This is a genomic window from Protaetiibacter mangrovi (genome assembly GCF_024752305.1).
GTDB classification, from domain to species: Bacteria; Actinomycetota; Actinomycetes; order Actinomycetales; family Microbacteriaceae; genus Homoserinibacter; species Homoserinibacter mangrovi.
The window spans coordinates 291,180-345,607 of record NZ_JANTHX010000008.1 but is presented as its reverse complement, the minus strand read 5'-3'; the positions used below and the strand labels follow the sequence as shown (position 1 = coordinate 345,607).

Below are 54,428 nucleotides of genomic sequence, written 5' to 3'. Positions count from 1 at the left end.
TGTGGCGGAGCGCGTGCGGTCCCGCCGGGCCGGAACCGGGCAGTTCGTGCAGTTCGCGCGCGACCAGCTCGTAGACGGTGCGGGTGCCGAGGCGACCGCCGCGCGCGCCGAGCAGCAGCGCCGGACCGGAGCCCGCCGACGCGAGCGCGGGACGCCCGCGGTCGAGGTAGTCGTCGAGGGCGCGCGCCGCGGGCGCCCCGTACGGCACCACCCGCTCCTTCGCGCCCTTGCCGAGCACCCGCACCGTGCGACCGGTGCGATCCACGTCGTCGAGGTCGAGCCCCACGAGCTCGCTCACGCGCAACGCGGATGCGTAGAGCAGTTCGATGATCGCGAGGTCGCGGAGGGCGACCGGGTCACCCTCCGCGGCGGCCTCCTGCAGCCGCTCGAGCAGGGCGTCCATCTGCGCGCGCGTCAGCACGCGCGGCAGCCGGCGCCCCGCGCGCGGGGTGCGCAGCCGAAGCCCGGGGTCCGGGGCGACGACGCCGCGTCGCGCGAGCCACGCGGTGAACGAGCGTGCGGACGACACCCGGCGGCCCAGCGTCGACGCGGCGAGACCCGACTGCGACCCGCGCCACACCCAGTCGCGCAGCGTCTCGAGGTCGAGCTCGGAGGCGTCGGGCTGGCCGAGCGCCTCGGCGAACGCGACCAGGTCGGCGAGGTCGCCCCCGTAGGCGCGCACGGTGTGGCGCGAGTACCCGCGCTCGATTCTCAGCTCGGCGAGGAACTCGTCGACGGCCGCCCGCACTCGCATGCGGCCATCGTGTCACCGGCCTGCGTCACCGCGTGGCGGCGCGCGCGAGGCCGTCGAGCATGGCCTGCCAGTTGGCCGCCGAATGCGCGGCGGCATCCGCGCTGGCGTTGCCGCCCTGCTCGATGACGGCGTGGGTCGCGTCGGGGCCGAGCCGTTGCAGCAGGAACGCCAGGTGATGATGGTTCTCGGGCACGTCGGCCTCGCCGCTCAGGGGGCTGAAGTGCGTGACGAGCAGCCGATACGGGGGGTCGAGTTCGAGGATCTCGCCGCGGTCCTCGAAGCTGCTGCCCTCCCACTCGCCGACCCAGCGGATGCTCGCCCCCGGGGTCCAGTCGCTGATGACCTCGGCGCCGAACATGACGTCGGGATCCGGCCCCCGCTGGGTGAGCAGCTCCCAGACGCGCTCCGGTGATGCGGGGATGTCGAGTTCTGCACGTGCGATGTGGTCCCTCATGGAGGCGACCATACGCCGCGCGGACGACGGGCGCTCGCCGCTTGACAACCCGCGATCAACTGCCCTGGGCGCGCAGGTGGTCTTCGAGGTTGAAGGTGGATCGCTTGTTGGAGAACGCCTCCCGGCGCTCGGTCGGCGTCATCTCGGCGAGCGCGTCGAGGAACGCCCCCGAGAACCCGGCGACGCGGCGCGCGTCGCCGACGGGCACGATCGAATGCACCACCTGGTCGTCGTAGACGTGCACGAGGTTGAAGGTCTGCCCGCCGTCGATGCCGGCGAGGGTGCCCGGTTCGGCGCTCGTGTCGATCGTGTAGCAGGTCGCGGAGGCGACCGAGACCGGGACCCCGGCGAAGGTGCCGGTGGTCGAGTAGTGCAGGTGGCCGGCGAGCACCGCGCGCACGTCGGAGCCGCGGACGACGTCGGCGAGCTCGGCCTGATGGTCGAGCTCGAGGACCGCCATCAGCTCGACGGGGGTCGGGATGGGCGGATGGTGCAGTGCGAGCAGGGTGCCGTGCGGCGCGGGGGTGGAGAGCTGCTCGCGCAGCCACGCGAGCTGGGCGGGGTCGAGGTCGCCGTGGTGGTAGCCGGGCACGGTCGAGTCGAGCGCGATGATGCGCAGCCCGTTCACGTCGTGGACGCGATCCTGGGGTGCGTTCGTCGGTTCCTCGCCCATCAGCAGTTCGGCGAACGGCTCGCGTTCGTCGTGGTTGCCCATGACCCAGATGACGCGCGACCCCATCCGCTCGGCTGCCGGCTCGACGTGGGCCTTCAGGCGCAGGTAGGCGTCGGGCTCGCCCAGGTCGGCGAGGTCGCCGGTGATGACGATCGCCTCGGGCCGGGCGCCGCTGCGCTCCAGCTGCGCGAAGGCGCGGGCCACCGTGGCCTCGGTGTCGACCGCACCGTAGAGCGGCTTGCCGCCGCCCAGCAGGTGGGTGTCGCTGATGTGCGCGACCACATGAACGGGGGGCGCGTGCTGTCCGAGTTGGACCATGGCGGCACTCTATCCGCCACTACTGTTGTCGCTGGTGACGACGCCCGAGCGTCACCGGACGGGACCCGACCCATGACCAGCCGCCTCTCGACCGCGGGGGCGACGCTCGTCGCCGCCGGGGTGCTCTTCGCCTCCGCATCCGCCGCCTCCGCCGCCGTCGCGGATTCCTCGCCGGCCGCCGACTGCGTGAGCGCGTGCGTGACGACCATCGACACGACGGGTGCGGGCACCCTCGCGATCCCCGCCGACATCACCTCGTTGACGGTCACCGTGGCCGGTGGCGCGGGCGGCGTCGCCGCGGTGGCGTCGGCAGTGCTCCCCGACGCGGTCGGCGGTGCGGGCGGTTCGACGACGGTCGATCTCGGCACCGCGTACGCCGGCCGGACTCTCGGATTCGTCGTCGGCGGCAGCGGCGAGGGCAGCGCTCTCGGCGTCGGCGACTCGACGCTCCTGGTGGTCGCGGGCGGTGGTGGCGAGGCGGGCTACGCGGGTCGGCTCGATCTCGCCGACCCCGACCAGATCTTCGCCACCTACCCGGGTGGCGCAGGCGGGGCACCGACATCCGCGGGTGTCGCCGCGGGCGGCGACGGGCTCTCCCCCTACGCCGGCGGGCTCGGCGCGACCGCGACCGCGGGCACCGGCGGGACGGGGTCGATCGTCGGCGGCGGCACCGGGTCGGATGCCGTCATGTCGGCGGCGGTGATCACGCTCGGTGCGGGCGGCGCGGGCGGCACCGCGGGAACCCCGGATCTGGCGGCGACGCACACCGGCGGCGCCGGCGGCAGCGGGTTGTTCGGCGGCGGTGGCGGCGGCATCACCCGCGTCGACGTGGACGAGAACCCCCTCTACGTGGTGGGCGCGGGCGGCGGTGGCGCGGGCTTCCTCGCCGACGGCCTGTCCGGCACCGCGGGAACCAACTCCGGCGCGGGTTTCGTGACCTTCACGTGGTCGCTGCCCGCCCCGGTCGTCCCGGCCGCGGCCGAGCCGGCGCTCGCCGAGACGGGTGCCGAGTCGAGCATCGCCCTCCTCGCGGCGGGTGCCCTGCTCGCGGCGGGTGCCGCATCCTTGGCGATCCGGCGACGCATCGACGCTCGCGACTGAGCGTCACGGCGCAGCCCGCACCCACCCTCCTCCCCGTTCGCGCACGGCCCCGTCGAGCGCGAGCAGCCCGAGCTCGGCGCGCACGCGGTCGACCGCGAGCCCGGACAGGGCGGCGATCTTCTCGGGGGTGCGCGGACTGCGCGGTGCGAGGGCGTCGAGCAGGCGGATGCGGGTCCCGGTGGGGTCCGCGGCCGGGCGGATCCCCTCCTGATCCGCCCGCTCGACGGTCGGATGCGCCGCCTCGGGCAGCGGCGCGAGTTCGGCGATCTCGTCGGCGGTGGTGACGCACACCGCGTCGTACTCCCGCAGCAGCCGGTGGCAGCCGGCGGACGCGGAGCTCGTGACCGGACCCGGAACGGCGCCGAGCGGGCGGCCGAGGGCCGCGGCGTGGCCGGCGGTGTTGAGCGATCCGGATCGCGCGCCGGCCTCGACCACGACGGTCGCGAGGCCGGCGGCCGCGATGCAGCGATTGCGTTGCAGAAAGCGCCACTTGGTGGGCGCGACGCCGCAGGGGACCTCGGAGATGGCGGCGCCGTGCTCGACGATGCGCCCGAGCAGCGCCTCGTGGCCGGACGGGTAGAAGCGGTCGAGGCCCCCGGCCAGGAACGCGACGGTGTCCGCCCGGCTCGCGAGCGCCGCCCGGTGCGCGGCACCGTCGATGCCGTAGGCCGCCCCCGACACGATCGCGTATCCGCGGTCGGCGAGCCCCGAGGCCAGCTCGATCGTGACGTGCTCGCCGTACCCGGTGGCGGCCCGCGCGCCGACGATCGCGACGGCCCGTCCGAGCGAGCCGAGGGCCGAGCGATCGCCGCGCAGCCAGAGCGCGAGGGGTGCGTGCACGCCGAGGTCGTCGAGCGCCGCCGGCCAGTCGGGATCGCCCGGTACCACGAGCGACAGGGCGAACCGGGCACCCTGCCGCAGGGCGAGCAGGGCGTCGGACTTCGAGATACGTGGCGTCCACCGCGCGATGCCGTCGTCGAGCTCCCCCGGGTCGAGCTCCACCCCGTGCTCGTCGAGGGCGTGGAGCAGGAGGCGGCCGGCCCGGTCGTCGAGGAGGGCGGCGAGCGCCGCCTCGGCTCCCAGTGCCGCGACGACGGCACCCGCGACGCCGTCGCCGGGCTCGACGATCGCCGTCCAGGTGGCACGCGCGAAGCGCTCGGCCACCGCGTCGCGGTCGTGCTGCGGATCGGTGAGCGGGCGCACGAGGGACGCGACGGTGGCGTCGGCGATGCCGAGGATGCTCATGCGGCGGCCTTCCTGAGGTAGAGGGCGCGACCGATCTGGTCGAGCCCCGGGCGGTCGACACCGTCGAGGTCGGCGAGGGTCCACGCGACCCGCAGCACCCGGTCGTAGCCGCGCATGGTGAGCGCGCCGCGCTCGAGCGCCCGATCGAGCCCCGCGGTCGCGCCCGGCTCGGGCGCCCCCTCACGCCGCAACCAGGTGCCGGGAGCGTGCGCGTTCACGCGCCAAGGCCGCTCGGTCAGGCGCCTCGCGGCTCGGTCGCGCGCCTCGGCGACGCGCGCACGGGCGGCGGCCGAGGAGGTGGTGGGCGACTCCCGGGTGGTGCGCAGCTGGGCCGCCGTGATGCGCGGGACGTCGAGCTGGATGTCGACGCGGTCGAGCAGCGGCCCCGACAACCGCCCGAGGTATCTGCGACGCAGGAACGGCGTGCAGGTGCACTCGGCGTCGCGCACCCCCGCGTTGCCGCACGGGCAGGGGTTGGCTGCGAGGACGAGTTGGAAGCGTGCGGGGAAGCTGGCGGTCGCGGCCGCCCGCGAGATGGTGATGACCCCGGACTCGAGGGGTTGCCGCAGGCTGTCGAGAGCCGATGGGGCGAACTCCGGCGCCTCGTCGTGCGACACTCAGAAGCACCTGTCGCCGCCCGGCCTTCAGGGCGGTTAGGGCGGTTAGGGCGACTTCCGACAGGCCCCTCCCTCCGCACCGAACCACCGAACGAGCCCGGATCGCAACAGTTCGCCGGGGACGCGGAGCCGCCCGCCGCCCTCGCTCAGGGCAGTTAGGGCAGTTTCGGCCTCGATTGCGTCTACTTCGCATATGCATAACCACAAAGTGCCCCCCACCGGAGAAACCCTAGGTCAGGAGCCAGTTTCGCCCCCGAAGGCCGCCAACCACAAAGTGCCCCCTGCGTCACAAAGTGCCCCCTCGGCGGTACGCTGACGCCGTGCCGCGCGCCCTGCTGCGGCGTCGCGGGCTCGGCGTACAGTGCGTGTGGCGCTCCGGCGCGGCTCCCAGGCACAGACACGTTGCAGAACTTCCGCCCGTCCGCCCGTCCTCTCGGAGCCCCGATGCTCAGCCACCTTCCCGAGGTCTTCGACCTCAGCGCCGGCCCCGGCGCCTGGACCTCGCGCGCCGACGCGCTCCGCGCCGCGTGGGCCTGGTCCGACTGGGCCGGTCGCCCGCGGCCCTCGTCGCGCCAGGTCCTCGACGCCCTCCGCGCCGCCGGGGCCGCCGAGGGCAAGCGGCGTGGCGTCCGCGGCTTCCGCGGCATCCTGCCGGCGACGCCGGAGCTGGCCGACCCCGCCGAAGAGCCGCACGGCACCCGCCGCCACTACGCCGCGGGCTGCCGTTGCGACGACTGCCGCGCCGCCGAGCGCTCCTACCGCGGGATGCGCCGTGTCGCACGCCGCCTGCCCGAGCTCGACGGCGTGCGCCCCGACCCCTTCGCGGCCTGGCCCGCCGACCGCGGCTCCGACCCCTACCTAGGCGACGGCTACGCGCGGTCCACGCGCGTCCCCGCGGTCCTGCGCTCGCGCTGCGAGTCGCGCTGGGGGCCCGCGTTCTCCTGGTCTTGCTACGTCTGCGGCGGCACCGCGAGCACCGTGGACCACCTGGTCCCGTGGGCCGCGTCCCGCGACTCTGCTCCGGCGAACCTCGCGCCGATCTGCACCGCGCACCAGCGCTCCAAGGGCGCCCGCGACCTCCGCGACTGGGGCCCGGCGAACGGCCTCTCCCCCGAGCGCGTGGCCGAGCTGCTCGGCGCCGCTACAGCCTGACCAGCCCGCAGGACCCGCACTCCCACCGCGGCGCCGCGTCCCCCGCGGCCTCCATCGGCGTGAGGCAACGCGGGCAGTTCGGCGCCCCGAGCCCGTCGTCCCGGTCCTCGTCCACGCGCCAACCGTAGCCCGGGGTTCCACGGGATTGCGGGCGCCGCTGCTCCCCGGGTCCGCCTCGGCCCGCCTCCACGAGTCACTTAGTAGGTGGGCGAGGAAACCGCGCCCCCACAGACCACCGGCCCTCCCGAGGCCGGCACAGCCGATCGGCGCGCAGGAGCGCGTCGAGCCAGCCAGCCGAACGCAGGCGACGACCGCAAGGCCCGAGGCGCAGGAGCGCGACGGCCGGCGCAGCCCGCGTCCACGGTCCGCGAGGTAGGCGATCCAGCGCGCCCACGCGGCGCGAATCGCTTCCTACTCACGGGAGAACACCATGGACCCCAAGTCCGAACTGAAGGCCATCCAGGCCGAGCTGCAGGCCCTCGTGGCCGACGTCAAGTCGAAGGGCCGCAGCCTCACCGACGCCGAGTGCGACACCATCGAGCGGAAGTCGCAGCGCGCGATGGAGCTCAAGACCGCCATCGACCGCGGCGAGAAGGCCGCGGCGAGCCTCGCCGAGATGGCTGGCGGCGTGGTCGAGGCCGACCTCGACGGCAACATCACCGGCGTCGAGACGGGCCGCAAGGGCTACGTCAACCTCGCGAAGACCGCCAAGGCCGTCGCGGGCCGCGGCGTCAAGGCCCTCGTGGCCTCCGGCAGCGACGGCATCCCCGTCGCCCTCGACCCCGAGCCGATCCGCCTCGGCCAGACGGGCTTCGGCCTGCTCTCGGTCATCCAGGCCACCGAGCGCGGCTCGCGCAAGTACACCACCCTGCGCCAGACCGTCCGCACCTCGGGCGCCGACGTCGTGCCCGCGGGCGAGGAGAAGCCGGTCAGCGTCCTGACCGTCGCCGAGGTCGAGGGCGAGCTGCAGGTCATCGCGACCCTGAGCGAGCCGATCGACAAGTACCTCCTGGCCGACAACTCGTCCCTGGAGACGTTCGTGGACACCGAGCTCCGCGACATCGTCGTCCGCCGCGCGACCAAGCTCGGCGTGGACACGTTCCTCGCCACGCCCGGCATCCAGAACGTCGCCGCCGCCGACACCCCGGCCGACAGCATTTACGACGGCCTCGCCGCCGTCAGCGACGCGGGCTACTCGCCCTCGCTGCTGGTGCTGAACCCCGCGGACTACCACGCCCTGCGGAAGTCGAAGGACGCCGAGGAGCGCTACTACGGCGACGGGCCGTTCCTGGCCGGCTCGCCCGCGCAGCCGGTCGTCTGGGGCATCCCGACGCTGCTCTCGCCCGACGTGACCGCCGGCACGGCGCTCGCGCTCGCGACCGACCGCCTCGGTGTCTCGGTGGACCGGCAGGGCATTCAGACCGAGCAGGACAAGTCGTCCGGCTTCACGGTCAACGAGGTCCAGTTCCGCACCGAGATGCGGGCGAACTTCGACGTCTACGCGTCGCAGGCGATCGCCAAGATCGACCTCGCGGCGTAGCCGCCACCCCCTGGTCACGGGGACGAACTGACCCGGCGGCGCGGCCCCTGACCCGGGTCGCGCCGCCCCACAGACCCCCGCGCCGGTGAATCGTCGCTGAGCTCCCCGGCGCGGGTCCTACTTCATGCCCCCCGGGGCCCCTGCGCCGGGAGGCACCATGCCGCGCGCGACGCCCCCCGGGGTGCCGGGCCGCCCCAACGCGGGCCGCACCGGCTCGGTCTGGACGCGGCTCAAGCGGCGGCAGCGCGACATGCGCCTGCCCTGCTGGCTCTGCGGTCAGCCGATCGACTACGACCTGCAGTGGCCCGACCCCGGCTCCTTCAGCGTGGACCACGTCGTGCCGCACTCGCGGTCGCCCGAGCTGCGCGAGGACCCGGGCAACCTGCGCTCGTCGCACCTGCTCTGCAACCAGAAGCGCGGCGACCGCGGCGACGGACCTCCCGCGCTCGGCCTGCTCAGCGAGCGGTGGTGAGCCGGTCTCCGCGACCTCGCCCCGCGGGCTAGGGGCGCCCGAAACCTGCGGACGGCGGCGGCCAGGCAGCTCGCCCGGCAACTTCACGTATCCCCCCTGAGGGGCCACCCCATCGCGTATCCCCTGGTGGGGCGCCCACCCACTGCCGCCGACACCGGTACGTCCGTTCTAGCCACAGGAGGCCCCGTGCCCACGCCCTCTCAGATTGTCGCCGCCCAGACCGCCCTCAATCGTGTGGAGCTGGCCCTTCAGTCGCTGCTGTCCCGCGCCGAGGACCCGGCCTCCGCGGCGGACGCTGGCCAGGCCCTGCGCGACCTCGGCGAGGCGCGCCACAACCTGTCCTGACCTCGGGAGACTGACGATGAACGACCAGCTGACCTGCGCCCGGTGCGGCGCCACCAAGCCTGCGGACCTCTTCGCCCGCCACGCCAAGTCCGCGACAGGCCGCGAGGGATTCTGCAAGGGGTGCAAGGCGGAGCGGCAGCGCCAGTGGCGCGCCACGGAGCGCGGCCGCGAGCTCGCCCGCGAGGCCGTCCGCCGCCACCGCGCGGCCGAAGCCCGGAGCATCCCGGGGACCGCTGCCGCGGCCTGATCCCGCGGCACGATCGATCTTGACGCCCGCGACGGGCCATAGCTCCCCCGTCGCGGGCGCCTTTTCGCGGCCCGACGCCGCCTCAACTGCACGAGAGAGGGGTCCCATGGACCGCCGCACCCCCGAGTCAGACGGCGAGCGCCAGCGCCGCCGACGCGCCCGCAACGTTGCGCGCGAGCCCTGGCAGGTCGAGCGCGACCGCCGCCGCCTGCGCCCCGGCGGCCTGAAGACCTGCGCCAGGTGCCGCCGCTCCCTGCCCTTCCACGCCTTCCCGGACCGCACCCGCGAGCGCGACGGCCTCGACACCCGGTGCTACGGGTGCATCGCGGCTGCCAGGGCGGCTCGCGCATGACTCGCTTCGCAGTGCCCGCCAGGCTCCCCCACTTCCACGCCATCCACGAGAGGACCCCGTCTTGACCACCCACGCAGAACAGCGCGCTCGCCTCAAGGCGATCGTCGCGACCTACCTCTCCCTCGTCGCCCTGCTGGCGGAAACGGAGGGCGACACCTACCGCATGGGCCAGGCGCCCAGGCCCCGCGAGGACACCACGGAGCGCGGCAAGGGCACCGTCTCGGACCCGACCCCGGCGATCGTCGCGGACCGGCGCCGCCAGCAGCTCCGCAACGCCTGGGGCAGCGCGGAGGCCGCGCTCGTCTCCGCGTGCGAGGACCTGGACGAGGTCGCCCGCGAACTGACCCGCGCGCACGACCGCTGGCTCGGCGCGCCCGACCCCGCGGACGCGGCCGCCGCGTGACCCCAGACGAGCTGGCCGACGCGGACAGCGCCCGCGAGTCCGCGGCCCTGTTCCTCGGCAAGCACCCGTACCGGGCGCTGCACCGCGTGCTCCCGATCCTCATCACGACGACGCACCCCTCCGTCCGCCGATTCGCGCGGGGTCAGGTCGAGGCCATGGTCGTCCGCCAGGAGCGGCACCCTCTGCCGTCGCCGCGCCACCTGGCCAGCTTCCTGCGCATCTGGCGCCGGTACCGCGCCGAGGCAGAGGCCGCCGGCGACGCCGAGGTCGTGGCCCTGCTCGACCGCGCCATCGCCGGGGCCCACTTCTACGACCCCGCGACGATGCCGCCCCCGCGGTCCCTGTCCACGATGTACCTGCCCGTGACGCTCGAGGACTCGGAGTTCGCGTACGTCGGCTCCCTCGCGGGCCGCGCGCTGTCGGACCGCTCCGCCCTGGCCGACGTCGCCGCGTTCATCGACTGCACGCCGGTCCCGAGCGCTCGCGACGCCGCCCGGCGCGTCCTCGACGCGTTCGACCGCGCGCGGCGGTCAGCGGAGTCTGCCTAGTCGGCCTTCGGGCCGTACTTGCTGGCCAGCCACTCGTAGACGGCCTGCTGCTCGCCGTTCCCGGCGCGCCGCACCTGCGCAAGTAGCCAGATCGTGGACGGCTTCTCCGTCGTGATGTTCTTCGCACCCTGATTGCACGTCGAGCACAGAGTCCGGAGGTTCGCGAGCTCGTCCTTGCCGCCGTACACCTTGTCCACGATGTGACCGATGTGCAGCCGCACTGGCCTACTGGTGTCGGGGTCGAGCTCGCCCGCGGCCTTGCCGCACATCTGGCACGTGAAGCCGTCGCGGTCGAGGACCTCGGCCCGCAGCTTCTGCGAGATGCCGCGCTTGAACGCCTCGTTCGACTTCTCCGGCGGCTCCCCCACAAGCATGTACTCGCCGGGCTTCAGGTCCTGCCGGTCGTTCTGGGTCTGGATCGGCCAGCCCTCTTCGTCGCGGAGCTCGCGCACGCGGCGCGCCCACTCCCCCACGGGCTGGACCAGCGCCGCCAGCTCCTTGCCCTTGACGACCTCGCCCTGGTGCGCGCGGAAGTGCGCCCGGATCTTCGCCTTCGCGCTGTCAGCCGCCACGCAGCAGATCTTAGGCGGCGCGCTGCTCCCCTTGCATGACGGCGCGCATGAGCGACGCGCCGAGGTACTCCGTGTACGCCGGCGGGATCGACTCGTTCAGCTCGTGCTTGTTCATCCAGTCGATGCCGAGCGCATCCTTGGCGTTGGCGATCGAGCAGTTGCCGCCGCCCGTCACCTGCACGAACGACGTGTTCTGGTCGAGCTTCCCGTAGTGCGCCTTGCGCTTGTCGTGCGTGAAGACCAGCGGGTGCTTCCCGTGCTCCGGCGCCGTCAGGTCGATGTTCGACTCGAACAGGCGGTGGCGGATCACGCGGAGTCCGGGGAACATCGTCCCGCACAACACCACCGGGTCCAGCAGCGGCGCGCCCTCGACGTTCTCGATGATGTACGGGACGCCGAGGCCTTCCAGCATCTCGCGCACCGGCTCGATCAGCCGCGGCCACATGTGTGCGTTCCCGTTCCGCTTCGCCAGGTCGGAGTACGACTGGCAGGGCGGCGACGCGTGCACCGCGTCGAACGACGCCAGGAACTCCGCGTCGAGCGTCAGCGCGTCGTGCTGGATGAACTTGAACGGGTAGTTCGGCTGCGGGTCGATGTCGACTCCGACGACCTCGAAGCCGGCGCGGTGGTACCCCATCCCGGCGCCTCCGGCGCAGCAGAACAGGTCAAGGAGGCGGGGGCGCTGGGACATGTTGCCACTGTAGCCGGCGGGTCGGACAACCGCGGCGCCGGCGCGCCGGGAGTTACCAGTCCCAGGCGGCTACCGGGCTTCGCGCCTCGGCGTGTCGCGTTCTGGGGCCTCGGGGCCCGCCGCCCTTGCTTCCGGCCTCCGGGCTGGCGAAAGCGTCCCAGATCGTCACCGGCGGCTCCGAGGGCAAGACGAAGGCCCCCGGTCCCGGTCGCCGGGGCTCGGGGGCCTCTCGCCGCTGGCCGTCACTTCGCGGCGGACGCCTCCAGCTCCGCGAGGCGCGCCCTCATGGCCTCGACCTCGGCGGCCTTCTTGGCGCGCGACTTCCGCGACGCCTCGGCCGCGATCGCCTTGCGGTGCGGCGCCTTCAGCGCCTGCGCCGCCGCGATGAGCTCGTCGACGCGGGCCAGGTAGTCGGTCACGTCCTCGCTCGCGACCTCGGCGCCCTGCTCGGCGCTGACGGCCTTGATCGCCGCGTCCAGGTTCTTGTTCTGCATCTCGTCCTCCGTTTGGTGGTGTGGCTCGTTGCGTCTGAACCTGCCGCGCGCCGCCGGGAGGGTTGCTGGCGTCTCAGCGCTCCGCGGCCCTGCGCTGCCAGTCGCGCTCGATCGCCGCCGCCCTCCGTGCGTCGTCCCGCGCCCTCCTGGCCGCCGCGCCCCTGGCCACCCTCGCCGCGAGGCCAGCGCCGTCGCGTGGTGCCGCCAGCCTGTCCTCGGGCTCGGGCTCCGCGCTGGCGTCCGCCCAGTCCCGGTGCGACGGCCACCACTGGGGCTCCCCCAGCTCGTTGAGCCCGACGACCCGCCGTGGGGCGTTGTCCACCTGGGGCCCCGCCGCCGGGACCACCAGGGTCCACGAGCCGTCGGCCTCTCGGCGCCTGTCCTTGCCCTCCGCCGCGAGCCTGCGCCTCGCCTCGCGAGGCACCGCCTCTGTCCTGATCCGCATGCCCACGCCGCTCCCTTTGCTCAGCCCGCGTTCAGCGGGCGTCCAGGTAGCGTACGGCCGCGCCGTCGCGTGGCGCGCGCGTTCAGCGGACTTTCAGCTTCAGTCGTCCTCCACCGGGTGCTCGATCCACAGCGGATCCATGCGCTCCGCGGCGTCGCGGGCCCCGCGCGCAGCCTTCGCGACCGTCACCGAGTCGAGCATGTCCTCGACTAGGTGCCGCCGCGCCTGGGCGTCGTCGGCGCGCCAGGCCTCAGCGAGCGTGCGGCCCGTGGGCGTCCTGGTGCGCCTGGTCCTGCGCGGCGCGTCGAGAAGCGCGCGCCGGCGCCCCTTCAGCGCGTCGAGCCGCGGCAGCAGCTCCGCGTAGTCGGCCCCGTCCTGCGCCAGGGCGCCCTGCACGTCGGCGATCGCCTGCGCCACGCCGTCGAGCTCGCCCTGGTCCGGGCCCTCCGCCGTCTCGGAGACTCGGTACTCCGCGAGGTGCCCGACCATGCGGAGGATCGTGGCTTCCATGTGGGCCTCTGCCGCGGGGCGCGAGATGCTGACGCCGGGGCACTGCGCGTTCGGGAACGCCTTGTTGGCGCACCGGAACGCGTCGGCCCTGCCGCCGTCGCGCCGCGCCGCGTACATCACCGACCCGCAGAGGCCGCAGTACAGCAGGCCCGACAGCCACGACGCGGCCCTACGGCCCTCGTTGGGCCCGCGGGTCCTGAAGCGCTCCTGCACGGCCGCGAACGTCCCGGGGTCGAGCAGCGGCTCCCACCGCGTGATCGGCATCCCGTGCTCGTCGGCCACGGCGCGGTACTCCCACACGGGCGAGCCGTCTGCGCGCGTGCCGGCACGCTCCCTCCGCGTCGTGCGGCCGATGAGCGTCGGCGACTGAAACAGCTTGCGGACCGTGGTGACGCGCCATCGCCCGCGGTCCAGCCCCTCGTGCGCCTCGCCGGCCTGCCTGGCCCTTCGGGCCGCGCTCTGCGGCGTGGCGACGCCCTCGGCGTCGAGCCAGCGGGTCACGTCCGTGATGCGGGCCCCGGCGGCCAGCCGCCGCGCCCCCTCGCGGGCGTACTGGGCCTCGGAGTCGTCGGGCACGAGCGTCTTGCCGCCGCCGGGGCGCCCCGCCGGGCGGTAGCCGAACGGCACCGCGCCGCCGAGCCAGCGCATCTCCGCGGGGTCGGTGGCCGACAGCACGTGCCGCCGCATCGAGAGGATGCGGTCGCGGGTGCCCTCGGCCTCCATCGCCGCGACCTCGGCCACGACGGCCGCCATGATGCCGAAGGCGGGCTGGTCGCTCCGCAGTCCCTCCTTCTTGGCCACGAACAGCGAGCCAGGGCGGTCGCGGAGCACGCCGACGAGCCGCGCCACGGCGCCCAGCCCCATGCGGCTCCACCGGCTCATCTCCCAGACCAGCAGCGCGTCGGCGTCGCCGCGGGCCACCGCGTCCAGCGCCGCGTCGGCGTTCTCGCGGTCCCTGGTGCCCGTCACGCCCTCGTCGGTGTAGACGGCCACCACGGGCCAGCCCTCCGCCGCGGCCAGCTCCCGGAGCTCGCGCTCCTGCCTGCTGGTGCTGACCGACTCGTCGGTGCTGCGCGATACTCGGCAGTACAGGACGGCTCTCTTCTCCATCCGCCGATTATGGCGCGTTCTGGTGTCCCTCGACTCGTCGAGGAACAGGATGCCGTGGGCGGCACGGGCCGCCGCGCCCGGCCGGATGACCCCGCTGCCCCCGCCGACGATCGCCGCGGGCGACGCCGAGTGGTGGGGCGCCTCGAGCGGCGGCCGGGTGGCGAGCGAGCGCCCGACCGGGACGCCGGCGAGCGAGCGGATCGAGCTGACCTCGATGGCGGCGCGCTCGTCGAGGTCGGGCAGGATGCCGGGCAGCCGCGTGGCGATCATCGTCTTGCCGGCGCCGGGCGGCCCCAGCAGGAACATGTGATGCCCGCCCGCAGCGGCGACCTGCACCGCCTCGACGGCGTCGCGGTTGCCGATCACCTCGGCGAGGTCGCCGGCGTCGTCGGGCACCGCCGCCCCCTGCACCGGCAGCAGGGGCTCCACCTCGACCGGTTCGAGCTCGGCGCCGTGCCAGATCGCCGCGGCGCGCAGGCTCGCGACCGGCACCACCCGCATGCCCGGCACGAGCGCCGCCTCGTCGGCGTTGCCGACCGGCACGAGCACCGTGTCGAATCCGGCCCGTTCGGCCGCCAGCACCATCGGCAGGATGCCGCGGGAGGGTCGGAGCCGCCCGTCGAGACCCAGCTCCCCGAGATGCACGACCCCGGCCACGGACTCCGGCGCGACCCACCCCTCGGCGGCCAGCACGGCGAGGGCGATGCCGAGGTCGAAGGCGGAACCGGTCTTCGGCAGCGACGCCGGCGAGAGGTTGACCGTGACGCGGCCGCCGGGGAACGAGAAGCCGCTGTTGCCGATCGCCGAGCGCACCCGCGCCTTCGCCTCGCCGAGGGCGGCATCCGGAAGCCCCACGAGCACGAAGGCCGGAAGACCGCTCGCGGTGTCGGCCTCGATCTCGACCGGTGCGCCGTCGAGCCCGAGCAGCGCGACCGCGTGCGCGCGACCCACCCCCATCAGAAGATCCCCACGAGGTGCTCGACGCTCGGCTCGGCACCACGCGGCACGAGCACCGCGACCGCGTCGATTCGGATGCGACCGCGATCCCGCGGGTGCGCGGAACACCACGCGCCCGCGAGCCGGCGCAGTCGCGCGAGCTTCACCGGGGTGATCGCCTCGAACGGATGCCCGAAGGCCATGGTGCTGCGGGTCTTCACCTCGACGAAGACGAGGGCGTCGCCGTCACGCAGGACGAGGTCGATCTCACCCTGCCGGCACCGCCAGTTGCGCTCGACGAGCCGATACCCGCGCGCCACCAGATGCCTCTCGGCGATCCGCTCGCCGCGCCTGCCCAAGTCGTCTTTCGCCGCCATGCGGGAGAGCCTGTCGGGCGGCCCGTCGCGGCCGGGGCGAGCTCAGCCGATCTGTGAACCCGTCGACGTGGTCGAGGCTGGGGAGGAGCCGCTCACCCCTGGAAGCCGATGAGCCAGTGCACGCCGAAGCGGTCGCGCACCTGTCCGTCGTGGTCGCCCCAGGCGCGCAGCTGCAGCGGGTCGAGCACCTCGCCGCCCTCGGCGAGCGCCTCGAACCAGACCTCGAGCGTCGCCGGGTCGGCGGTGCCGAGCAGCGAGAACATCGCCCCCGTCATCCGGAAGGTCGCCTCGCCTTCCGCGGCGTCGGCGGCGAACAGGGTGACCGGCCCCTGCAGCATGCCGTGCGCGATCGCCGCGCCCGGGCCGTCCTCGCGGCCGAAGTCGGCGTAGCTGTGGAGGATCAGCTCACCGCCGAAGATCTCGTGGTAGCGCGTGAGCACCTCGCGGGCGTCGCCGCCGAACAGGAGATAGGGAACGAGTCCGGACATCTGGTCAGGCTAGCGCCCGGGTCTACCGTGGGACAGGTGAGCGAGCTGATCCGTCCCGCCGTCGCGGCCGACGCCGAACGCATCGTCGACATCTGGGCCGCGGGATGGCGCGACGGGCACCTCGCCGACGCGCCGCCCGAGCTGCTCGCGCATCGCACCCGCGAGGCGTTCGTGCCGCGGGTCGCCGCCGCCCTCGACCGCACCCGGGTCGCCGAGATCGACGGCGCGATCGCCGGCTTCACGATGCTGCACGGCGACGAGGTCGACCAGGTCTACGTGGATGCGGCGTTCCGCGGCTCCGGCGTCGCCTCGCGTCTGCTGCGCGACGCCGCGGAGCAGGTGCGCGCGGACGGGCACGCCGTGCCGTGGCTCGCCGTCGCGGTCGGCAACGCACGCGCCCGGCGCTTCTACGAGCGCGAGGGCTGGACGGATGCGGGCGGGTTCAGCTACGACGCCGAGATCGGCGAAGGCGGCTCGCTGCCGTTCCCGTGCCGGCGGATGGAGCTGCGGGAGGGCGCCTAGGCTCGATCCGTGATCGTCGCCCTCGGCATCCTGCTGCTCGTCAGCGCCGTCTTCAACGTGCTCACCTGGCCGACCTTCCTGAAGCGGGTGGCCCGCGACCCGCGGGCGCACGACGAGGCCGGCCGCCCGACGCGGTTCCTGCGCGTGCACCAGGCGCTGGTGGCCGTCGCGATGCTGCTCGCGGCCGCCTCGGCGGTGCTCGGCGTCTGGGCGCTCGTCGCGGGCTGAGTCAGCGGTCGAGCTGCAGCCGCCGCCACACGAGCGCGGTGAGCGCGGCCACCAGCGCCCCCGCGGCGAGCGCCACCGCGACGGCGGCACCGGAGACGGATGCCGGGTCGAGCGCCCACAGCGCCGGCGCGGCGACCGGGAACCAGGCTCCCGCGCCCGCCACCACGAGCACCTGCGCGCCCGCGAGCAGCACGAACCCGGTCGCCACCCCCGCCAGCAGACCGCGTCCGAGGGTCGCCGCGAGGGCGACCGGGGTGGCCACGACCGCACTGAACGGCGCGAGCAGGGCGACCCGCGCGAGCACCGCCGCATCCGCCGTCGCGGGCGGGCCGTAGCCGAGCAGCAGCCCGCCGACGAGCAGCACCGCGGCGAGCGCGACGCCCATGCCCGCGGCCACGAGCACGCCCAGCAGCAGCTTCGCGGATGCCAGCTGCCCGCGCCCCACCGAGAGCGCGTAGAGCCCCGTGACGGTGCCGTCGGCGAACTCGCGCCCCGCGAGCCAGCTGTGCAGCACGGTGATGCCGAGCAGCAGTGCGGGCGCCGACACCTGCAGTGCGATCGCGAGCAGCCCCGGCCATCCGGGCGCCGCCCCCGCCTCGCCGAGCTTGGCGATGAGCTGCGGGTCTCCCGAGGCGGCCACACCGCGGAACGAGAGCACGATCGTCGCGATGCCCGCGATCGTCAGCAGGGCGGTCGCCGCGACCACGCGGGAGGCCCGGGCCTTGCGCCACTCCACCCGCAGCGCGGAGCCGAAGCCGGTCATGCCGGCACCTCCTCGCGCGCCAGGTCGTCGGCGTGCACGAGCTCGAAGAAGGCGTGCTCGAGCTCGCGGTCGCCCGGGGTCAGGCCGCCGATCACCCGGCCCGCGTTGATGACGGTGATGTCGTCGGCGATGCGCGCCACCTCGTCGAGGTGGTGGCTCGACACGAGCACGGCGGCGCCCGCGGCCGCCCGACGCAGCAGCGCCTCGCGCAGCAGGATGACGCCCGAGGGGTCGAGCGCGTTGGTGGGCTCGTCGAGCACGATCACGCGCGGGTGGTGCTGCAGCGCCGAGGCCAGGCCCAGGCGCTGCCGGTTGCCGAGCGACATCCGGCGGGCGCGCACCTCGGCGTACCGGCGCAGTCCGAGCTCGTCGAGCACCGCGTCGACGGTCTGCGGGATGCGCGGCCCCGCGACCCCGTGCAGGCGCGCGCCGAGCTCGAGGTTCGCCCGTCCCGTGAGCTCCCCGTACGCGAGCGGGTACTCGACGAGGTGGCCCACGAGGGCTCCGAGCGCCGTTCCCGAGGCACGCGGGTCGAGGCCCGCGAGGCGCACCGTTCCCGACTGCGGGGTCAGCATCCCGAGCAGCAGCCGCATGAGCGTCGACTTGCCCGCGCCGTTGAGCCCCACGAGCGCGTGGATGCGCCCCTCCTCGACCCGCAGGTCGACACCGCGCACGCCCGCTCCCCCGGCGAACAGCCGGGTCGCGCCGACCGCCTCGATGCCGCTCATCGGGCGCCCTCCAGCACCGCGAGCGCCCCCTCGAGCGCGTCGCCGAGTGCGAGGTCGTCGCGCTCGGCCCACACCAGGAGCGCCTCGGTGACCCCCGCGAAGACCGCGGTCGCGGCGATGCGCGCCTCCACCGGTTCGGCCCCCGCGGCGACCAGGGCGTCGGTGACCGCACGCGCCGACTCCTCGGTCGCCTGCCGGGTGGCGCCGCGGAGGGTCGGCGAGGCGGCGGCGATCCGCAGCCGGGTGCGCACGACGGCGGCATCCGGTTGCGGCACGGCACCCCACGCCGCCCGCACGCCGCCCGCGATCCGTGCCAGCAGCGGCAGCTCGCGCGGCTGGCGCCCGACGTGCTCGGCCATGAGCGGGTCGTAGGGGTCGTCGACGACGAGGGCGTCCTTCGCGGGGAAGTGGCGGAAGAAGGTCATCTCGCTGATTCCCACCGCCGAGGCGATGCGCCCCACGGTGACCTGGTCGTAGCCGTGCTCGGCGAACAGCGCGAGGGCGGTCTCGAGGATGCGGGCGCGGGTTCGCGCGGAGCGCGCGGTGGGGGCGATCTCGGTCGGCACGCATCAAATGTTAGTCACTAACATTTAGCCTCGCAAGCCCCCCCCCCCCCCCCGCCCCGGTATCAGGGAGCCGGCTCGCCCCTCCTCATCCGCAGACCGCGACTGCGGTGGATCAGACAGGAGCCCGCGATGGACGACCTCTTCCGCTTCCTCATGATGCGACCCGCCGACCTCCCGGTGTCGGGCGACATCCGCGTGCTCACCTCCGACAAGGTGGACCCCGCGGACGGGCCGAAGGCGCGACGCCAGGCGGCCGCGGTGCTCGCCGCGAAGGACGCCGTGCACACGATCGAGCAGGTGCCGCTCGGCGGCCTCGCACGCGACGTCGCCGCCGCCATCGGCACCTCGGTGCTCGACGCGGATGCGGCCGCCGCGCTCGTCGAGGAGCGCACCCAGCGCACGGCGCAGCAGCTCGTCGCCGACCCGGCGTTCGACCCCGCCGTCGCCCGCATCGACGACACCCTCGTCGCCGTCAAGGTGCTGTCGGGCTCCGCCGAGGTCGACGCCCGCGGACTCGCCCTCGCGGCGCAGGGGTTCGACGCGATCCGCCGCATCGCCGAAGGCGCCGCCGAGGTGCGGCTGCGCCCGCTCGTGGTGCCGCTCGATCCGCCGGCGAAGCCCGACGACGACCACGAGGAGCCGCCCGCACCCGAGGAGCCGAAGGAGCCGGACCCCCGGATCGCGGCCCAGATCCAGCGCATCGACGCCGCCCTCTCCGCGCTCGGCAAGGTGCCCGCGGGCGGCTTCGTCGTCGATCGGGCGAACACCCCGCGCGGCACGAGCCGTGCGCGCGCCGCGGCACCCCGCGCAGCCGCGGACGACGCGGACGCCGCGGTCGCCGAGTCGGCCGTGGCCAGCAACCCGTGGATGCTGGCGCCGGCGACGGTGCAGAAGCTTCCCGCCAAGGTCACCTCCACCCTGCGCGGACTCGGCATCGACGCGACCTCCGTGCCGTTGCCGACCATCATGAACACCCTCAGCGAGACGCGGGTGCAGCTCTCGAGCAGCATCGCGCAGCCGCTCGAGTCGACCATCTCGCTCACCCGGCTCGGCAGCCTCCTGGTGCCCGAGCCCGCCGCGACCGACCTCGTCGGCCGGCCGGGGGCGGCGATGCCGACCGGCCACGGCGAGATCCGCCCGGTCGGCGTGGGCGACCTGCTGCTCGTCAAGGAGCACGTGCTGCGCTACGAGGGCGGCGAGCTCGCGCACGTCGAGAACGTGCTGAAGTCCGAGCACATGAGTCGCGAGACGCGGCGCCTCGACCGCACCGAGACCACGATCCTCACCGAATCGGAGACCACCAAGGAGGAGGAGCGCGACACCCAGTCGACCGACCGCTTCTCGCTCAAGCGGGAGACCGACGCGACCATCAAGGACGACACCCAGTTCAAGGCCGGCATCGCGGTGGACGCCAAGTACGGGCCCTTCGTCGAGGTGAAGGCCGACGCGAGCATCGCCACGAGCCACTCGAGCGAGGAGTCGACGCGGCAGGCGTCCGAGTTCAGCAAGGACGTCGTCTCGCGCTCGGTCAGCAAGGTGGTGGAGCGCGTGCTCGAGCGCCGCAGCACCACGACCATCAGCGAGTTCGAGGAGAAGTACTCGCACGGCTTCGACAACACGACCGGCGCCGGCAACATCTCCGGCGTCTACCAGTGGGTCGACAAGGTGCTCGAGGCCCAGGTCTACAACTACGGCAAGCGGATGCTCTTCGACGTCACCGTGCCGGAGCCCGCGACGGCGTTCATGGTCGCCGAGACGAAGGGCAAGCTCGACGGCGAGACCTTCACGCCCCCGGTCCCCTTCACGCTGAAGCCCACCGACGTGACCGAGTCGAACTACGCGCTCTGGGCGCAGCGCTACGACGTGACGGGCATCGAGGCGCCGCCGGCGCCGGTCAAGACCGTCAGCAAGGCGCTCGGCGGCACGATGCCCCAGGATCCGTACGAGTCGAGCAGCTCGGCCGACATCGTGATCGACGACGGCTACCGCGCCAAGTACGCGCTGTGGACCGCCGCCTGGTACGTGTACGACGGCGCCGTCTGGTACCTCATCATCGGCAACAACTCGCTCGACGTCTTCACCGCATCGACCTACGTCGACATGGCGGGCGAGGTCGGCTCGGTCTCGATCTCGACCTTCGGCTGGAAGCTGCGCGACTTCGCGGCCACGATCGAGATCTTCTGCGAGCGCACCGAGCGGGCGATGCTCACCTGGCGTCTCAAGACGCACGCCGCGCTCACCCAGGGCTACCTCGCGAAGCAGCAGCAGTACGAGTCGAAGGTCGCCGAGGCGGAGGCGGCGGCCGGTGTCGTGATCTCCGGGCGCAACCCCGGGTGGAACGCCCGCATCGTGGCCGCGGAGCTGCGCAAGCAGTGCATCACGCTGCTGACCGCGCAGCAGTTCGACGCCTTCGGCGCCCTCGAGGTCTCGGCGCAGGGCCATCCGCAGCCGAACCTGGCACGCACCGCCGCGCAGATGCCCTACGTGCGCTTCTTCGAGCAGGCCTTCGAGTGGGAGCACCTGATCTACTTCTTCTACCCGTACTTCTGGGGCTGGAAGCCCGCCTGGAACCGGCGGCTGCTGCTCGACGACGTCGATCCGCTGTTCGCCGACTTCCTGCGCGCCGGGGCGGGACGCGTCGTCTTCCCGGTGCGGCCCGGCTTCGAGGCGGCCGTCATCCACTACCTCGAGACCGGCAAGATCTGGAATGGCGGGCCCGCCCCCGACATCTCGAGCTCGCTGTACGTGCCGATCGTCAAGGAGATCCAGGAGGCGACGGGTGCCCCCGGCGACGAGGTGCCGGTCGGCGACCCCTGGCTCGTGCGGCTCCCCACCACCCTCGCCAAGCTCCGCGCCGACGACGCCCTGCCGGCGTGGAAGAAGGTCGGCGAGGACTGGCAACCGGACGAGTGACCGGAACCCGGAGTCGTCGATGCGCACCCACATCCTCGTCGCCGGTGTCGACTGGGAGTTCAAGGGCGTCGACTTCCAGCTGATCGCCGACAACCGGCGCAAGCACCTCACCACCCTGAACCGAGCCAAGGAGCCGCTGCGGTTCCTCATGATGGATGTGCGCGGCGGCAAGGTCACGCGGGTCGACGTGAGCTATCCGGGCGGCAAGAAGACCGAGACGGCGACGGCCGTGGCGACCTTCGACCCCGTGACGAAGGCGAGCTACACGACCTTCACGGATGCGGCCGGCCTCACCCACACGACGCTCAAGCCCGGCTCGTGGAAGGTGATGTCGATCCTCGACGTCTACGCGGCCGTGCGCGACATCGGAGCGAACGACCCGGGCACGCTGCGGGAGCTCAGCTTCTTCGGCCACGGCTGGGCCGGCGGCGTCATCCTCGTCAACACCTGGGACGACCGGGAGCCCGAGCTGCCCGTGCCCTCCACGGGCGCGGGGCCGATGACCGTGAAGGTGAAGCTCGGCCCCACCCAGCGCAACCCGAACGACAAGGACTCGCGGATGGCGTACGACTTCCAGGCGCCCACCCAGGACGCCGCGGCCGTCGCGCTGTTCCGGGCCGCGTTCGCCTCCGACGGCTACACCTGGGCGTGGGGGTGCTCGTTCCCGCCCGTGCACCACCACTCGATGTGGGCGATGGAGCACGCGAAGGGCTACGCGTCGACGGGGGTTCGCGACGACAAGGTGCTCACCCTCGACGCCGTGACCAAGGAGGACGTCGACTACCTGGAGGGCTGGCTCGTCGCGAAGCTCGGCCCGTTCCCGTCGCGCTCCACGATCACGCTGAAGTTCACCTACCTGAAGTGGGCGTTCTGCTCCATCAACGCGGCGAGCTTCGGCGCGCTCTTCGCGACCGGCAGCGGCAAGCCGGTGCGTGCGGCGCTCGTCGGCACCTACGCCGAATACGACGACCCGACCGACATGATGCACGTGCACACCGGCTTCTCGGCGCACGTCGCCTTCTACAAGAACTACCTCGGGATGACGCTCGACCCGGAGGGTCGCGGCTACGGCGTCTACCCGCCGGGGATCACGTGCCCGGCGCCCACCCCGTGACGACGTCCAGGTAGACCCAGCGCCCGTCGTGGCGCACGAAGCGCGACCGCTCGTGGAGGAGGCCGGCGCCCTCCGGTCCGCGGTACGAGGCGCGGAACTCCACGACGCCCTCCGCGTCGTCCGGCCCTCCCGCATCCGTGTCGACGATCTGCAGCCTGCGCCACACGACGACGTCGTCGAGGTCGAGCACCGCGGGCCGGGTCGACGGATGCCACGAGCGCAGCAGGTACGCGGCGTCGCCGAGCGCGAAGGCGCTGAAGCGCGAGCGCATGAGCGCCTCGGCGGTCGGAGCGGGCCGCCCCGCGTGGATCGGGCCGCAGCACGCCGCGTGGTCGCGGCCGGAACCGCAGGGGCAGGGACCGGGCGCGGTCACTCGTCGAGCGCGAGCTCCTTGGGGAGCTCGAGGTCCTTGTCGCCGCGCACCTCGACGTTGACGTCCTTGAAGGTGAGCACGCGCACGCTCTTGACGAAGCGGTCGGAGCGGTAGACGTCCCACACCCACACGTCGGTCATCGTGAGCTCGAAGTAGAAGTCGTGCTCGGTGTCGTGACGCTCGAGCGTCACGTCGTTGGCGAGGTAGAAACGCCGCTCGGTCTCGATCACGTACTTGAACTGACCCACCACATCGCGGTACTCGCGATACAGCGAGAGCTCCATCTCGCGGTCGTAGTCGTCGAACTCGTCCTCGTCCATCGGGGACGAGTCTAGTTGTGCGCGCTGCGGCTCGGAGCCGGGCGCGTCAGAACAGGGCGGGCTGGCGCAGCCAGCTCCAGCGGTGCAGGGCGGAGGCGCCGATCCGGTCGATCGCGGCGTAGTGCGTCGCCGAGGCGTATCCCTTGTTGCTCGTCCACTCGTAGCCCGGGTGCACGGCATCCGCCTCGATCATCAGCCGGTCGCGGTGCACCTTCGCCAGCACGGATGCCGCCGCCACGGTCGCGCAGTCGCGATCCGCCTTGACGCGGGTGATCACGTGCGGGCGCGACGACTCCGGCCACCCGGCGAGCGCCGGGGTCAGCCAGTCGTGGGAGCCGTCCAGCAGCACGACCGCCGCCTCGACGGGCACCCCCTGGGTCACGAGCGCCTCGAGCGCCCGCGTCGCCGCGAGCCCGAGACCCGGGACGATGCCGAGGTGGTCGACCTCGGCGTTGTCGGCCAGCCCGACCGCCGAGTGCGGCGCCCAGCCGAGCACCCGCGGATGCAGCTCCTCACGCCGCTGCTCGGAGAGCAGCTTCGAGTCGCGCAGCCCCGACGGCATCCGTCGCACGTCGGGCAGGAAGACGCCGAGCCCCACCGCGACCGGGCCGGCGATCGCGCCGCGGCCGACCTCATCGCATCCGATCACGAGCGCGGCGCCCTCGCGGAAGAGCGTCCGCTCCACGCGCAGCGTCGGATCGGCGACCGTCATCCGCCCGAGGTGCCCGTCTCGGTCGGCGCGGGCGTGGGGGTGCCGCCGTTCTCGACGCCCTCGAACACGATCGGGTAGTTGTCGAGCCACGTCCAGCGGTCGACGGGCCACGAGATGAGCACCGCGCGCCCCACGACGTCGCTGATCGGCACGAAGCCGTTGCCCGGCTTGTCGCGGTTGTAGCGCGAGTCCCGCGAGTTCCAGCGGTTGTCGCCCATCACCCAGAGAGAGCCGTCGGGCACGGTCACGTCGAAGTCGTCGCGCGAGACCTTGGTGACGCCCGCGGGGAGCTTCACATAGGACGACTCGTCGAGGGCGACGCCGTTCACCGACATCTGCCCGAAGTCGTTGCAGCACGTGACGTGGTCGCCGGGCAGGCCGATCACCCGCTTGATGAGGTGGTCGTTCGAGTCGGGGGCCGTGAGCCCGACGATCGAGCCGAGCCACTCGAAGAAGCCCGAGATCGGATCCTGCGGCGGCAGCGCCACCGGGTCGAGCCAGCCGCCCGGGTCGGTGAACACCACGATGTCGCCGTGCTCGATCGGGGTGAGATCCGGCTCGAGCTGGTTCACGATGATGCGGTCGTTCACGAGGAGGGTGTCCTCCATCGACTCCGAGGGGATGTAGAACGAGCGGATCAGGAAGGTCTTGATCAGGAACGAGATGACGATCGCCGCGAGCACGATGAGCGCCACGTCGCGCAGGAAGTAGAGGAAGCCGCGCTTCGGTCGCTCGCGCTTCGGCGCCTCGGGTTCGGCCGCGTCATCCGCACGAACCGCGTCCGCGCGCGCCTGGGTGTCGTCGCTCATCACTCCCCTGAAGTCCCTGCAAGCATATGCGGCACGGTGCCGTCGACCGGGCATGCGACACCCGGTGACCGCGGCGGCTCAGAAGAGTTCGTAGTCGGAGCGGGACAGCCGGAACCCGGCTCCCGTCACCAGGCTGCGGCAGGTCATGCCGTCCTCCGTCGAGTCGCACCCCATGTCGCGGTAGCTGATCGACGAACCGTACGGGAGCGCCGGCGACTCCGCCGCGTCGGCGCAGAACGACTCCGCGACCGCCGCGGGGTCGTCGGCGAGGACGCCGAGGCCGTTGGGCGCGACCGCCTCCGGGCACTTGCCGTGCGGATCGGACGGCAGCACGACGCTCTGCTCCTCGAGCATGCACCACCACCAGGGAGTCGTGTTCGGGTACTCGCTGTACCCGCAGCGGAGGTTGCCCGACGGCGAGGAGAACACGACACCGCCATCTCCGCCCACGTACCCCGCGGTGTCGACGGCGGTGCCGGCGGGTCGCCATGCCTCGGCCGGAGTCGAGGGTGCGGTCGAGGGGGTGGCGGACGCGGCGCCCGACTCGCCGGGCGATGCGGAGGTCGTCGGCGCGGGGGCCGCGGAGGTGCATCCCACAAGAGAGATCGCGGCGATCAGGACGATGGTCGGCAGGGTCGCGCGGGGCACACCGGATGCTAGCAAGCGCCGCATGCCGGGGCGCCGCGAGCGGCCACGCGCCTCCGCATCCGGAGACGACGGAACCCGGCCCCGCTGGTGCGGGAACCGGGTTCCGGACGCTCTCAGGAGGCGGACTTACGCGTCGCGCTTCTCCTTGATCTTGGCCTTCTTGCCGCGCAGCTCGCGCAGGTAGTAGAGCTTCGCGCGACGGACGTCACCGCGGGTGACGACCTCGATGTGGTCGATGACCGGCGAGTGCACCGGGAAGGTGCGCTCGACGCCGACCTGGAAGCTGACCTTGCGGACGGTGAAGGTCTCGCGCACGCCCTCGTTCGAGCGGCCGATGACGACGCCCTGGAAGACCTGGATACGCGAGCGGCTGCCCTCGATGATGTTGACGTGCACCTTGACGGTGTCACCGGGGCGGAAGTCGGGGATGTCGGAACGCAGGGATGCGGCGTCGACGTCGTCCAGGATGTGCATGGCTTTTCGCTCTCTGCGCCCGCCACAGGTCGAACGCGGGTATACGGAAATCAGAAGATGAGGCGTGCGTCTCGCGGCGACGGTCCCCCTGTGGCAGGGCCGTGCGGACGCACAAACGACAATTCTGCCACACTTCTCGCCGGTCGCGCGCCGCCCCGGGCGGCGCACCGCGACCGCTCAGTCCTTCTCGTCGGTGACGTCGTGCGACGTCACCACGATGACCTCCCCGATGTCGACCGGCTGGGGGCGCTGCGGCACGGAGGCGCGCGATCCGTTGACCGTCGCATCCACGTCGTCCATCACGGCCTGCAGGCGGCGCCGGCCCTCGGTCACCAGCTCCCAGACGGCGAACCAGAACGCCGCGAGCACGAGCACGACCGCGGCCGCCACGATCGCCGGATGCGCGACGAACCCGGCCGCGATGAGCACGAGCCACAGCACGACGAGCAGCGCGGCATCCCATCCCGACACGGCGCGCTCCTGCCGCACCCCGGGGCGCCAGACGACGAGCCCCCCGATGATGAGCAGCATCACGAACAGGATCGGGCACACGATGAGGTACCCGATGAAGTCCCAGCCGATGCCGTCGAGCAGGATGCCGCGGCCGATGAGCACCCACAGCGGCAGCAGGAAGGCGAGGGGGAACAGCAGCACGTAGACGGCGCGGCGCACGACCATGGCACAAGGCTACGCTCGATGGGTGATCGAACTCCGGACTCCTCACGAGATCGAGCAGATGCGCCCCGCCGGCCGCTTCGTCGCGAGCGTGCTCGAGGCGACGCGGGATGCCGCCGACGTCGGCGTGAACCTGCTGGAGCTCGACGCGCTCGCGCACGAGATGATCCGGAAGGCCGGCGCCGAGTCCTGCTACATCGACTACCACCCCTCGTTCGGCGCCTCCCCGTTCGGCAAGGTGATCTGCACCTCCGTCAACGACGCCGTGCTGCACGGACTGCCGTTCGACTACCGCCTGCGCGACGGCGACCTGCTCTCGCTCGACTTCGCGGCATCCGTCGACGGCTGGGTGGCCGACTCGGCGCTCTCGGTCGTGGTCGGCGAGGCCGACCCCGCCGACCTCGAGCTCATCGCGACCGCGGAGCGGGCCCTCGACGCGGGCATCGCCGCGGCCACCGTCGGGCACCGGATGGGCGACGTGTCGGCCGCGATCGGCGACGTCGCGCACGCCGCCGGCCTCTCGGTCAACCTCGACTTCGGCGGCCACGGGGTCGGGCGCACGATGCACGGCGACCCGCACGTGCCGAACGACGGACGTCCCAAGCGCGGGCTGCCGCTGCGCGCGGGGCTCGTCGTGGCGATCGAGCCGTGGTTCATGCACGGCACCGACGAGATCTACACCGACACCGACGGCTGGACCCTGCGCTCGGCCGACGGCTCGCGCGGCGCCCACGCCGAGCACACCGTCGCCATCACGGCCGACGGGCCCGTGGTGCTCACCGCCCGCACGAGCTGACCTCAGCTCCGGCCATAGACATGTCTATGACCGCCTGGACACCTGCGCGCGGGTGTCCAGGCGCCCGGGAGGGTGTCTAGTCGCCCAGCAGCTCCGGACGGATGCGACGCGTGCGATCGAGCTGCTGCTCACGGCGCCATGCGGCGATCGCCGCGTGGTTGCCGGAGAGCAGCACGGGCGGTGTCTCGAGACCCCGCCAGACGGCGGGCTTCGTGTAGCTCGGGTACTCGAGCAGACCGTCCTCGTGGCTCTCCTCGACGAGCGAGTCGGGGTTGCCCACCATGCCGGGCACGAGGCGCCCGGCGGCCTCGATCATCGCCATCGCGGCGACCTCGCCGCCGTTCAGCACGTAGTCGCCGAGACTCAGCTCCCGCACCGCGGCGACCTCGGGGCGGCTCGCGGTGTGCTCGATCACGCGCTGGTCGATGCCCTCGTAGCGGCCGCAGCAGAACACCAGGTGGGGTGCCTCCGCGAGCGCGCGCGCGATCGGCTGGCGGAACAGCTCGCCGGCGGGCGTCGGGAACACCACCACCGCATCCGCGGCATCCGCGAGCACGGCATCCAGCGCCTCGCCCCACGGCTCGGGCTTCATGACCATGCCGGCGCCGCCACCCGCCGGGGTGTCGTCGACCGTGCGGTGCCGGTCGTGGGTGAACTCGCGCAGGTCGTGCACCCGGATGTCGATCAGGCCCGATGCACGCGCCTTGCCGAGCAGCGACACGTCGAGCACCGAGAAGAACTCGGGGAAGATCGTGACGACGTCGATGCGCACCCGTCGAGCGTACCGGTGCCGCAGCAGACACCCGACGCGACCGATGGACACCCGCGCGCCGGTGTCCAGGTGGTCATAGACATGTCTACGACCACAAGAGGGTTCACTCGGGGGTGGGGGCCTCGGGCTCGGGGTCCGGGTCGACGAGGTCCTCGAAGAGGCCCGTGGGCGGGGTGAGGGTCACGGTGCCGGCCTCGAGGTCGACGCTCGGCACGATCGCCGACACGAACGGCACCATCACCTCGCGCTCGGGTGTCTTGACGACGAGCAGGTCCTGGGCGGGCAGGTGCTCGACGCGCACGAGCTCACCGACCTCGACGCCGTCGCGCACCGCGCGCAGGCCCACCAGCTGGTGGTCGTACCAGGCGTCGGGCTCCTGCTCGGCCGCCACATCCGCGTCGATCCACAGGATCGCCTTGACGAGCGTCTCGGCGACCGTGCGGTCGGCGACGCCCTCGAAGAACGCGACCGGATGCCCGTTGTACCAGCGCAGTTCGGCCAGCTCGAGGGTCTTACCGTGCCATTCGGATTCCTTCGGCACCTGCAGCGAGAAGGTCGCGCCCGGCACGAAGCGCTTCGCGGGGTCGTCGGTGTAGAGCTCGAGCTTGAGGGCGCCCTTGAGTCCGTGCGCCTTCAGCAGCCGCCCGACGCGCAGCTGGGTGGTGCCGGGACGCTTCGTCCCGCTCACGCCGCGTCGGTGTCGACGACGTCGACGCGCACGCGGCGGCCGTCGGCGAGCGCCGTCACGAGGGTGCGGAGCGCCTTCGCGGTGCGTCCCGAGCGGCCGATGACGCGGCCGAGGTCCTCGGGGTGCACACGCACCTCGAGGACCTCGCCACGCGGGGTGCTCGACGAATCCACCTGCACGTCGTCGGGGTGATCGACGATCCCCTTCACGAGGTGCTCGAGGGCGGATGCGAGCACGGATTACTCCTTGTCGGCGTCGGCGTCGGCCGGGGCCTCGGCGGCCTCCGCCTCGACGGCCTCGACAGCGGTCTCCTCGGCGTCGGCGGCCGCGGTGTCCGCGTCCTCGACGACCTCGACCGGCTCCTCGACCTTGGCCGGCTTCTCGGCCTTGGGCTTGAGCACCGGCTTCTTCTTCTCGTCGGCGACGAAGGCGACCGGCGCCTCCTTGGTCTTGACGGTGCTCTTGGCACCCTTCTCACCCTTGAAGGTTCCCCAGTCGCCGGTGAGCTTGAGGATGGCGAGCACCTGCTCGGTCGGCTGGGCGCCGACGGAGAGCCAGTACTGGGCTCGCTCCGAGTTCACCTCGATGAACGAGGGCTCCTCGGTGGGGTGGTACTTGCCGATCTCCTCGATCACACGACCATCGCGCTTGGTGCGCGAGTCGGCGACGACGATGCGGTAGTACGGGGCACGGATCTTGCCGAGCCGCTTGAGGCGGATCTTGACAGCCACAATTCTCCTGAAACGTGTGTATTGGGGTCGAACTGCTCCCGTGCGCGTGGGGGCACACTCCGGCAGAAAGCTCTGAAGGGGGATCCGTCGCGCCTGATAGAGGGTCGGGCGGCGCGGACCCAACATCCTATTCTGGCACGTCTGCGAGGGTGGTGCCACCAACCACCGGAACCCTGTCGCGTCGGCGCGACAAACCGACCCCCAGCAGGCACAGCAGCCCGCCCACGATGGCGAGCACGGCGGGCACCTCGCCGAACACCAGCCATCCCGCGAGGATCGCGAGCGGCGGCACGACGTAGGTCGAGATGCCGAGCTGCCCGGCGGGCACCCGGGCGAGCGCGTAGCCCCAGGTGGTGAACGCGAGGGCGGTCGGCACGACCCCCAGGTACAGCACGCCGAGGAGCGCGGCCGCCGAGGCGGAGGCAGCCTGCGCGACCAGCTGACCGGCGAACGGCAGGCACGCCACCATGCCGATGACGCAGCCGAGGAAGGTCGCCTGGATCGGGGGGATGCGGCGCAGCACCGGCTTCTGCGCGAGCACCCCGACCGCGTAGGTGATGGCCGAGGCGAGCGCCCAGAGCACCCCGATCAGGTCGACGTGCCCGCCGCCGAAGAGGCTCGTCGACAGCCCGATCAGCACGACGCCGGCGAAGGCGACCCCGGTGCCGACGGCGAGCCATCGCGGCACGCCCTCGCCGAGCACGAGGCCCGCCCCGAGCGCGATGAGGATGGGCCCGATGCCCACGATCATCGCCGTGGTGCCCGCGTCGAGGGTGTGCTCGGCCAGGTTCAGGGTGACGTTGTAGGCGCCGAACCAGGCGACCCCGTAGACGGCGAGCAGCAGCCACTCGCGGCCGGTGGGCCGCACCCAGCGACGCGCCACGAGCATGAGCACGCCGAGCGCGAGCGACCCGACCACGAGCCGGCCGAGCGCGAGCGCTCCCCCGCCGATCTCGGGCGCCGTACCGCGGATGACGATGAACGCGCTCGCCCAGGCGAGGATCGTGAACACCATCGCGGCGACGACGAGCGGGGACAGACGGGCGGTGGTGGGCACAGCGCGACGCTACGCCGCGCCGCCGACACCCGGTAGCGGCTGTCCGGCCAGAAGACAACCGGTTCCCGCCAACGGCATCCGGATGCGAGACTCCCCCCATGCAGCTGGAGTTCGCCCGCTCGGAGCGTGGCACGGTCGGCCTCGAATGGGAGCTCATGCTCGTCGACCCCGCGACGGGGGAACTCGTCGGGCGCGGACCCGAGATCATCGAGGCGGTCACGGCCGCAGCCGCGGACGAGGACCGGTTCACCGCGACCGCCGAGCTGCTCACGAACACCGTCGAGATCACGAGCGGGGTGGGGCGCGACGTGCCGCAGGCGATCGACGACATCGCGTCCGCGATCGCCGCCGTGCGGCGCGCGAGCGACCCGCTCGGCGTCGAGCTGATGTGCGCGGGGAGCCATCCGTTCGCCCAGTGGTTCGAGCAGGCGGTCACCGACAAGACGCGCTACCACACCCTCATCGAGCGCACCCAGTGGTGGGGACGCAACATGATGATCTGGGGGGTGCACGTGCACGTGGGCGTCGAGGACGTGCGCAAGGTGATGCCGCTCATCAACGCCCTGTCCTGCTATCTGCCGCACCTGCAGGCGCTCAGCGCCTCGAGCCCGTTCTGGGCGGGCGAGCGCACCGGGTACGCCTCGAACCGCGCGCTCGTGTTCCAGCAGCTGCCGACCGCCGGGTTGCCGTGGCCGCTCGACGACTGGGCGGCTTTCGAGGGCTACCTCGACGACATGGTGCGCACCGGGATCATGGCCGATGCCACCGAGGTGCGCTGGGACATCCGTCCGGCGCCGCGCTGGGGCACCATCGAGGTGCGTGCGTGCGACGGCATGTCGACGCTCCCCGAGCTCGCGGCGGTCGCCGCGCTCGTGCAGTCGCTCGTCGAGCGCTTCTCGCGCGAGCTCGACGCCGGACGCGAGCTGCCGACCCTGCAGCCCTGGTACCACCGCGAGAACAAGTGGCGGGCGGCCCGCTACGGCCTCGACGCCGAGCTCATCGTCGACCGCTCGGGGCTCGAGCGCCCGGTGCGCGCCCACCTCGAGGAGACCCTCGACGAGCTGCTGCCGATCGCCGCCGAACTCGGATGCCGCTCCGAGCTGGAGGGGGTGCGCACGACGCTCGCCCTCGGGGCGAGCTACCAGCGCCAGCTGCGGGTGGCGGATGACGCCGGGGGCGACCTGCGCGCGGTCGCGGCCCACCTCATGCGGGAGTTCCGCGCGCTGGAGCTCTGAGCGAAGGCCATTTCTGGCCTTCGCCGCGACGCCGGCGCCGACGGCCGTCCCGGCCGTCGGTCCCCGCGGCGTATCAGGCTCGCGTGTACGCCCTCTTCTCCTTCCGACGGCTCCGTGCGGAGCCGGATCGAGGAGAAGAGAACATGTGGACCCCTGACGACTTCCCCGGTGCCGACCACGTGCCGTGGCAGCTGCTGATCCGGGCGCGCTTCGTGCGCGAGATCGACGCCGTCGTCGCCTCGCAGGTGGTGCGCGCGCTCGGCGCCGTCATCCCGGCGAAGGCCGCGGTCGAACTCTCGCACGCGGCGACGCGGGCCGTCGCCGCGGCGCCCGAGGAGAGGATCGGCGCCGAGGGCTCCGTACGCGCGATGTCCGCGTACGCCGACTTCGACGACTGGTGCGGCACCCGGTGGCCGCACTGGCCCTTCCCCGTCCCGCCCCGCCGCATCGACGAGCTCGTCGACCCGATCGCCGTGGCCGTGCTCGGCCGCGCGCGCGACTTCGTCGCGGCAGCCGGCTCCCCGGAGCTGCAGAAGGGGCTCGGGTCGGCGCTCGAGGAGCTCTCGGACACCCTCGGTCGCTGACCCGATCCCGGAGACCCGTCCTCCGGGATCAGAGGTGCGACGCCCGCCAGCGGAGGAGAGCCCGCAGGGAGGTGTCGTCCCACTCGGGCGCGGAGATCGCGACGACGAAGGTCGTGAATCCGAGTTCGAGGAAGCGCTCCGCGGTCTCGGGGTCCCCCGCCCCGAGGCCGCGGACGCTCGTGCCGGTCGAGCGCTCGATCGCGGCGGGGTCGCGCCCCACGTCCCGGCAGTGCTGCTCGAGCACCGCCGTCTTGTGCGCGAGGGTCTCGACGTCGCCGAACGCGTGCCAGATGTCTGCGTGCTCGGCCACCACCCGCAGGGTGCGGCGCTCCCCCGCGCCGCCGATGAGGATGGGGATGCGCCGGGTCGGCGGCGGCGTGAGCTTCGTCAGGCGCTCCCGGATGCGCGGGACGGCCGTCTCGAGCGCGGCGAGGCGAGACCCGACCGTGCCGAAGGGGTAGCCGTATTCGGCGAAGTCGCGCTCGTTCCAGCCCGCGCCGAGGCCGAGGATGAAGCGTCCGACCCCGTCGCGCGCCGAGATGTGGTCGATCGTGCGGGCCATGTCGGCGACGAGGTCGGGGTTGCGGAACGGCACCGCGGAGACGAGCGGCCCGAACTCGACCCGGCTGGTCTGCTCGGCCATCGCCGCCAGCACCGTGAACGCCTCGAAGTGCGCCCCCTCGGGGTCGCCCGTGAGCGGGAAGAAGTGGTCCCACCCCATGATCAGGTCGACGCCGAGGTCCTCTGCACGGCGCACCGCATCCCGCAGCTGGGGGTGGGTGGCGTGCTGCGGCGCGATCTGCGCGCCGATCCGGATCGCCCTGCTCACGCGGGCCAGCCTATTCAGCCGTTGGTGGCGTCCCGCCAGGCCACCATGCGCTTCACGGCCTCGAGCGGGTAGTCGGGACCGGAGGTGCCCACGGTGAAGAGCGTCGCTCCCCGCGCGTGGAGGGCGTCGGCCTTCGCCTCGTCACCGTGCCGGTTCTCGACCGAGATCTCGATCTCGGACATGTCGCGCCCTTCGGCGGCGCAGTGCTCGGCGAGGATGCCGAGCTTGCGGGTGAGGGTCTCGGGGTCGGGGAAGGAGTGCCAGATGTCGGCGTGGCGCGCCACGAGGCGCAGCGTCTTCTTCTCGCCGCCGCCGCCGATCAGGATCGGGATGTCGCGGGTCGGGGCCGGGTTGAGCTTCGCCCAGCGCGACTCGATGCGCGGCAGCGCCTCGGCGAGCGCGTCGAGACGGGACCCCGCGGTGCCGAAGTCGTAGCCGTACTCGATGTAGTCCTTCTCGAACCAGCCGGATCCGGTGCCGAAGATGAAGCGTCCGCCCGAGATGTGGTCGAGGGTGCGGGCCATGTCGGCCTGCAGGTCGGCATTGCGGTACGAGTTGCAGTTCACGAGGGAGCCGAACTCGACGCGGCTGGTCTGCTCGGCGATCGCGCCGAGCATCGTCCACGCCTCGAAGTGCTCGCCGTCCGGGTCGCCGGAGAGCGGGTAGAAGTGGTCCCAGTTGAAGATCACGTCGACGCCGAGGTCCTCGACCCGGCGGACGGTGTCGCGGATGGCGGCGTACTCGGCGTGCTGCGGCTGGATCTGGACGGCGATGCGGATGTCGCGAGAGGTCATGCTGTCACGCTACCGAGACATGTCTCCGTCACGCTGGACACCCGCGCGCCGGTGTCCGTCAGGTCATAGACATGTCTACGGCGGATGTGAGGTCAGCGGCGACCGAGCATCTTCTGCAGCGCGGCCAGCTCCTCCTCGGTGGGGGCCTTCTGGCCGCCACCGGCGCCGAGACCGAAGCCCGAGCCACCGCCGGACGAGGCGCCGCCCGGCTTCACGCCCTGCGCGATGGCCGCGTTCTCGGCGGCGCGCTTGGCGGGGTTGCCCGAGCGCGAGCCCTTCTTCTTGGCCTGCTGCTTCTTGCCGCCGTGCGCGCCGGGGATCGGGCCCATGCCGGGAACGTTCGGCATCCCGCCCTTGGCGACGGTCTTCATCATCTTCGCCGCCTGCTCGAAGCGGGCGACCAGCTGGTTGACATCCGTCACCGTCATACCCGAGCCCTTCGCGATGCGCAGGCGCCGCGAGCCGTTCAGCAGCTTGGTGTTCTGCCGCTCGGCGGGGGTCATCGACTGGATGATCGCCTCGGTGCGCACCAGCTCGCGCTCGTCGAAGTTCTCGAGCTGGTCCTTCATGCCGCGGGCGCCCGGCAGCATGCCGAGCATGCCCTTCAGCGAGCCCATCTTCTTGAGCTGCTGCATCTGGGCGAGGAAGTCGTCGAGGGTGAAGCTGTCGGTGCGGAACTTCTCCGCGACCTTCGCCGCCTCCTCCTCGTCGAACGCGGCCTGCGCCTGCTCGATGAGGGTCAGGATGTCGCCGAGGTCGAGGATGCGGCTCGCCATGCGGTCGGGGTGGAACGGCTCGAAGTCGTCGAGGCCCTCGCCGGTGGAGGCGAAGATGATCGGACGCCCGGTGACCGAGGCGACCGAGAGGGCGGCACCACCGCGGGCGTCGCCGTCGAGCTTCGTCAGCACGACACCGGTGAAGTCGACGCCGTCCTGGAAGGCGCGGGCCGTGTTGACCGCGTCCTGACCGATCATCGCGTCGATGACGAACAGCACCTCGTCGGGGTCGACGGCCTTGCGGATGTTCGACGCCTGCTTCATGAGCTCGGCGTCGATGCCGAGGCGGCCGGCGGTGTCGACGATCACGACGTCGTACTGCCTGCGCTCGGCCTCGGCCACGCCGTTCTTGGCGACCTTCACCGGGTCGCCGACGCCGTTGCCGGGCTCGGGCGCGAACACCGGCACCCCGGCCTGCTCGCCGACGACCTGCAGCTGGGTGACCGCGTTCGGACGCTGGAGGTCGGAGGCGACCAGCAGGGGCGTGTGCCCCTCCTTCTTCAGCCACTTCGCGAGCTTGCCCGCGAGGGTCGTCTTGCCGGCGCCCTGGAGGCCCGCGAGCATGATGACGGTCGGCGGCTTCTTCGCGAACTCGAGGCGGCGCTGCTGCCCGCCGAGGATCGCGACGAGCTCCTCGTTGACGATCTGCACCACCTGCTGGGCGGGGTTGAGCGCCTTGTTGACCTCGTCGGAGAGGGCGCGCTCGCGCACCGTGCCGGTGAACTGCTTGACCACCTCGAGGGCGACATCCGCGTCGAGCAGGGCGCGACGGATCTCGCGCACCGTGCCGTCGACGTCCGCGGGGCTGAGCTTGCCCTTGGTGCGGAGGTTCTTGAAGGTCTCGGTGAGCCGGTCGGAGAGCGTGCCGAAGGTTGCCATGACCGCTTCATCCTAAAGGGTGGAGGCTGGGCGGTAGCGTGACGGGGTGAGCGTGATCCTGGCCTACGGCGGCCGCGAGCCCGAGATCGACGGCAGCGCGTGGGTGGCCCCCAACGCGACCCTGATCGGAGGCGTCGTGCTGCATCCGGCGTCGTCGGTGTTCTACGGGGCGGTGCTGCGGGCCGACAGCGAGACCATCACCCTCGGCGAGGGCTCCAACCTGCAGGACAACGTCGTGGTGCACGTCGACCACGGCGTGCCTGCGACCATCGGCGCGGGCGTCTCGGTGGGGCACGGCGCCGTCGTGCACGGCTGCACGATCGAGGACGACTGCCTGATCGGCATGAACGCCACCGTGCTGAACCGCGCGGTGGTCGGGCGCGAGTCGCTCGTCGCCGCGGGCGCGCTCGTGCTCGAGGGCACGGTGATCCCGCCGCGTTCGCTCGTCGCCGGAGTGCCGGCCAAGGTGCGCCGCGAGCTGAGCGAGGACGAGGTGGCCGGCATCCGCCGGAACGCCGCCACCTACCGCGAGCTGTCGGCCCGCCACCGGGAGCTGACGTGACGGATGCCGCACCGGCCGAGCCGCGAACCTTCCACCCCTCGTGGCCCGCGTTCCACCGGCGCATGCTCATGCGCTTCCTGTGGCTGGCCCCGCTGCTCGTGTTCGCGCTCGTGATCGCCGCGTGGCCGAGCATCGGACTCGCGCTCGTCGTGCTGGGGACCGGGATCCTGCTCGCCGGCCTCGGGCTGCTGGTCTACTTCGCGCGATCGCGGGTCACGGTCGAGTCGGGCGAGCTGCGCATCCGCGGTCCGCTGCGCACCCGGCGCTGGCCCCTGCACGCCGTCGCGACCCTCGTGTTCGTGCCGCTGCCGGGCGCCCGGCGCGCGACGCTCTACGGCGTCTCGCCCGCGCTCGAGCGGATGTTCTCCCTCTCGGCGGAGCTCTGGGACGAGGCCGACCTCGAGGCGCTCGCGGGGGCGATCGGCGCATCCGTCGTGCGCGCCCCGGCGGGGCTCGCACCCCTGGAGCTCCAGGAGCGCTACCCGGGCACCGTGGGCTGGACGACGACCCACCCGTGGCTCGTGGTGCTGCTGCTGACGGGCGGCGCCATGATCGTGATGATCGCCGTCGCCGTCGTCGTGGCGGCCGTGCTCATCGCCACCGGACAGGTGCCGATGCCGAGTCCGAGCTAGACCGACGCGCGGAGGGCGGCGAGCAGGGCCGTCTGCAGCTCCGGACGGATCGGGTAGCTCGCCGAGAACGACAGACGGGTCGCGATGCCGGAGAAGCGCCCCCGCAGCTGCGCCGCGACCTCGGTCGGCGAGCCGACCGCGGCGAACGCGGCCAGCATCTCATCGTCGACGAGTTCGCCCATCTGCTTCCACTCGCCCCGACGCGAGGCGGCGTGGAGCGTCTCGTGCACTTCGGCCCAGCCGTGCAGCTCGAGGACCGGCAGGTAGGCGGGCGTCGATCCGTAGAAGGCGATCTGGGCCTTCGTGGCCCGGATCGCCCGGGCGAGCTCCTCATCCGTCTCGCCGATCGCGACGAAGGCCGGCACGCTGATGCCGACCTCGGACGGTTCGCGGCCGGCGGATGCGGCTCCCCGCGCGAGCGCCGGACGCGTCACCTCGCGCAGGTAGCGCTCGGTGGTGAAGCTGTGCGCCAGCACCCCGTCGGCGACGGCGCCCGCCGTCTCGGTCATGCGCTCGCCGACCGCCGCGATCCAGATCGGCGGCGGTCCGAAGGGGTTCGGTCCCGGCGAGAAGAAGGGGCTCATCAGGGTGTGGCGGTAGTGCTCTCCCTCGAAGGCGAGCTTCTCGCCGGTCTCCCAGGAGGTCCAGATCGCGCGGACGGCGGCGATGAACTCGCGCATGCGGGGCGCGGGCGCCGACCACGGCATGGAGAAGCGTCGCTCGATGTGCGGCTTGATCTGCGATCCGAGCCCCAGGATGAACCGCCCTCCCGAGACCAGCTGCAGGTCGTTCGCGGTCTCGGCGACCGTCATGGGGTTGCGGGCGAACGCGACGGCGATGCCCGTCATGAGGCTCACGCGCTCGGTGCGCATGGCCGCGGCGGTCAACGAGACGAACGGGTCGTGCTTGGTCTCGGCGGCGAAGATGCCGTCGAAGCCCGCCGCCTCCAGCTCGGCCGCTCCCCCGGCGAAGGCGCGGGGGTCGGTGCCGGCGTCGCCTCCCGCGTCGATGAGGAAGGGGGTCGTCGTCGCGTCGTCGCTCACGCGCCCATCCTGCCGCAGCCGCCTCCGCGAGAGTACGCAGTTGTGCGTACCCTCACGCGCGAGAGCCCGCAGATGTGCGTACTTTCGGGGAAAGGGTCAGCCGACGAGCTGCTGGGCGAAGACGTGCGGGGTGAAGCCCGTGAGGTCGCCGATGCCCTCGCCCTGGCCGACGAGCTTCACGGGGATGCCGGTCTTCTCCTGCACCGCGAGCACGAATCCGCCCTTGGCGGAGCCGTCGAGCTTGGTGAGCACGAGACCGGTGACCCCGGCGTGCTGCACGAAGGCGTCGGCCTGGGCGAGCCCGTTCTGCCCGGTCGTGGCGTCGAGCACCAGCAGCACCTCGGCGATCGGCTCGAGCTTCTCCACGACGCGCTTGACCTTTCCCAGCTCGTCCATGAGGCCCGACTTGGTCTGCAGGCGGCCCGCGGTGTCGATGAGCACGATCTCGACGCCCTCGCGCTGGGCGAGCTCGACCGTCTGGAAGGCGACGGATGCCGGATCCTGCCCCGCCTGCTGCGGCCGCACGATGCGTGCGCCGGCCCGCTCGGCCCACGTCGCGAGCTGCTCGACGGCGGCCGCGCGGAACGTGTCGGCAGCGCCCACCACGACCGTGCGGCCGTAGTTGGTGAGGAACTTGGCGAACTTGCCGATCGTGGTGGTCTTGCCGACGCCGTTGACGCCGACCACGAGCACCACGGCGGGGCGGTTGCTGAGGGTCAGGGTGGAGTCGAGCTTCGCGAGCCGCTCCTCGATGGTCTCGCGCAGCATCCGCTGCAGATCCTTCGGGTCGGTGGTGCGGTAGCGCTCCACCTTCTCGCGCAGCTCGTCGACGATCGTCTCGGTCAGGTCGGGGCCGAAGTCGGCGCCGAGCAGCGCCGTCTCGAGGTCGTCCCAGGTGGTCTCGTCGATCGTGGGCTTCGCGAACATGCCGCGCAGCGCGCCGCCGAGTGACCAGGATGCCGCCATGCGCCCAGGCTACCGGCCCTACCGCGCTGACGACTCGCATCCGCACCGCGCCGGGGCGCGCCCGCCCGCCGCCCCGCCGATGCGATCTCAAGGAGTCGAGCAACCCATCTCAAGGAGATGAACATCGGATTCGGCAACATCGGTCACGGGGCGCACGTCCGCCACATCGACTCCTCGAGATGGGTTGCTCGACTCCTTGATTTGGGATGCACGAGGACGGCGGAGAGGATGGGCGGGTGACCCTCGCCTTCGTCCGCCACGGCCAGACCGACTGGAATCGCGAGGGTCGCCTGCAGGGCTCGAGCGACATCCCCCTCAACGACACGGGGCGCGAGCAGGCCCTCGCCGCCGAGCGGATGCTCGCGGAGTGGACCTGGGACGCCGTCGTGAGCTCCCCCCTCGCACGCGCCCGCGAGACGGCGCGGATCGTCGCCGACGGGCTCGGCCTGCCGCTCGGCCCGGCGTACCCCGAGCTCGTCGAGCGCGACTACGGCCCGCTCGAGGGGCTCCCCGACACCGAGGTCATCGCCCGCTGGCCCGATCGGCGCTACCCCGGCGCCGAGCCGCTCGACGCGGTCGTCGACCGATGCCTGCGGGGCCTCGACCGCATCGACGCCGACTACCCGGGCCGCAACGTGGTCGTCGTCTGCCACGGCACGATCATGAAGTACACGCTCATCCGGCTCACCGGCTACCCGGTCGACGTGGTGCTCAACGGCACCGTGTCGGCGATCGAGCGCGACGCCGAGGGCTGGCGCGTGCTCACGATCAACGGCGAACCGGTCTAGCCGGCGCCCTCCGCCGCGGGCACGGCTCTGCGACGCTCGATCACCACGTCGACCACCCACACGGCCACGGCGAGCGCGCCGAGACCGGTGAACAGCAGCAGCCAACGACCGAACCCGCCGCCGATCTCGCCCCACGCCTCGGGGATCGTGAACATCACGAGCACGAACGCGGCGGCGCCCACCGCGTACGCGACGCCCCACACCCACTTCCGCCACGCGAACAGCACGGCGCCGTCGAGGGCGAGCAGGGGCAGCAGCGCGAGCGGCAGCGTCGAGATCCCCTCGACCACGAGTCCCGAGAGCAGCTCGACGGCGCCGCGCAGGGCGACGCTGTCGGTCGCCCCGTCGGCCACCGGGGCGAGCAGGCTGTAGCCGACCCAGGCGAGCAGCGCCACGGCGAGGGCGACGCTCGAACCGAGCAGGATCACCAGGGCGTCGCGGGATGACGCGAGCGCGACCGCGAAGGCGAGACCCGCGACGAGCCCGAACACCACCCCGGGCTCGAACTGCAGCAGGCGGGCGACGAGCACGGTGACGGCCAGCAGCACGAGCGAGCCCCAGCGGAACACCACCCGGGGGCGCGCCTCCGGCTGCACGCGGCGCAGCACCGCGATGATGACGACCCAGCCGGCGACGTTCAGCAGCACGAAGGAGATCAGCGCGGTGACGAGGAGTCGCAGCGACATCGGGTTGAGGCCGAAGTCGGGGTCCACGAAGCCCGACACCACGGCCGCCACCAGGAAGCCCGGCCAGACGAGCCAGGGCGCACGGCGGCGTGCGGTCGGCGCCACCCCCTCCCCCGCATCCGGATCGGTCGGGGCGGTGCGCCGTCGCCGGCGCGCCCGCAGCCAGTCCATGAAGCCGAGCCAGCGCTTCTCGACCACCTTGTTCAGCAGGTAGCCGGGGAACCCCACGATCAGCATCAGGAACACGGCCGAGCCGCCGAGCACCGCGAGCTGGGTGCTGCTCGGCAGGGCCTGCGCGATCGTGCGGAGCGAGCTGAGCACGCTCGGATCCGACAGCCCGGTGGCGTCGTAGGGTGCGTTCGCGAAGACGGAGATCTGGAGCGTCAGCGCCGTGGCGACGGGGTCGATGACGTCGAGGGCGCCGTCCTCGAACTCGTACTCGATGATGTCCTCACCGGTCCGGGCGTCGCCGAAGCGGGTGATGATCTGCGACGGAGGCGGGTCCCACGACCGCAGCGCGCTCGCCGCCATCCCCCGGTTCTCGCTGCGCCCGTCGACCGCGGTCGCGACGATGGTCTCGTCGCCCTGCAGCCAGCCCGCCGACGCGAAGCGCTCGAGGATCCCGATCGCCCGGGCGGCGTCGACGCCCGCCCACAGCAGGATGTAGGCGATGCCCTGGTCGCCGTCCTCGAACGGGCGGTCGGCCACCCGGGTGGCGCAGTCCCATCCGGTGCCGCGCAACGGCGGCGGCACGAAGCGGGTCTCGAGCGGGAACACCGTGTAGCCGCCGGTCGCGAGGGTCGCGTCCGCGCATGCCGCCTCGTCGGCGACCGCGGGGGCGGCGGCGCCCAGCGCACCGGCGAGCGCCGTCGCGAGCACGAGCAGGCCCGCGGCGGCGCGGCGCAGGCGTGCGGTCATGCAGGAAAGCTAGCGGAGCGGGACGCCCCCGCGACAGAGGTGCGGACTCAGCTCGCGCGCTCGGACTCGACCGCCACGCGCTGGCCGACGACGGCGCTCACGCCGTCCTGCCGCATCGAGACGCCGTAGAGCGCATCCGCGATCTCCATCGTGCGCTTCTGGTGCGTGATGACGATGAGCTGCGAGTTCTCGCGCAGCCGCTCGATGACCGTCAGCAGACGGCCGAGGTTGGCGTCGTCGAGCGCCGCCTCGACCTCGTCGAGGATGTAGAAGGGGCTCGGCCGGGCGGTGAAGATCGCGAACAGCAGGGCCACCGCCGCGAGCGAGCGCTCGCCGCCCGAGAGCAGCGACAGCCGCTCGATCTTCTTGCCCGCGGGCTTCACGGTCACCTCGATGCCGGTGGTCAGCATGTCGTCGGGGTTCGTGAGGTGCAGCGAGCCGGTGCCGCCCGGGAACAGCAGCGGGAAGACCTCGTCGAAGGCGGCCTTGGTGTCGTCGAACGCCGCCGCGAAGATGTCCTGCATCTTCTCGTCGATCTCCTCGATGATCGTCAGCAGGTCCTTGCGGGTCGCGGTGAGGTCGGCGAGCTGCTCGGTGAGGAACTTGTGGCGCTGCTCGAGGGCGGCGAACTCCTCGAGGGCGAGCGGGTTCACGCGCCCGAGCTGCGCGTACTTGCGCTCCGCCTTCTCGAGCCGCGCCTTCTGCCGCGCCCGGTCGAACGGCTCGGTCCGCAGCTCCTCGGGGTCCGCGTCCGCGTCGTCGTCGGATGCCGGGGCTGCGTCGACCGGGACGGGCACCTCCGGTCCGTACTCGGCCACGAGCACGTCCTCGACGAGACCGAGCTCGTCGGCGGCGCGCTCGAGCAGCGACGACAGGTGCAGCTTCTTCTCGTAGGCCTGCATCTCGAGGCCGTGCACGTTCTCGTTGAGCGCGGCGAGCCGCTCGCGCAGCGCCGTCTCGGTGTGGCGCAGCTCGGCGAGCTCCTCGTTCTGCTTGGCGCGGTCGGCTTCGGCGGCCGCGAGCGCGACCCGGGCCTCGGCGACCGAGCGATCGGCGGTGTCGAGCACGGCGGGCAGTGCCTCGATGACGCCCTGGGCGGCCTCGATCTGGTGGCGGCGGATCACGGCGAGGCGCGCGGCCTCCTGCGCGGCGGCGCGTTCAGCCTCCAGCCGGCGGCGCAGCTGGTCGGCCTGCTCGCGCTGGGCGCGCACCCGCTCACGCGCGGTCTCCAACTCGACCCGGGCGGCGACCTCGGCGGCGCGTGCGGCCTCGAGCTCGGCGAGCAGTCCGTCGCGCGCCGACACGTCGAGGATCGGACGCGGCGTGGCGGCGTGGGCGTCGCGGTCGGCCATCGCCTTGTCGCGACCCGCCTCGGCGGCCGCGACCTGCTCGCTGAGGCCGCCCATCGCCTCCGCGAGGCGCTCGCTCTCGGCCGCGGCGGCCTCGAGCTGCACGCGGGAGCGCCCGAGGGCCTCGCTGCGTTCGGCGAGCCGGGTCTCGAACTGCTTGAGCGCGGCCTGCGCCTGCACGAGGTCGATGCGGGCCAGGTCGAGCTGCTCGCGATGCTCCGCGAGCTCGTGGGCGAGGCGCTCGATCGTGGTGGTCACCGCCACGAGCTTCTCCTGCGCCGCGTCGCGCTCGGCGAGCAGCTCGATGCGGCTGCGCCCGGTGCCCGAGCCGCCGCGCAGCACGTGCTCGGCCAGCACGTCGCCCTCGCGGGTGATGACGGTGATGCCGCCCTGACGGGACAGCGCCGGCCAGGCGGCGCGGGCGGTGCCCAGGTCGTCGACCACCACGACGCCGGCGAGCACCCCGCGGATGCCGTTCGGGCCGGCGACCAGGGACGCGGCGCTGCGCACGCCCGCGGGGAGTCCCGCGGGGTCGGCGGGCGCGGACGCGTCCGCGACGACGATCTCGACCCGGCCGGCGCCGGCGCCGCGCGCGTGCCCGAGGGCGGCGACCGCGGCATCCCAGCTCTCGGCGAGCACGGCGTCGGCGAGGGTTCCGAGTGCGGCGGCGATCGCCGCCTCGTAGCCGGCCTCGACCTTGATGCTCTCGGCGACGAGGCCGCGGATGCCGGCGAGGCCGATGATCTGCTGCGAACCGTCCTGCTGGTCGGTCGCCATGGTCAGCGCGCTCGTACGGGCGGCGAGGGCGTCGCGCTCGCGCTCGGCGGCGTGCACCTCGTCGCGCAGGGCGTCCACGCGCTCCTGCAGCGCGGCGACCGACCGCTCCGTCGTCTCCACCGCGGCCGCCAGCTCCGAATCCTCCACGGCCCCCGCGTCGTCGCCCTCGAGGGCCACGAGCTCGGCTCGGGCCGCCTCGCGGCGCTCCTCGGCGGCGGTGAGCGCCGTGCGCTGCCGCTCGAGCTGGGCGTGCAGTGCGCCGAGGCGCTCCTCGGCGGCGCGGACGGCGCCCGCGAGGCGCCCCTGCTCGAGGTCGTGCTGGCTGACGAGCGCCGACTGGGCGCTGATCTCCTCGTCGAGCGAGTCGAGGCTCGCGCGGGCGGTGGCCGTGACCGCGGTCGCCCGACCGAGCAGCACCTCGGCGTCGGCGATGCCCCCCTGCAGCCGCTCGGCCTCGGCTGCCGCCTCGGCGACCGTGGCCTCCGTCAGCCCCGAACCCATCCCGGGGAGCTCCGCCTGCTGCGAGAGCAGCGAGAGCCGCTGGTTGGCGAGCGTGAACAGCGAGCGCAGGTGATCCTGCACCTGCTCCAGACCGAATGCGACACGTCGTGCGTCGTCGACGGCGTCCGAGGTCTCCGACTGCTCGATGCGCGCCTGGCGCAGCTTCGACTGGTCGAGCTGCTCCTGCAGCACCACGCGCTCCGTCTTGCGCTCCGACTCGCTGCGGGTCACATCCGTGATCGAGCGGCGCAGCTCGACGACCTCGTCGGCGAGCAGCCGGGCCCGCGCGTCGCGCACGATCGCGGCGATCGACTGCGCCTCGCGCGCGATCTGCGCCTGCTGGCCCAGGGGCTTCAGCTGACGCCGGATCTCGCCCGCGAGATCGGAGAGGCGGGTGAGGTTCGCCTGCATGGCGTCGAGCTTGCGGAGCGTCTTCTCTTTGCGGCGACGGTGCTTCAGGATGCCGGCGGCCTCCTCGATGAAGCCGCGGCGGTCCTCCGGGGTGGCGTGCAGCACCTGGTCGAGCTGCCCCTGGCCGACGATGACGTGCATCTCGCGGCCGAGTCCCGAGTCGGAGAGCAGCTCCTGCACGTCGAGCAGGCGGCACTGCTCCCCGTTGATGGCGTACTCGCTGCCGCCGTTGCGGAAGAGGGTGCGCGAGATCGTGACCTCGGCGTACTCGATCGGCAGGGCGCCGTCGGCGTTGTCGATCGTGAGCAGCACCTCGGCGCGGCCGAGCGGCCCGCGTGTCGCGGTGCCGGCGAAGATGACGTCCTCCATCTTGCCGCCGCGGAGGGTCTTCGCGCCCTGCTCGCCCATCACCCAGGCGAGGCCGTCGACGACGTTCGACTTGCCGGAGCCGTTCGGGCCGACGACGCAGGTGACGCCCTTCTCGAAGGCGAACGTGGTCGGCTGGGCGAACGACTTGAACCCCTTGAGGGTCAAGCTCTTCAGATGCACCCGGCCACCTCCCTCGCGTCGTGCGGCATCGCTCTACGCTAGCGCCCGCCGGGCCCTGCTCCTCGCACGGAGACGGGGTGCCGCGACGTCGGCCGCTGCGCCCGTTGCCGGATCGTGATCGCGGTGCGGACCGCGCTCGGGCTATCCTGATCGGCTGCCCGCGGGGCGGCGGAGGGCGGTGCGCCGTGGGCGCCATCAGGATCGAGGAGCTCGGCATTCCCGAGCGGGTCGGGGCCGCGGGGTGGGACGACTTCGTCGAGGCGATCACCGTGAGCAACCGGGCCGACGCGAAGTGGTTCGCGACGCCCGATCGCGCCTACGAGCCCGAGGAGGAGCTGCCCCACTACCAGGACCCGCACCGCCCCGCGCAGCTGTTCGTGGCGCGCGACGGCGACACGGTCGTCGGATCCGGCTGGATCGAGTTCCAGCTCGACGACCCCGACATGTCGTGGGTCTACGCGGCCACCGACCCCGCCGCCGAAGGACGCGGCGCGGGTCGCGGCCTGATGGACGCGCTCGAGGCGGCGGCCCGTGAGCGGGGCCGCCGGCGCGTGGTGGCCTACGTTCCGGAGTTCGCGACCGACGGCGAGCGGCGCATCGCCCCCACCGGCTACGGCTCGGTTCCCGCGGCGTCGCGGTCGACGCGCTTCATGGACGCCCGCGGCTACCGGCTCGAGCAGGTGAACCGGCTGAGCCGGCTCGCCCTCCCGGTGCCGGGGATCGGCGAGCGGCTCGCGGCGGCCGCGGCCCGCAGCGGGCCCGACTTCGCCCTCCACCACTGGGTGGGCCCCACCCCGGAACGCTGGCGGGCCGGGATCGCGGTGCTGTTCACGCGGATGAGCACCGACCCGCCCGACGGCGAGGTGGGCACCCCCGAGGATGTCTGGGACGCCGACCGCGTGGCGTCGGAGGATGCCCGCAAGCAGCGCGACGATCCGCGGGTCATGGTGACGACGGCCGTGGAGCATCTGCCGAGCGGGCGGCTGGCCGGATACACCGAGTACTCGCTGCCCCCGCAGACCCACCGTGCCGCCCAGCAGTACGGCACGCTCGTGCTCGAGGAGTACCGCGGGCACGGCCTGGGGATGCTCGTGAAACTCGCCAACCTCGACCACCTGGCGACCGCGTTCCCCGGGCATCCGAGCGCGCTGACCTTCAACGCCGAGGAGAACCGGCCGATGCTCGACGTCAACGAGGCGCTCGGCTTCGTGCCCGTGTCCTACGAGGGGGTGTGGCGGGCCGAGCTGTGAACGGTCAGTCCTCCTGCCACTCCGCCGCCTCCCGGCGTTTCGCGCGCGCGGCCTTGCGTTCGGCATCCGTCGCCTTCAGCACCTGGCGCGTCTCGCCGAGATCGCCGGTCAGCGGACGCCACCACCGTGCCGCGGGGTCGGAGTCGATCAGGATCGTGCGCACCCCGAGCGTGAGCGGCACCGCCAGGATCGCGCCCATCGGGCCGAGGATCACCGCCCAGAAGAGCACCGAGACGAAGGTGATGGTCTGGTTCAGCAGCACCGCGTTGCCCACCACCACCGGCTGCACGATCGACTGCACGACCGCGTTGATGACGCCGTAGATGACGATCACCCAGATCACCGTCGGCCAGCCGCCGACGAGGGCGCCGAAGACGATCGGCGGGATGATCGCGATGAAGTATCCGATGTTCGGGATGAAGCTGCACAGGAACGAGAGGATGCCCCAGAGGAGTGCGCCCGGCACCTGCAGCGCGAGCAGGGCGAGCCAGTTGAACACCCCCTGGGCGAGTCCGAGCCCGGTCGTCACGGCCATGTAGCGGCGCACCCCGGAGCCGAACCCGACCAGCGCCTCCACCATGTGCGGTCGCGAGGACCGCAGTTGCGACAGCAGCGTCGGCAGGTAGGTGCCGTCCATCGCCATCAACAGTGTCGTCGTGATGACGGTCACGAGCCAGAACACCAGCCCGCCGACCCCGCCGAGCAGGCCGCCGACCAGGTTCAGCAGGGCGGTCGGGTCGAAGCCCGCGACGATCTCGTGCACCTGCTCGGGACCGAAGCCCAGCCCCGTCAGCCAGCTGCCGACGTTCGCGGCGAACTGCTCGAGCTGCGGCGCGAACTGCGGCAGCAGCGCCGCGAACTGCCCCAGGGCGACGAAGAGCGCGGCGAAGAATCCGGCGAGCAGCGCGAACACCGAGATGATGACCGACCCGGTGGCGATGCCGTGCGGCACCCCCCGCTTCTCGAGCGCCACGCGCACCGGCTGCACGGTGATGGTGAGGATCAGCGCGAACAGCACCGGCGCCGCGATCGACCGGATCGACGAGATGCCGGCCGCGGCGACCGTGGCACCGGCGAGGGCCAGCAGGATGCCGGTCGCCCGGGGGATCGCGAATCGTCGGGACGCTGCGGCGTCGCCGCCGTCGGGTCCGACCTGCGCCTCGGCCATGCCACCTCGTTCCGTCGTGGAGCGTCTGGTGGCAGGTTAGGGCGCGACCGCCCGTGCGGGTATCACCCGCGCCGGGCGATCCCCGCCCCGATCAGCGGCGCGCGATGGCGAGCAGGCGCAGGATCTCGGTGTACAGCCAGATGACCGTGACCATGATGCCGAAGGCACCCGTCCACTGGTACTTCTTCGGGATGCGGTTCTGCACGCCCTTCTGGATGAAGTCGAAGTCGAGCACGAGCGAGTAGGCGCCCAGCAGCACGGCGAAGACGCCGAGGATGAGACCGAGCGGGATGCCGAACAGCTCCACCGATCCGCGCAGGCCCCACGGGTTGGCGTCCGCGCCGCCGAAGATCATCACGAACACGTTGATGACCGAGAACAGCAGGTAGCCGACCATGGCGATCAGGAAGACCTTGGTGGCCTTCGCCGAGGCGCGCACCTTGCCGCTCGCGAACAGCGCGAGCGTCACGCCGACCACCGAGAGGGTCGCGAGCACCGCCTGGCTGATGATGCCGGGCCACTGCATCTCGTAGAACGCGGAGATGCCGCCGAGGAACACGCCCTGCGCGGCGGCGTAGCCGAGGATCAGGCCGGGCGACGGCTCACGCTTGAAGATGTTGACCAGCGCCAGCACGAACCCGACGACGCCGGCGCCGATCCAGAGGAACGGCACGAGCGGCAGGGTCACCCAGCCGATGGCGGCGCCGGCGACGAGCACGCCGAAGGTCGCGAGCGAGACGCGGACGGTGCCGTCGACGGTCATCGGGGCCGCGGCGGCCGGGTCGGGCGCCGCGGGCAGCTCGAACTGGGTCTGCAGCTGCTCGGCCGACGGCGTCGGCACGGCGGGCGTGCCCTTTCCGTTGAAGGCGGGGTTCGTCGAGAAGGCGGGGTTGGCCATGGCGAGTCCTTACGTCGAGGGCTGGGCCCAGCCTATCCGGAGGAGCCGCCCGGCACCTGGGAGTCCGCTCTCGGAGAACGGATGCGCTGGCAGTGCGGGCACAGGTGCGATCCGCGGTTCATGAAGCTCTCGCGGACCACCGGGCGACCGCAGCGCGGGCACGGTCGTCCCTGCTGCCCGTAGACGTTGAGCGAGTGCGAGAAGTACCCCGAGGCCCCGTTGACGTTGACGTACTGCGCGTCGAAGCTCGTGCCGCCCTCGGCGAGCGCCTTCTCGAGCACGTGGCGCACCTCGGCGAGCAGGGTACGGGCGCGCGGGCGGCCGAGGGTGCGGGTCGGCTGCTCGTAGTGCACCCGGGCGGCCCACAGCGCCTCGTCGGCGTAGATGTTGCCCACGCCGGACACGAGGGTCTGGTCGAGCAGCGCGCGTTTGATCGTCGTGTCGCGCCGGGCGAGCCGGTCGAGGAAGGCGCGGTCGTCGAAGTGCGGGTCGAGCGGATCGCGCGCGATGTGGGCGACGGATGCGGGGACGCGCTCGCCGGGGCGGTCCGGCGTCGGCACGAGGCGGTCGAGCGCCATCGAACCGAAGATGCGCTGGTCGACGAAGTCGAGGCGCACCGGGCCGTGCGCGGGCTGCTCCAGGTCGATGAGGATGCGCGCGAGACGTGCGGTCTCCGCATCCGGATCCCGCAGCAGCACCTGCCCGCTCATGCCCAGGTGCACGACGAGCGCCTCCTCGCCGATCGGGATCCAGAGGTACTTGCCGCGGCGGGACGGGGCGGCGAGGCGGACCCCGGTGAGGCGCTCCACGAAGTCCTCGGACGGGCCCGGATGCCGCCGCAGCGAGCGCTCGTCGAGCACGCGCACGCGGGTGACCACGGCATCCGTGACGGCGGGGATCAGCCCGGCGCGGACGACCTCGACCTCGGGGAGCTCGGGCACGGCCGGCTCAGCGCTTGGGGCGCTGCAGGATCGCCCAGGCCGCGAGGGCCGCAGCCATCTCGGCCTGCTTCTTGCTCGTGCCGTCCCCGGAGGCGATCGTCTCCCCCGCGACCGAGACGGAGGCCGAGAAGCGCTTCGAGTGGTCGGGTCCGGAGTCGGTCACCTTGTACTGCGGCAGACCCTTGCCGAGACGCGTCGAGAGCTCCTGCAGGCTCGTCTTCGGGTCCATCGCGGCCCCGAAGCGGTCGGGGTCGGCGAGCAGCGGCGCGATGAGGCGCAGCACGAGCGCCGTCGCGGCGTCGGGACCCACGGAGAGGTAGGCGGCGCCGATGATGGCCTCGACGCAGTCGGCGAGGATCGACTGCTTCTCGCGTCCGCCGGTGAGCTCCTCACCGCGCCCGAGCAGCACGTAGCGCCCGAGGTCGATGTGGCCCGCGATCTCGGCGAGCGCGGCGGAGCTGACGAGGCTCGCCCGCCGCTTGGCGAGCTCGCCCTCGTCGACGTCCGGGTTCTCGAGGTAGAGCATGACCGTGACGGCCTGCCCGAGGATCGAGTCTCCGAGGAACTCGAGACGCTCGTTGTGCCCGATGCCGCCGTTCTCGTACGCGTACGAGCGGTGCGTCAGGGCGAGCGTCAGCAGCTCGGGTTCGATCTCGAGCTGGAGCACCGAGTTCAACTCGGCGCGTGCGACCTCGCCGTCCGGAGGAGGGATGCTGCCGGAGGGCAGCGGCTCAGACGTCGGCGACCTTACGGCCCTTGTACTCCAGGTAGAGCGGAGTACCGGCGGAGTCCTCGACGACCTTCGCGCGGTGCGGGAGGCTGTAGGTGACCTTGCCGTTCTCGACGGTCTTCACCAGGGTCGGCACGGACGCCTTCCACTGCGAACGGCGGGCGTGCGTGTTGGCACGCGACTGGCGGCGCTTGGGAACGGCCATGGCTGTCTCTTCTTTCGTGTTCGGCTTCCTGCGTGTCGGCAGGTCGCCGGAGGTCTAGTCGGTCTCGGTGGGGCGGAAGCCTTCGAGCGCCGCCCACCGGGGGTCGGTCACCTCGCGGTCCTGGGGCTGGACGCCATCCGGCAGCTTCTCCCCCGTGACGGGGTCGAGACCGGGGCAGTCCGGTCGGCAGACCGGCTGGAACGGCAGTGCCAGCACCACCGCATCCCGCACGACGGATTCGAGATTCACGTGATCGTCTCGAATCGCGAAGTCGAAAGCTTCGTCCTCAGAATACGCGAAAAGCTCCTGGAATTCGACCTCGACCGGCACCTCCACCGGGTCGAGGCAGCGCACGCACTCGCCGTCGGCGGTCGTGTCGACCTCGCCGGTCACGAGGACGCCGTCGTGCAGGCCCTCGAGGCGCAGCTCGATGCGCACCGGGGTGCCGGGCTTCACGACCGCGACGGACTCGCCGAGCTGCTCCGGGGCGTCGAACTCGAGCACGCGCACGCGCAGTTCGCCGGGCCGGTGCATGAGGTCGTGCACGGGCACGATGTACGGGTTGGTCACGGTGGGCACGGTCGCCGATTCTACGCGCCGCGGCGGCCCCCCGCCGCCCGAGCGGCGAGGGGCGCACGCGGGGTCAGCCCTCGACGGCGGTGAAGGCCTCGTCGAGGATCGCGAGGGCGCGCAGGCACTCCTCGGCGGTGACGGTGCACGGCGGCACGACGTGGATGCGGTTGTCGGCCGTGAACGGCAGGTAGCCGCGATCCATGAGCTCCTTCTTGAGCGCGCCGATCGTGGCGGCCGGCACCGGTTCGCGGGTCTCGCGGTCAGTCACCAGGTCGAGCGCCCAGAACACGCCGAGCCCGCGCACGTCGCCGATCATCGGATGCGACTCGGCGAGCGCGTGCAGCCCGGGCCCGAGCACCTCGCGGCCGATGGTGGCGGCGTTCTCGACGATGCCCTCTTCGACCATCGCGTCGATCGAGGCGACGATCGACGCGGCCGCGAGCGGGTGCCCCGAGTAGGTGAGCCCGCCGGGGAACACCTGGTCGTCGAAGACGTGGGCGATCGACTCGGAGATGACGACGCCGCCGATCGGCACGTAGCCCGAGTTGACGCCCTTCGCGAAGGTCACGAGGTCGGGCACCACCCCGTCGGGGTTGAGCTCCGGGTTCTGCCAGGCGAACCAGTCGCCCGTGCGCCCGAAGCCCGACATGACCTCGTCGACGATCAGCAGGATGCCGTACTTGTCGCACAGGGCACGCACCCCGGCCCACCAGCCGGGCGGGGGCGTGATGACCCCGGCGGTGCCCGGGATCCCCTCCAGCAGCAGCGCCGCGATCGAGCTCGCCCCCTCGGCCACGATGACGCGCTCGAGGTGGTGCAGTGCGCGCTCGGCCTCCTGCTCGGGGCTGTCGGACCAGAACTCCGAGCGGTACGGGAACGGCCCGAAGAAGTGGGCGTGACCGCGCGCGAACTCGTTGGGCACGCGCCGCCAGTCGCCGGTCGCCACCACCGCCGCGCCCGTGTTGCCGTGGTAGCTGCGGTAGGTGGAGAGGATCTTGTCGCGCCCGGTCGTGAGGCGCGCCATCCGCATCGCGTTCTCGTTGGCATCCGCACCGCCGTTGGTGAAGAAGATCTTGCCGAAGGTGGGGCCCGCCTTCGCGAGGATGCGCGCGGCGGCCTCGCCGCGCACGAGGTTGGCGTGGGCGGGCGCGACCGTGGGCAGGATCGCGGCCTGCTCCTGGATCGCCGCGACGACCTTCGGGTGCGCGTGCCCGATGTTGATGTTGACGAGCTGGCTCGAGAAGTCGAGGAAGCGGTTGCCGTCGTAGTCCCACACCTCGGTGCCGGATGCGCCGGCGATCACGAACGGGGTGAGGGCGCCCTGCGCCGACCACGAGTGGAACACGTGGGCGCGGTCGAGGTCGAGGGTCTGCTGGTTGGTGCTCATATCTGTTCCCTGGCTGGGCCGCCGGACGGCGGGGTGCGGGGCGGGCGGCCCGAAGACCGCCCGCCCCGGCTGGTGGGTGTTACTGGCCGCCCTCGGTGAGGGTGACCTCGATCGGAGTGTAGGAGCCCGACAGGTCGACTCCCTCGTCCTTCAGCTCGGCCAGCGCCTTCTCGATGTACTCGTTGGAGTACGCCGACGCGGCGGGGTCCGTCGTGATGAGCGGAAGTCCGTCCTGGTTGGTCGCCGAGAGGGCGCCCGCCACGGTCTTCTTCCAGGCCGCGTCGTCGACGACGCCGAAGTCGGCGCCGGTCCAGATGAGCTTGTTGACCTCGTTCATCTGCCACAGCTGGTGCACGGGACCGACCGGGAAGGCGGCCTCGGCGTTCGACGCGATGTCGTAGACGATCGAGGCGGCGTCCTCGGGGTTGTCCCGGGCGTACAGCCAGCCCTTGGCGATCGCCTTCAGGAAGCGCACCGCGGCGTCGGCGTAGGCCGGGTCCTCGAGGCGCTGGGTGTCGGCCCAGATGGCGTCCTGCAGCATGGCGCCCTCGGTGTCCTCGTAGTAGATGACGTCGAGGTCGTCCATCGTGTACAGCTCGCCGGTGGCGGGGTTGACCGTCTCGAGCAGCTGCGCGAGCTCGTTGTAGGTCATCGCCTGGGCGGCGTCCACGTCGTTGTCGAGCAGGGCGTTCATCGAGAAGTCCTGCGTGGTGATCGACACCGAGGTGGAGTCGAGGCCGTCGGCCGCCATCGCGGCGAAGATCTCCCACTCGTTGCCGAAGCCCCACGAGCCGATGCGCTTGCCCTCGAAGTCGGCGACCGAGGTGATGCCGCTGTCCTTCCAGGAGACCTGCGTGGTGCCGGAGGCCTGGAAGACCTGGGCGATGTCGGTCAGCTCGACACCGGAGGCCTCGAGGGTGCCGAGCACCTTCGGGACCCAGGCGATCGCGAAGTCGACGTCGCCGGCCACCAGGGCGTCCTGCGGCACGATGTCACCGCCCGAGGGGACGATCTCGACCGAGTCGAAGCCCTCCTCCTCGAAGTAGCCCTTCTCCTGCGCGAGGTAGTAGCCGGCGAACTGCGCCTGCGGCAGCCACTGGAGCTGGAGCTTGATGGAGGTGAGCGGCGTGAAGTCGCCGTCGTCCGAGCCGGAGTCGGTGTCGGACGTGCCGGAGCACGCCGCGAGCGCGAGCGCCGTGACGGCGGCCGCGGACACGAGTCCGAGACCGCGCCTCTTGCTGAGTCTCATGCTGTTCCCTTTCGTTTCGTGGTGATCGAGATGGTGCAGGGGGTGGTGCGGATGCCGGTCACGCCGGCGCATGCCTCGTCACCAGTCGCTCGAGGAGCGCGGTGACCAGGAAGAACACGAGGCCGATGAGGATGCCACCGCCGACGTAGGCCCAGGCGAGTGCCGCCCGGCCGGATTTCGCGTACGTCGCGATGGAGGTGCCGATGCCGTCGGAGGGTCCGCCGAAGTACTCGGCGACGAGCGCCGCGATCACGGCGAGCGACCCGGCGACCCGGAGACCCGTCATGAGGTACGGCACCGCGGTCGGCAGGGTCAGCATCCGGAACGTCTGAGCACTCGTCGCGGCGGAGGCGCGCATGACGTCGCGGTGCACCGGACGGGTCTGCCGCAGCCCCCGCAGCACGTTGACGAACACCGGGATGAACGCGGCGATCGTCGCGACCGCCGCACGGCCGAACTGGCTGGACGCGCCGAACATGGTGTTGAGGATCGGGGTGATCGCGACGATCGGGATGACGGCGAGCGCGGCGACCAGCGGGGCCAGCATCCCGTCGACGGGACGCCACGCGGCCGCGAGTCCGGCGAGGATCACCGCGAGCACGGCGCCGACCGTGAGGCCGATGGCGGCGTTCGTGCCGGTGACCAGCATGTCGTCCCAGATGATGCCCCAGCGCAGCACGAACTCCTGCCCGATCGCGATCGGGCTGGGGAGCGCGCGCGGAGCGTCGCCGAACTGCACGTAGAGCGTCCACGCCACCACGATGAGCAGTCCCACCGCGATCGGGGAGACGACGCGGAGCCAGCTCGGCAACGCCGCACTCATCGCTCGTTCGCCCTCTCGACCTTGGTGCCGTGGAGCGCCTCGCGCACCGCGGTGACCTTCTCGAAGTACGCCGGGCTCTCGCGCAGCGCCTCGTCGCGCACCTCGCCGAGGCCCGTCTCGATGACGTCGGTGATGCGTCCGGGCCGCGGGCTCATCACGACGACGCGGTCGGAGAGGAACACCGCCTCCGGG

63 protein-coding genes (2 of these 63 cut by a window edge) are annotated in these 54,428 nt (G+C 72.5%); 20 read left to right on the top strand and 43 right to left on the bottom strand.

All coding sequences use genetic code 11. From position 1 onward, the window contains the following. The 3 genes in view from NUH29_RS13020 to NUH29_RS13010 are tightly spaced (at most 55 nt apart) and all read right to left on the bottom strand, a layout consistent with a single transcriptional unit that may run on beyond the window. Positions 1-754: the 5' portion of a tyrosine recombinase XerC gene (locus NUH29_RS13020; RefSeq protein WP_258799640.1), read on the bottom strand. 152 nt of this gene lie to the left of the window's left edge; 754 of the gene's 906 nt are visible here — the first part of the coding sequence; the start codon lies at positions 752-754; the stop codon falls past the left edge of the window. A 25-nt stretch (positions 755-779) separates the two neighbouring features. Then, positions 780-1,208 carry an SRPBCC domain-containing protein gene (locus NUH29_RS13015; RefSeq protein ID WP_258799639.1) on the bottom strand — a complete coding sequence of 143 codons (429 nt, stop codon included), beginning with the start codon at positions 1,206-1,208 and terminating at the stop codon, positions 780-782. 55 nt (positions 1,209-1,263) lie between these two features. Beyond that, positions 1,264-2,199 (bottom strand): phosphodiesterase, encoded by a 936-nt coding sequence (locus NUH29_RS13010; RefSeq protein ID WP_258799638.1) that lies wholly within the window; start codon positions 2,197-2,199, stop codon positions 1,264-1,266. 72 nt (positions 2,200-2,271) lie between these two features. Between NUH29_RS13010 and NUH29_RS13005 the strand changes: the two genes are divergently transcribed. Next, entirely contained in the window at positions 2,272-3,300 is a 1,029-nt protein-coding gene (locus NUH29_RS13005; protein WP_258799637.1) for an LPXTG cell wall anchor domain-containing protein, read from the top strand. A 3-nt stretch (positions 3,301-3,303) separates the two neighbouring features. On the opposite strand, the gene dprA is transcribed toward NUH29_RS13005, so the two are convergent. After that, on the bottom strand, positions 3,304-4,545 hold the full coding sequence (gene dprA, locus NUH29_RS13000) for a DNA-processing protein DprA (RefSeq protein ID WP_258799636.1): 1,242 nt from the start codon (positions 4,543-4,545) through the stop codon (positions 3,304-3,306). Further along, entirely contained in the window at positions 4,542-5,162 is a 621-nt protein-coding gene (locus NUH29_RS12995; protein ID WP_373317456.1) for an ATP-binding protein, read from the bottom strand. The genes dprA and NUH29_RS12995 overlap by 4 nt, the downstream gene beginning before the upstream one ends. A 444-nt stretch (positions 5,163-5,606) precedes the next feature. Here NUH29_RS12995 and NUH29_RS12990 point away from each other — a divergent pair, with 444 nt between their 5' ends. The 8 genes from NUH29_RS12990 (at position 5,607) to NUH29_RS12955 (ending at position 10,221) form a co-directional block, all read left to right on the top strand. Further along, entirely contained in the window at positions 5,607-6,314 is a 708-nt protein-coding gene (locus NUH29_RS12990) for an HNH endonuclease (protein ID WP_258799635.1), read from the top strand. Between the two features lie 430 nt (positions 6,315-6,744). Further along, entirely contained in the window at positions 6,745-7,854 is a 1,110-nt protein-coding gene (locus NUH29_RS12985) for a phage major capsid protein (protein ID WP_258799634.1), read from the top strand. Positions 7,855-8,011: 157 nt separating this feature from the next. After that, positions 8,012-8,326, top strand: a complete 315-nt coding sequence (locus NUH29_RS12980) for an HNH endonuclease (protein ID WP_258799633.1) — start codon at positions 8,012-8,014, stop codon at positions 8,324-8,326. 186 nt (positions 8,327-8,512) lie between these two features. Continuing rightward, positions 8,513-8,671 (top strand): hypothetical protein, encoded by a 159-nt coding sequence (locus NUH29_RS12975; RefSeq protein ID WP_258799631.1) that lies wholly within the window; start codon positions 8,513-8,515, stop codon positions 8,669-8,671. 16 nt (positions 8,672-8,687) lie between these two features. Further along, a complete protein-coding gene (locus NUH29_RS12970; RefSeq protein WP_258799630.1) occupies positions 8,688-8,918 on the top strand; it encodes a hypothetical protein in 231 nt (76 codons plus the stop codon). A 106-nt stretch (positions 8,919-9,024) separates the two neighbouring features. Next, the gene (locus NUH29_RS12965; RefSeq protein WP_258799629.1) at positions 9,025-9,270 is read left to right on the top strand and encodes a hypothetical protein; all 246 of its coding nucleotides are present in this window, start codon (positions 9,025-9,027) and stop codon (positions 9,268-9,270) included. A gap of 61 nt (positions 9,271-9,331) precedes the next feature. Then, complete coding sequence (locus NUH29_RS12960) at positions 9,332-9,673, top strand: DUF7169 domain-containing protein (protein ID WP_258799627.1); 342 nt, start codon at positions 9,332-9,334, stop codon at positions 9,671-9,673. Beyond that, the gene (locus tag NUH29_RS12955) at positions 9,670-10,221 is read left to right on the top strand and encodes a hypothetical protein (RefSeq protein ID WP_258799625.1); all 552 of its coding nucleotides are present in this window, start codon (positions 9,670-9,672) and stop codon (positions 10,219-10,221) included. Before NUH29_RS12960 ends, NUH29_RS12955 begins: the two co-directional genes overlap by 4 nt. Here NUH29_RS12955 and NUH29_RS12950 read toward each other — a convergent pair. The 6 genes from NUH29_RS12950 to NUH29_RS12925 all read right to left on the bottom strand — a co-directional run bounded on the left by NUH29_RS12950 (position 10,218) and on the right by NUH29_RS12925 (position 15,844). Next, a complete protein-coding gene (locus NUH29_RS12950) occupies positions 10,218-10,793 on the bottom strand; it encodes an HNH endonuclease (RefSeq protein ID WP_258799624.1) in 576 nt (191 codons plus the stop codon). The genes NUH29_RS12955 and NUH29_RS12950 overlap by 4 nt on opposite strands. A gap of 10 nt (positions 10,794-10,803) precedes the next feature. After that, entirely contained in the window at positions 10,804-11,484 is a 681-nt protein-coding gene (locus tag NUH29_RS12945) for a DNA cytosine methyltransferase (RefSeq protein ID WP_258799623.1), read from the bottom strand. Between the two features lie 242 nt (positions 11,485-11,726). Continuing rightward, positions 11,727-11,978: a hypothetical protein gene (locus NUH29_RS12940; RefSeq protein WP_258799622.1), complete on the bottom strand. Its 252-nt coding sequence runs from the start codon at positions 11,976-11,978 to the stop codon at positions 11,727-11,729. A 544-nt stretch (positions 11,979-12,522) separates the two neighbouring features. Beyond that, positions 12,523-15,000, bottom strand: coding sequence for an ATP-binding protein (locus NUH29_RS12935; RefSeq protein ID WP_258799621.1), 2,478 nt, complete (start codon positions 14,998-15,000; stop codon positions 12,523-12,525). Continuing rightward, on the bottom strand, positions 15,000-15,356 hold the full coding sequence (locus NUH29_RS12930; protein ID WP_258799620.1) for a YraN family protein: 357 nt from the start codon (positions 15,354-15,356) through the stop codon (positions 15,000-15,002). The genes NUH29_RS12935 and NUH29_RS12930 overlap by 1 nt, the downstream gene beginning before the upstream one ends. 92 nt (positions 15,357-15,448) lie before the next feature. Further along, on the bottom strand, positions 15,449-15,844 hold the full coding sequence (locus tag NUH29_RS12925; RefSeq protein ID WP_258799619.1) for a VOC family protein: 396 nt from the start codon (positions 15,842-15,844) through the stop codon (positions 15,449-15,451). A 36-nt stretch (positions 15,845-15,880) separates the two neighbouring features. Between NUH29_RS12925 and NUH29_RS12920 the strand changes: the two genes are divergently transcribed. Continuing rightward, a complete protein-coding gene (locus NUH29_RS12920) occupies positions 15,881-16,366 on the top strand; it encodes a GNAT family N-acetyltransferase (protein ID WP_258799618.1) in 486 nt (161 codons plus the stop codon). Positions 16,367-16,375: 9 nt separating this feature from the next. Continuing rightward, the gene (locus NUH29_RS12915) at positions 16,376-16,594 is read left to right on the top strand and encodes an SCO4848 family membrane protein (protein WP_258799616.1); all 219 of its coding nucleotides are present in this window, start codon (positions 16,376-16,378) and stop codon (positions 16,592-16,594) included. Between the two features lies 1 nt (position 16,595). Here the strand turns inward: NUH29_RS12915 and NUH29_RS12910 are convergent, their stop codons facing one another. The 3 genes from NUH29_RS12910 to NUH29_RS12900 are packed head-to-tail and all read right to left on the bottom strand — an operon-like array spanning position 16,596 to position 18,651. After that, the gene (locus NUH29_RS12910; protein ID WP_258799615.1) at positions 16,596-17,357 is read right to left on the bottom strand and encodes an ABC transporter permease; all 762 of its coding nucleotides are present in this window, start codon (positions 17,355-17,357) and stop codon (positions 16,596-16,598) included. Next, positions 17,354-18,085: an ABC transporter ATP-binding protein gene (locus NUH29_RS12905; RefSeq protein ID WP_258799614.1), complete on the bottom strand. Its 732-nt coding sequence runs from the start codon at positions 18,083-18,085 to the stop codon at positions 17,354-17,356. The genes NUH29_RS12910 and NUH29_RS12905 overlap by 4 nt, the downstream gene beginning before the upstream one ends. After that, the gene (locus tag NUH29_RS12900) at positions 18,082-18,651 is read right to left on the bottom strand and encodes a TetR/AcrR family transcriptional regulator (RefSeq protein ID WP_258799613.1); all 570 of its coding nucleotides are present in this window, start codon (positions 18,649-18,651) and stop codon (positions 18,082-18,084) included. The genes NUH29_RS12905 and NUH29_RS12900 overlap by 4 nt, the downstream gene beginning before the upstream one ends. Before the next feature lie 129 nt (positions 18,652-18,780). Here NUH29_RS12900 and NUH29_RS12895 point away from each other — a divergent pair, with 129 nt between their 5' ends. Both NUH29_RS12895 and NUH29_RS12890 read left to right on the top strand, forming a co-directional pair. Then, complete coding sequence (locus tag NUH29_RS12895; protein WP_258799612.1) at positions 18,781-21,564, top strand: hypothetical protein; 2,784 nt, start codon at positions 18,781-18,783, stop codon at positions 21,562-21,564. A 19-nt stretch (positions 21,565-21,583) separates the two neighbouring features. Then, the gene (locus NUH29_RS12890) at positions 21,584-22,678 is read left to right on the top strand and encodes a hypothetical protein (protein WP_258799611.1); all 1,095 of its coding nucleotides are present in this window, start codon (positions 21,584-21,586) and stop codon (positions 22,676-22,678) included. On the opposite strand, the gene NUH29_RS12885 is transcribed toward NUH29_RS12890, so the two are convergent. The 7 genes from NUH29_RS12885 to NUH29_RS12855 form a co-directional block, all read right to left on the bottom strand. Beyond that, positions 22,653-23,051, bottom strand: a complete 399-nt coding sequence (locus NUH29_RS12885) for a YchJ family protein (RefSeq protein ID WP_258799610.1) — start codon at positions 23,049-23,051, stop codon at positions 22,653-22,655. The two genes, NUH29_RS12890 and NUH29_RS12885, sit on opposite strands and share 26 nt — an antisense overlap. Further along, positions 23,048-23,371: a DUF2469 family protein gene (locus NUH29_RS12880; RefSeq protein WP_258799609.1), complete on the bottom strand. Its 324-nt coding sequence runs from the start codon at positions 23,369-23,371 to the stop codon at positions 23,048-23,050. Before NUH29_RS12880 ends, NUH29_RS12885 begins: the two co-directional genes overlap by 4 nt. A gap of 46 nt (positions 23,372-23,417) precedes the next feature. Continuing rightward, entirely contained in the window at positions 23,418-24,083 is a 666-nt protein-coding gene (rnhB, locus tag NUH29_RS12875) for a ribonuclease HII (protein ID WP_258799608.1), read from the bottom strand. Then, entirely contained in the window at positions 24,080-24,892 is an 813-nt protein-coding gene (gene lepB, locus NUH29_RS12870; protein ID WP_258799607.1) for a signal peptidase I, read from the bottom strand. Before lepB ends, rnhB begins: the two co-directional genes overlap by 4 nt. Positions 24,893-24,970: 78 nt before the next feature. Then, positions 24,971-25,540, bottom strand: coding sequence for a DUF6636 domain-containing protein (locus NUH29_RS12865; RefSeq protein ID WP_258799605.1), 570 nt, complete (start codon positions 25,538-25,540; stop codon positions 24,971-24,973). Positions 25,541-25,666: 126 nt separating this feature from the next. Beyond that, positions 25,667-26,014: a 50S ribosomal protein L19 gene (rplS, locus tag NUH29_RS12860; RefSeq protein ID WP_258799604.1), complete on the bottom strand. Its 348-nt coding sequence runs from the start codon at positions 26,012-26,014 to the stop codon at positions 25,667-25,669. A gap of 177 nt (positions 26,015-26,191) precedes the next feature. Further along, positions 26,192-26,692: an MFS transporter gene (locus tag NUH29_RS12855; protein WP_258799603.1), complete on the bottom strand. Its 501-nt coding sequence runs from the start codon at positions 26,690-26,692 to the stop codon at positions 26,192-26,194. A 22-nt stretch (positions 26,693-26,714) separates the two neighbouring features. Here NUH29_RS12855 and map point away from each other — a divergent pair, with 22 nt between their 5' ends. Continuing rightward, positions 26,715-27,485 (top strand): type I methionyl aminopeptidase, encoded by a 771-nt coding sequence (gene map, locus NUH29_RS12850; RefSeq protein ID WP_258799602.1) that lies wholly within the window; start codon positions 26,715-26,717, stop codon positions 27,483-27,485. A gap of 76 nt (positions 27,486-27,561) precedes the next feature. Here map and trmD read toward each other — a convergent pair whose 3' ends face one another. The 5 genes from trmD to NUH29_RS12825 form a co-directional block, all read right to left on the bottom strand. Then, positions 27,562-28,257 carry a tRNA (guanosine(37)-N1)-methyltransferase TrmD gene (gene trmD / locus NUH29_RS12845; protein WP_258799601.1) on the bottom strand — a complete coding sequence of 232 codons (696 nt, stop codon included), beginning with the start codon at positions 28,255-28,257 and terminating at the stop codon, positions 27,562-27,564. A gap of 103 nt (positions 28,258-28,360) precedes the next feature. After that, positions 28,361-28,945, bottom strand: a complete 585-nt coding sequence (gene rimM, locus NUH29_RS12840; RefSeq protein ID WP_258799600.1) for a ribosome maturation factor RimM — start codon at positions 28,943-28,945, stop codon at positions 28,361-28,363. After that, positions 28,942-29,181 (bottom strand): RNA-binding protein, encoded by a 240-nt coding sequence (locus NUH29_RS12835; protein ID WP_187675847.1) that lies wholly within the window; start codon positions 29,179-29,181, stop codon positions 28,942-28,944. Before NUH29_RS12835 ends, rimM begins: the two co-directional genes overlap by 4 nt. Positions 29,182-29,184: 3 nt before the next feature. Beyond that, positions 29,185-29,676 (bottom strand): 30S ribosomal protein S16, encoded by a 492-nt coding sequence (gene rpsP / locus NUH29_RS12830; RefSeq protein WP_258799599.1) that lies wholly within the window; start codon positions 29,674-29,676, stop codon positions 29,185-29,187. A 127-nt stretch (positions 29,677-29,803) separates the two neighbouring features. Beyond that, positions 29,804-30,733: a DMT family transporter gene (locus tag NUH29_RS12825; RefSeq protein WP_258799598.1), complete on the bottom strand. Its 930-nt coding sequence runs from the start codon at positions 30,731-30,733 to the stop codon at positions 29,804-29,806. A 98-nt stretch (positions 30,734-30,831) separates the two neighbouring features. Here NUH29_RS12825 and NUH29_RS12820 point away from each other — a divergent pair, with 98 nt between their 5' ends. Together NUH29_RS12820 and NUH29_RS12815 are read left to right on the top strand one after the other, a co-directional pair. After that, entirely contained in the window at positions 30,832-31,968 is a 1,137-nt protein-coding gene (locus NUH29_RS12820) for a glutamate--cysteine ligase (RefSeq protein ID WP_258799597.1), read from the top strand. Between the two features lie 143 nt (positions 31,969-32,111). Next, positions 32,112-32,552, top strand: a complete 441-nt coding sequence (locus NUH29_RS12815; protein ID WP_258799596.1) for a hypothetical protein — start codon at positions 32,112-32,114, stop codon at positions 32,550-32,552. Between the two features lie 28 nt (positions 32,553-32,580). Here NUH29_RS12815 and NUH29_RS12810 read toward each other — a convergent pair whose 3' ends face one another. The 3 genes from NUH29_RS12810 to ffh all read right to left on the bottom strand — a co-directional run bounded on the left by NUH29_RS12810 (position 32,581) and on the right by ffh (position 35,830). Then, complete coding sequence (locus NUH29_RS12810) at positions 32,581-33,381, bottom strand: LLM class F420-dependent oxidoreductase (RefSeq protein ID WP_258799595.1); 801 nt, start codon at positions 33,379-33,381, stop codon at positions 32,581-32,583. A 14-nt stretch (positions 33,382-33,395) separates the two neighbouring features. Then, positions 33,396-34,175 (bottom strand): LLM class F420-dependent oxidoreductase, encoded by a 780-nt coding sequence (locus NUH29_RS12805; RefSeq protein WP_258799594.1) that lies wholly within the window; start codon positions 34,173-34,175, stop codon positions 33,396-33,398. A gap of 92 nt (positions 34,176-34,267) precedes the next feature. Then, a complete protein-coding gene (ffh, locus tag NUH29_RS12800) occupies positions 34,268-35,830 on the bottom strand; it encodes a signal recognition particle protein (protein ID WP_258799593.1) in 1,563 nt (520 codons plus the stop codon). Positions 35,831-35,876: 46 nt separating this feature from the next. Between ffh and NUH29_RS12795 the strand changes: the two genes are divergently transcribed. Continuing rightward, the gene (locus NUH29_RS12795) at positions 35,877-36,392 is read left to right on the top strand and encodes a gamma carbonic anhydrase family protein (RefSeq protein ID WP_258799591.1); all 516 of its coding nucleotides are present in this window, start codon (positions 35,877-35,879) and stop codon (positions 36,390-36,392) included. Further along, positions 36,389-37,024 (top strand): hypothetical protein, encoded by a 636-nt coding sequence (locus NUH29_RS12790; RefSeq protein WP_258799589.1) that lies wholly within the window; start codon positions 36,389-36,391, stop codon positions 37,022-37,024. Before NUH29_RS12795 ends, NUH29_RS12790 begins: the two co-directional genes overlap by 4 nt. Here NUH29_RS12790 and NUH29_RS12785 read toward each other — a convergent pair. Both NUH29_RS12785 and ftsY read right to left on the bottom strand, forming a co-directional pair. After that, on the bottom strand, positions 37,021-38,067 hold the full coding sequence (locus NUH29_RS12785; RefSeq protein WP_258799588.1) for a TIGR03617 family F420-dependent LLM class oxidoreductase: 1,047 nt from the start codon (positions 38,065-38,067) through the stop codon (positions 37,021-37,023). The two genes, NUH29_RS12790 and NUH29_RS12785, sit on opposite strands and share 4 nt — an antisense overlap. Before the next feature lie 96 nt (positions 38,068-38,163). Beyond that, a complete protein-coding gene (ftsY, locus tag NUH29_RS12780) occupies positions 38,164-39,033 on the bottom strand; it encodes a signal recognition particle-docking protein FtsY (protein ID WP_258799587.1) in 870 nt (289 codons plus the stop codon). Between the two features lie 236 nt (positions 39,034-39,269). Between ftsY and NUH29_RS12775 the strand changes: the two genes are divergently transcribed. After that, positions 39,270-39,821, top strand: a complete 552-nt coding sequence (locus NUH29_RS12775; RefSeq protein WP_258799586.1) for a histidine phosphatase family protein — start codon at positions 39,270-39,272, stop codon at positions 39,819-39,821. On the opposite strand, the gene NUH29_RS12770 is transcribed toward NUH29_RS12775, so the two are convergent. Together NUH29_RS12770 and smc are read right to left on the bottom strand one after the other, a co-directional pair. Further along, positions 39,818-41,425: a hypothetical protein gene (locus tag NUH29_RS12770; protein ID WP_258799585.1), complete on the bottom strand. Its 1,608-nt coding sequence runs from the start codon at positions 41,423-41,425 to the stop codon at positions 39,818-39,820. The two genes, NUH29_RS12775 and NUH29_RS12770, sit on opposite strands and share 4 nt — an antisense overlap. A gap of 47 nt (positions 41,426-41,472) precedes the next feature. Next, positions 41,473-45,012: a chromosome segregation protein SMC gene (smc, locus tag NUH29_RS12765; RefSeq protein ID WP_258799584.1), complete on the bottom strand. Its 3,540-nt coding sequence runs from the start codon at positions 45,010-45,012 to the stop codon at positions 41,473-41,475. 185 nt (positions 45,013-45,197) lie between these two features. On the opposite strand from smc, the gene NUH29_RS12760 reads away from it, so the two are divergent. After that, positions 45,198-46,262: a GNAT family N-acetyltransferase gene (locus NUH29_RS12760; RefSeq protein WP_258799583.1), complete on the top strand. Its 1,065-nt coding sequence runs from the start codon at positions 45,198-45,200 to the stop codon at positions 46,260-46,262. A 4-nt stretch (positions 46,263-46,266) separates the two neighbouring features. Here the strand turns inward: NUH29_RS12760 and NUH29_RS12755 are convergent, their stop codons facing one another. The 10 genes from NUH29_RS12755 to NUH29_RS12710 form a co-directional block, all read right to left on the bottom strand. Continuing rightward, a complete protein-coding gene (locus NUH29_RS12755) occupies positions 46,267-47,430 on the bottom strand; it encodes an AI-2E family transporter (protein WP_258799582.1) in 1,164 nt (387 codons plus the stop codon). A gap of 91 nt (positions 47,431-47,521) precedes the next feature. Then, positions 47,522-48,328, bottom strand: a complete 807-nt coding sequence (locus NUH29_RS12750; protein WP_258799581.1) for a Bax inhibitor-1/YccA family protein — start codon at positions 48,326-48,328, stop codon at positions 47,522-47,524. A gap of 32 nt (positions 48,329-48,360) precedes the next feature. Next, a complete protein-coding gene (gene mutM / locus NUH29_RS12745; protein ID WP_258799580.1) occupies positions 48,361-49,269 on the bottom strand; it encodes a bifunctional DNA-formamidopyrimidine glycosylase/DNA-(apurinic or apyrimidinic site) lyase in 909 nt (302 codons plus the stop codon). 7 nt (positions 49,270-49,276) lie between these two features. Further along, positions 49,277-49,945: a ribonuclease III gene (rnc, locus tag NUH29_RS12740; protein WP_258799579.1), complete on the bottom strand. Its 669-nt coding sequence runs from the start codon at positions 49,943-49,945 to the stop codon at positions 49,277-49,279. Between the two features lie 55 nt (positions 49,946-50,000). Next, on the bottom strand, positions 50,001-50,204 hold the full coding sequence (rpmF, locus tag NUH29_RS12735) for a 50S ribosomal protein L32 (RefSeq protein ID WP_141146263.1): 204 nt from the start codon (positions 50,202-50,204) through the stop codon (positions 50,001-50,003). Positions 50,205-50,258: 54 nt separating this feature from the next. After that, positions 50,259-50,783: a YceD family protein gene (locus tag NUH29_RS12730; RefSeq protein WP_258799575.1), complete on the bottom strand. Its 525-nt coding sequence runs from the start codon at positions 50,781-50,783 to the stop codon at positions 50,259-50,261. Between the two features lie 64 nt (positions 50,784-50,847). Next, positions 50,848-52,164, bottom strand: a complete 1,317-nt coding sequence (locus NUH29_RS12725) for an aspartate aminotransferase family protein (protein WP_258799574.1) — start codon at positions 52,162-52,164, stop codon at positions 50,848-50,850. A 79-nt stretch (positions 52,165-52,243) separates the two neighbouring features. Beyond that, the gene (locus NUH29_RS12720) at positions 52,244-53,413 is read right to left on the bottom strand and encodes an ABC transporter substrate-binding protein (protein WP_258799573.1); all 1,170 of its coding nucleotides are present in this window, start codon (positions 53,411-53,413) and stop codon (positions 52,244-52,246) included. A gap of 58 nt (positions 53,414-53,471) precedes the next feature. Next, the gene (locus tag NUH29_RS12715) at positions 53,472-54,224 is read right to left on the bottom strand and encodes an ABC transporter permease (protein WP_258799572.1); all 753 of its coding nucleotides are present in this window, start codon (positions 54,222-54,224) and stop codon (positions 53,472-53,474) included. 8 nt (positions 54,225-54,232) lie between these two features. Further along, positions 54,233-54,428, bottom strand: partial view of an ABC transporter ATP-binding protein gene (locus NUH29_RS12710; protein WP_258799571.1) — the final stretch only. 614 nt of this gene lie beyond the right edge of the window; 196 of the gene's 810 nt are visible here — the last part of the coding sequence; its start codon lies beyond the right edge, outside the window; it ends in the stop codon at positions 54,233-54,235.

What these genes read in the sequence shown, in the direction of transcription:
- NUH29_RS13015 (WP_258799639.1), bottom strand. Translation starts at nt 1,208, where the DNA reads ATGAGGGACCACATCGCACGTGCAGAACTCGACATCCCCGCATCACCG.
- NUH29_RS13010 (WP_258799638.1), bottom strand. Translation starts at nt 2,199, where the DNA reads ATGGTCCAACTCGGACAGCACGCGCCCCCCGTTCATGTGGTCGCGCAC.
- NUH29_RS13005 (WP_258799637.1), top strand. Translation starts at nt 2,272, where the DNA reads ATGACCAGCCGCCTCTCGACCGCGGGGGCGACGCTCGTCGCCGCCGGG.
- dprA (WP_258799636.1), bottom strand. Translation starts at nt 4,545, where the DNA reads ATGAGCATCCTCGGCATCGCCGACGCCACCGTCGCGTCCCTCGTGCGC.
- NUH29_RS12990 (WP_258799635.1), top strand. Translation starts at nt 5,607, where the DNA reads ATGCTCAGCCACCTTCCCGAGGTCTTCGACCTCAGCGCCGGCCCCGGC.
- NUH29_RS12985 (WP_258799634.1), top strand. Translation starts at nt 6,745, where the DNA reads ATGGACCCCAAGTCCGAACTGAAGGCCATCCAGGCCGAGCTGCAGGCC.
- NUH29_RS12980 (WP_258799633.1), top strand. Translation starts at nt 8,012, where the DNA reads ATGCCGCGCGCGACGCCCCCCGGGGTGCCGGGCCGCCCCAACGCGGGC.
- NUH29_RS12970 (WP_258799630.1), top strand. Translation starts at nt 8,688, where the DNA reads ATGAACGACCAGCTGACCTGCGCCCGGTGCGGCGCCACCAAGCCTGCG.
- NUH29_RS12965 (WP_258799629.1), top strand. Translation starts at nt 9,025, where the DNA reads ATGGACCGCCGCACCCCCGAGTCAGACGGCGAGCGCCAGCGCCGCCGA.
- NUH29_RS12945 (WP_258799623.1), bottom strand. Translation starts at nt 11,484, where the DNA reads ATGTCCCAGCGCCCCCGCCTCCTTGACCTGTTCTGCTGCGCCGGAGGC.
- NUH29_RS12940 (WP_258799622.1), bottom strand. Translation starts at nt 11,978, where the DNA reads ATGCAGAACAAGAACCTGGACGCGGCGATCAAGGCCGTCAGCGCCGAG.
- NUH29_RS12935 (WP_258799621.1), bottom strand. Translation starts at nt 15,000, where the DNA reads ATGGGGGTGGGTCGCGCGCACGCGGTCGCGCTGCTCGGGCTCGACGGC.
- NUH29_RS12930 (WP_258799620.1), bottom strand. Translation starts at nt 15,356, where the DNA reads ATGGCGGCGAAAGACGACTTGGGCAGGCGCGGCGAGCGGATCGCCGAG.
- NUH29_RS12925 (WP_258799619.1), bottom strand. Translation starts at nt 15,844, where the DNA reads ATGTCCGGACTCGTTCCCTATCTCCTGTTCGGCGGCGACGCCCGCGAG.
- NUH29_RS12910 (WP_258799615.1), bottom strand. Translation starts at nt 17,357, where the DNA reads ATGACCGGCTTCGGCTCCGCGCTGCGGGTGGAGTGGCGCAAGGCCCGG.
- NUH29_RS12905 (WP_258799614.1), bottom strand. Translation starts at nt 18,085, where the DNA reads ATGAGCGGCATCGAGGCGGTCGGCGCGACCCGGCTGTTCGCCGGGGGA.
- NUH29_RS12895 (WP_258799612.1), top strand. Translation starts at nt 18,781, where the DNA reads ATGGACGACCTCTTCCGCTTCCTCATGATGCGACCCGCCGACCTCCCG.
- NUH29_RS12890 (WP_258799611.1), top strand. Translation starts at nt 21,584, where the DNA reads ATGCGCACCCACATCCTCGTCGCCGGTGTCGACTGGGAGTTCAAGGGC.
- NUH29_RS12880 (WP_258799609.1), bottom strand. Translation starts at nt 23,371, where the DNA reads ATGGACGAGGACGAGTTCGACGACTACGACCGCGAGATGGAGCTCTCG.
- rnhB (WP_258799608.1), bottom strand. Translation starts at nt 24,083, where the DNA reads ATGACGGTCGCCGATCCGACGCTGCGCGTGGAGCGGACGCTCTTCCGC.
- lepB (WP_258799607.1), bottom strand. Translation starts at nt 24,892, where the DNA reads ATGAGCGACGACACCCAGGCGCGCGCGGACGCGGTTCGTGCGGATGAC.
- rplS (WP_258799604.1), bottom strand. Translation starts at nt 26,014, where the DNA reads ATGCACATCCTGGACGACGTCGACGCCGCATCCCTGCGTTCCGACATC.
- NUH29_RS12855 (WP_258799603.1), bottom strand. Translation starts at nt 26,692, where the DNA reads ATGGTCGTGCGCCGCGCCGTCTACGTGCTGCTGTTCCCCCTCGCCTTC.
- NUH29_RS12820 (WP_258799597.1), top strand. Translation starts at nt 30,832, where the DNA reads ATGCAGCTGGAGTTCGCCCGCTCGGAGCGTGGCACGGTCGGCCTCGAA.
- NUH29_RS12815 (WP_258799596.1), top strand. Translation starts at nt 32,112, where the DNA reads ATGTGGACCCCTGACGACTTCCCCGGTGCCGACCACGTGCCGTGGCAG.
- NUH29_RS12805 (WP_258799594.1), bottom strand. Translation starts at nt 34,175, where the DNA reads ATGACCTCTCGCGACATCCGCATCGCCGTCCAGATCCAGCCGCAGCAC.
- ffh (WP_258799593.1), bottom strand. Translation starts at nt 35,830, where the DNA reads ATGGCAACCTTCGGCACGCTCTCCGACCGGCTCACCGAGACCTTCAAG.
- ftsY (WP_258799587.1), bottom strand. Translation starts at nt 39,033, where the DNA reads ATGGCGGCATCCTGGTCACTCGGCGGCGCGCTGCGCGGCATGTTCGCG.
- NUH29_RS12770 (WP_258799585.1), bottom strand. Translation starts at nt 41,425, where the DNA reads ATGACCGCACGCCTGCGCCGCGCCGCCGCGGGCCTGCTCGTGCTCGCG.
- NUH29_RS12755 (WP_258799582.1), bottom strand. Translation starts at nt 47,430, where the DNA reads ATGGCCGAGGCGCAGGTCGGACCCGACGGCGGCGACGCCGCAGCGTCC.
- NUH29_RS12750 (WP_258799581.1), bottom strand. Translation starts at nt 48,328, where the DNA reads ATGGCCAACCCCGCCTTCTCGACGAACCCCGCCTTCAACGGAAAGGGC.
- rpmF (WP_141146263.1), bottom strand. Translation starts at nt 50,204, where the DNA reads ATGGCCGTTCCCAAGCGCCGCCAGTCGCGTGCCAACACGCACGCCCGC.
- NUH29_RS12725 (WP_258799574.1), bottom strand. Translation starts at nt 52,164, where the DNA reads ATGAGCACCAACCAGCAGACCCTCGACCTCGACCGCGCCCACGTGTTC.
- NUH29_RS12720 (WP_258799573.1), bottom strand. Translation starts at nt 53,413, where the DNA reads ATGAGACTCAGCAAGAGGCGCGGTCTCGGACTCGTGTCCGCGGCCGCC.